Annotated in this window: 56 protein-coding genes (2 of these 56 cut by a window edge); 39 read left to right on the forward strand and 17 right to left on the reverse strand. The window is 32.3% G+C overall.

All coding sequences use genetic code 11. The features are described from left to right. The 5 genes from ROY99_08195 to ROY99_08215 form a co-directional block, all read left to right on the forward strand. Positions 1-1,319 carry the 3' portion of an ABC transporter substrate-binding protein gene (locus ROY99_08195; GenBank protein MDT3696360.1) on the forward strand. It extends 406 nt beyond the left edge of the window, so the window shows 1,319 of its 1,725 coding nt (coding positions 407-1,725); its start codon lies beyond the left edge, outside the window; it ends in the stop codon at positions 1,317-1,319. A 14-nt stretch (positions 1,320-1,333) separates the two neighbouring features. Further along, on the forward strand, positions 1,334-2,014 hold the full coding sequence (gene radC, locus ROY99_08200; GenBank protein MDT3696361.1) for a DNA repair protein RadC: 681 nt from the start codon (positions 1,334-1,336) through the stop codon (positions 2,012-2,014). Between the two features lie 143 nt (positions 2,015-2,157). Then, entirely contained in the window at positions 2,158-2,433 is a 276-nt protein-coding gene (locus tag ROY99_08205) for a hypothetical protein (protein ID MDT3696362.1), read from the forward strand. A gap of 40 nt (positions 2,434-2,473) precedes the next feature. Beyond that, positions 2,474-3,148 carry a LysM peptidoglycan-binding domain-containing protein gene (locus ROY99_08210; GenBank protein MDT3696363.1) on the forward strand — a complete coding sequence of 225 codons (675 nt, stop codon included), beginning with the start codon at positions 2,474-2,476 and terminating at the stop codon, positions 3,146-3,148. Between the two features lie 70 nt (positions 3,149-3,218). Beyond that, on the forward strand, positions 3,219-4,175 hold the full coding sequence (locus ROY99_08215) for a PhoH family protein (GenBank protein ID MDT3696364.1): 957 nt from the start codon (positions 3,219-3,221) through the stop codon (positions 4,173-4,175). Between the two features lie 3 nt (positions 4,176-4,178). Here the strand turns inward: ROY99_08215 and mazG are convergent, their stop codons facing one another. Then, positions 4,179-4,982, reverse strand: coding sequence for a nucleoside triphosphate pyrophosphohydrolase (gene mazG, locus ROY99_08220; protein MDT3696365.1), 804 nt, complete (start codon positions 4,980-4,982; stop codon positions 4,179-4,181). A 70-nt stretch (positions 4,983-5,052) separates the two neighbouring features. On the opposite strand from mazG, the gene ROY99_08225 reads away from it, so the two are divergent. From ROY99_08225 to argS, 5 genes are all read left to right on the forward strand, one after another. Next, on the forward strand, positions 5,053-5,508 hold the full coding sequence (locus ROY99_08225) for a RidA family protein (protein MDT3696366.1): 456 nt from the start codon (positions 5,053-5,055) through the stop codon (positions 5,506-5,508). A 153-nt stretch (positions 5,509-5,661) separates the two neighbouring features. After that, positions 5,662-6,174, forward strand: a complete 513-nt coding sequence (locus ROY99_08230) for a hypothetical protein (GenBank protein ID MDT3696367.1) — start codon at positions 5,662-5,664, stop codon at positions 6,172-6,174. A gap of 14 nt (positions 6,175-6,188) precedes the next feature. Next, positions 6,189-6,683, forward strand: a complete 495-nt coding sequence (locus tag ROY99_08235) for a LytR C-terminal domain-containing protein (GenBank protein MDT3696368.1) — start codon at positions 6,189-6,191, stop codon at positions 6,681-6,683. Positions 6,684-6,685: 2 nt separating this feature from the next. Further along, on the forward strand, positions 6,686-7,114 hold the full coding sequence (gene rsfS / locus ROY99_08240) for a ribosome silencing factor (GenBank protein MDT3696369.1): 429 nt from the start codon (positions 6,686-6,688) through the stop codon (positions 7,112-7,114). Positions 7,115-7,121: 7 nt separating this feature from the next. Beyond that, on the forward strand, positions 7,122-8,750 hold the full coding sequence (gene argS, locus ROY99_08245) for an arginine--tRNA ligase (protein ID MDT3696370.1): 1,629 nt from the start codon (positions 7,122-7,124) through the stop codon (positions 8,748-8,750). A gap of 1 nt (position 8,751) precedes the next feature. Here argS and ROY99_08250 read toward each other — a convergent pair whose 3' ends face one another. From ROY99_08250 to surE, 3 genes are read right to left on the reverse strand one after another with little or no spacing between them, the layout of a single operon-like run. Continuing rightward, positions 8,752-9,486, reverse strand: coding sequence for a ComF family protein (locus tag ROY99_08250; protein ID MDT3696371.1), 735 nt, complete (start codon positions 9,484-9,486; stop codon positions 8,752-8,754). After that, positions 9,453-11,591, reverse strand: coding sequence for a hypothetical protein (locus ROY99_08255; GenBank protein ID MDT3696372.1), 2,139 nt, complete (start codon positions 11,589-11,591; stop codon positions 9,453-9,455). Before ROY99_08255 ends, ROY99_08250 begins: the two co-directional genes overlap by 34 nt. An 11-nt stretch (positions 11,592-11,602) precedes the next feature. Further along, positions 11,603-12,376, reverse strand: a complete 774-nt coding sequence (gene surE / locus ROY99_08260; protein MDT3696373.1) for a 5'/3'-nucleotidase SurE — start codon at positions 12,374-12,376, stop codon at positions 11,603-11,605. A 121-nt stretch (positions 12,377-12,497) separates the two neighbouring features. Between surE and pgeF the strand changes: the two genes are divergently transcribed. The 12 genes from pgeF to ROY99_08320 all read left to right on the forward strand — a co-directional run bounded on the left by pgeF (position 12,498) and on the right by ROY99_08320 (position 23,119). Next, the gene (gene pgeF / locus ROY99_08265; protein ID MDT3696374.1) at positions 12,498-13,232 is read left to right on the forward strand and encodes a peptidoglycan editing factor PgeF; all 735 of its coding nucleotides are present in this window, start codon (positions 12,498-12,500) and stop codon (positions 13,230-13,232) included. A gap of 168 nt (positions 13,233-13,400) precedes the next feature. Next, positions 13,401-13,778 carry a dihydroneopterin aldolase gene (folB, locus tag ROY99_08270; protein MDT3696375.1) on the forward strand — a complete coding sequence of 126 codons (378 nt, stop codon included), beginning with the start codon at positions 13,401-13,403 and terminating at the stop codon, positions 13,776-13,778. Continuing rightward, entirely contained in the window at positions 13,778-14,314 is a 537-nt protein-coding gene (gene folK, locus ROY99_08275; GenBank protein MDT3696376.1) for a 2-amino-4-hydroxy-6-hydroxymethyldihydropteridine diphosphokinase, read from the forward strand. Before folB ends, folK begins: the two co-directional genes overlap by 1 nt. Beyond that, on the forward strand, positions 14,301-14,960 hold the full coding sequence (locus ROY99_08280) for a deoxynucleoside kinase (protein MDT3696377.1): 660 nt from the start codon (positions 14,301-14,303) through the stop codon (positions 14,958-14,960). The genes folK and ROY99_08280 overlap by 14 nt, the downstream gene beginning before the upstream one ends. Positions 14,961-14,963: 3 nt before the next feature. Continuing rightward, positions 14,964-15,158 (forward strand): hypothetical protein, encoded by a 195-nt coding sequence (locus tag ROY99_08285; GenBank protein MDT3696378.1) that lies wholly within the window; start codon positions 14,964-14,966, stop codon positions 15,156-15,158. 6 nt (positions 15,159-15,164) lie between these two features. Beyond that, on the forward strand, positions 15,165-16,259 hold the full coding sequence (locus ROY99_08290) for a glycosyltransferase family 9 protein (protein ID MDT3696379.1): 1,095 nt from the start codon (positions 15,165-15,167) through the stop codon (positions 16,257-16,259). Next, positions 16,252-17,196: a Ppx/GppA phosphatase family protein gene (locus ROY99_08295; protein MDT3696380.1), complete on the forward strand. Its 945-nt coding sequence runs from the start codon at positions 16,252-16,254 to the stop codon at positions 17,194-17,196. The genes ROY99_08290 and ROY99_08295 overlap by 8 nt, the downstream gene beginning before the upstream one ends. Positions 17,197-17,275: 79 nt before the next feature. Next, entirely contained in the window at positions 17,276-19,066 is a 1,791-nt protein-coding gene (lepA, locus tag ROY99_08300) for a translation elongation factor 4 (GenBank protein ID MDT3696381.1), read from the forward strand. A gap of 20 nt (positions 19,067-19,086) precedes the next feature. Then, on the forward strand, positions 19,087-19,929 hold the full coding sequence (gene lepB / locus ROY99_08305; GenBank protein MDT3696382.1) for a signal peptidase I: 843 nt from the start codon (positions 19,087-19,089) through the stop codon (positions 19,927-19,929). Positions 19,930-19,990: 61 nt separating this feature from the next. After that, the gene (locus ROY99_08310; GenBank protein ID MDT3696383.1) at positions 19,991-21,970 is read left to right on the forward strand and encodes a S8 family serine peptidase; all 1,980 of its coding nucleotides are present in this window, start codon (positions 19,991-19,993) and stop codon (positions 21,968-21,970) included. Between the two features lie 70 nt (positions 21,971-22,040). Next, positions 22,041-22,682 (forward strand): O-methyltransferase, encoded by a 642-nt coding sequence (locus ROY99_08315; protein MDT3696384.1) that lies wholly within the window; start codon positions 22,041-22,043, stop codon positions 22,680-22,682. Next, the gene (locus tag ROY99_08320) at positions 22,679-23,119 is read left to right on the forward strand and encodes a hypothetical protein (protein ID MDT3696385.1); all 441 of its coding nucleotides are present in this window, start codon (positions 22,679-22,681) and stop codon (positions 23,117-23,119) included. Before ROY99_08315 ends, ROY99_08320 begins: the two co-directional genes overlap by 4 nt. Here ROY99_08320 and ROY99_08325 read toward each other — a convergent pair. Continuing rightward, positions 23,109-23,555, reverse strand: a complete 447-nt coding sequence (locus tag ROY99_08325; protein ID MDT3696386.1) for a MarR family transcriptional regulator — start codon at positions 23,553-23,555, stop codon at positions 23,109-23,111. The genes ROY99_08320 and ROY99_08325 overlap by 11 nt on opposite strands. Before the next feature lie 83 nt (positions 23,556-23,638). Further along, positions 23,639-24,265 carry a YigZ family protein gene (locus tag ROY99_08330; GenBank protein ID MDT3696387.1) on the reverse strand — a complete coding sequence of 209 codons (627 nt, stop codon included), beginning with the start codon at positions 24,263-24,265 and terminating at the stop codon, positions 23,639-23,641. A 105-nt stretch (positions 24,266-24,370) separates the two neighbouring features. On the opposite strand from ROY99_08330, the gene uvrA reads away from it, so the two are divergent. Then, positions 24,371-27,196: an excinuclease ABC subunit UvrA gene (gene uvrA, locus ROY99_08335; GenBank protein ID MDT3696388.1), complete on the forward strand. Its 2,826-nt coding sequence runs from the start codon at positions 24,371-24,373 to the stop codon at positions 27,194-27,196. An 85-nt stretch (positions 27,197-27,281) separates the two neighbouring features. Here uvrA and ROY99_08340 read toward each other — a convergent pair whose 3' ends face one another. Together ROY99_08340 and ROY99_08345 are read right to left on the reverse strand one after the other, a co-directional pair. Then, the gene (locus ROY99_08340; GenBank protein MDT3696389.1) at positions 27,282-28,109 is read right to left on the reverse strand and encodes an aldo/keto reductase; all 828 of its coding nucleotides are present in this window, start codon (positions 28,107-28,109) and stop codon (positions 27,282-27,284) included. A 250-nt stretch (positions 28,110-28,359) separates the two neighbouring features. Continuing rightward, positions 28,360-29,106, reverse strand: a complete 747-nt coding sequence (locus ROY99_08345) for a sulfite exporter TauE/SafE family protein (protein MDT3696390.1) — start codon at positions 29,104-29,106, stop codon at positions 28,360-28,362. Between the two features lie 234 nt (positions 29,107-29,340). On the opposite strand from ROY99_08345, the gene ROY99_08350 reads away from it, so the two are divergent. The 11 genes from ROY99_08350 (at position 29,341) to rdgB (ending at position 40,371) form a co-directional block, all read left to right on the forward strand. Further along, positions 29,341-31,212 carry a CocE/NonD family hydrolase gene (locus tag ROY99_08350; GenBank protein MDT3696391.1) on the forward strand — a complete coding sequence of 624 codons (1,872 nt, stop codon included), beginning with the start codon at positions 29,341-29,343 and terminating at the stop codon, positions 31,210-31,212. A 133-nt stretch (positions 31,213-31,345) separates the two neighbouring features. Next, positions 31,346-32,344, forward strand: coding sequence for a DUF1028 domain-containing protein (locus ROY99_08355; GenBank protein MDT3696392.1), 999 nt, complete (start codon positions 31,346-31,348; stop codon positions 32,342-32,344). Next, entirely contained in the window at positions 32,334-32,864 is a 531-nt protein-coding gene (locus tag ROY99_08360) for a hypothetical protein (GenBank protein MDT3696393.1), read from the forward strand. Before ROY99_08355 ends, ROY99_08360 begins: the two co-directional genes overlap by 11 nt. Positions 32,865-32,872: 8 nt before the next feature. Next, on the forward strand, positions 32,873-33,070 hold the full coding sequence (locus ROY99_08365; protein ID MDT3696394.1) for a hypothetical protein: 198 nt from the start codon (positions 32,873-32,875) through the stop codon (positions 33,068-33,070). A gap of 69 nt (positions 33,071-33,139) precedes the next feature. Continuing rightward, a complete protein-coding gene (locus ROY99_08370) occupies positions 33,140-33,637 on the forward strand; it encodes a hypothetical protein (GenBank protein ID MDT3696395.1) in 498 nt (165 codons plus the stop codon). Continuing rightward, the gene (locus tag ROY99_08375; protein MDT3696396.1) at positions 33,634-35,823 is read left to right on the forward strand and encodes a TonB-dependent receptor; all 2,190 of its coding nucleotides are present in this window, start codon (positions 33,634-33,636) and stop codon (positions 35,821-35,823) included. Before ROY99_08370 ends, ROY99_08375 begins: the two co-directional genes overlap by 4 nt. Before the next feature lie 121 nt (positions 35,824-35,944). Further along, on the forward strand, positions 35,945-37,015 hold the full coding sequence (locus ROY99_08380; protein MDT3696397.1) for a T9SS type A sorting domain-containing protein: 1,071 nt from the start codon (positions 35,945-35,947) through the stop codon (positions 37,013-37,015). 152 nt (positions 37,016-37,167) lie between these two features. Beyond that, positions 37,168-37,839, forward strand: coding sequence for a rhomboid family intramembrane serine protease (locus tag ROY99_08385; GenBank protein ID MDT3696398.1), 672 nt, complete (start codon positions 37,168-37,170; stop codon positions 37,837-37,839). Between the two features lie 147 nt (positions 37,840-37,986). Further along, the gene (locus tag ROY99_08390) at positions 37,987-38,349 is read left to right on the forward strand and encodes a carboxymuconolactone decarboxylase family protein (protein ID MDT3696399.1); all 363 of its coding nucleotides are present in this window, start codon (positions 37,987-37,989) and stop codon (positions 38,347-38,349) included. After that, the gene (locus tag ROY99_08395) at positions 38,346-39,683 is read left to right on the forward strand and encodes an amidohydrolase family protein (GenBank protein MDT3696400.1); all 1,338 of its coding nucleotides are present in this window, start codon (positions 38,346-38,348) and stop codon (positions 39,681-39,683) included. Before ROY99_08390 ends, ROY99_08395 begins: the two co-directional genes overlap by 4 nt. A gap of 112 nt (positions 39,684-39,795) precedes the next feature. Beyond that, positions 39,796-40,371 carry an RdgB/HAM1 family non-canonical purine NTP pyrophosphatase gene (gene rdgB, locus ROY99_08400; GenBank protein MDT3696401.1) on the forward strand — a complete coding sequence of 192 codons (576 nt, stop codon included), beginning with the start codon at positions 39,796-39,798 and terminating at the stop codon, positions 40,369-40,371. Between the two features lie 25 nt (positions 40,372-40,396). Here rdgB and ubiE read toward each other — a convergent pair whose 3' ends face one another. Genes ubiE through rsmA form a run of 3 tightly spaced genes read right to left on the reverse strand, consistent with a single transcriptional unit; the run spans position 40,397 to position 42,839 of the window. Continuing rightward, entirely contained in the window at positions 40,397-41,080 is a 684-nt protein-coding gene (ubiE, locus tag ROY99_08405) for a bifunctional demethylmenaquinone methyltransferase/2-methoxy-6-polyprenyl-1,4-benzoquinol methylase UbiE (protein ID MDT3696402.1), read from the reverse strand. 5 nt (positions 41,081-41,085) lie between these two features. Next, positions 41,086-42,036, reverse strand: coding sequence for a phosphatase PAP2 family protein (locus ROY99_08410; protein MDT3696403.1), 951 nt, complete (start codon positions 42,034-42,036; stop codon positions 41,086-41,088). A gap of 14 nt (positions 42,037-42,050) precedes the next feature. Beyond that, positions 42,051-42,839 (reverse strand): 16S rRNA (adenine(1518)-N(6)/adenine(1519)-N(6))-dimethyltransferase RsmA, encoded by a 789-nt coding sequence (rsmA, locus tag ROY99_08415; protein ID MDT3696404.1) that lies wholly within the window; start codon positions 42,837-42,839, stop codon positions 42,051-42,053. A gap of 122 nt (positions 42,840-42,961) precedes the next feature. Here rsmA and ROY99_08420 point away from each other — a divergent pair, with 122 nt between their 5' ends. Continuing rightward, positions 42,962-43,939 carry an ROK family protein gene (locus ROY99_08420; GenBank protein ID MDT3696405.1) on the forward strand — a complete coding sequence of 326 codons (978 nt, stop codon included), beginning with the start codon at positions 42,962-42,964 and terminating at the stop codon, positions 43,937-43,939. On the opposite strand, the gene ROY99_08425 is transcribed toward ROY99_08420, so the two are convergent. From ROY99_08425 to ROY99_08440, 4 genes are all read right to left on the reverse strand, one after another. Further along, positions 43,936-45,891 carry an ABC-F family ATP-binding cassette domain-containing protein gene (locus ROY99_08425; protein ID MDT3696406.1) on the reverse strand — a complete coding sequence of 652 codons (1,956 nt, stop codon included), beginning with the start codon at positions 45,889-45,891 and terminating at the stop codon, positions 43,936-43,938. The two genes, ROY99_08420 and ROY99_08425, sit on opposite strands and share 4 nt — an antisense overlap. 11 nt (positions 45,892-45,902) lie before the next feature. Then, positions 45,903-48,128: a two-component regulator propeller domain-containing protein gene (locus ROY99_08430; GenBank protein MDT3696407.1), complete on the reverse strand. Its 2,226-nt coding sequence runs from the start codon at positions 48,126-48,128 to the stop codon at positions 45,903-45,905. Positions 48,129-48,372: 244 nt separating this feature from the next. Further along, complete coding sequence (locus ROY99_08435) at positions 48,373-49,203, reverse strand: PHP domain-containing protein (protein ID MDT3696408.1); 831 nt, start codon at positions 49,201-49,203, stop codon at positions 48,373-48,375. Positions 49,204-49,206: 3 nt separating this feature from the next. After that, positions 49,207-49,890 (reverse strand): Crp/Fnr family transcriptional regulator, encoded by a 684-nt coding sequence (locus tag ROY99_08440; GenBank protein ID MDT3696409.1) that lies wholly within the window; start codon positions 49,888-49,890, stop codon positions 49,207-49,209. 378 nt (positions 49,891-50,268) lie between these two features. On the opposite strand from ROY99_08440, the gene ROY99_08445 reads away from it, so the two are divergent. From ROY99_08445 to aroB, 4 genes are all read left to right on the forward strand, one after another. Then, entirely contained in the window at positions 50,269-52,344 is a 2,076-nt protein-coding gene (locus ROY99_08445) for a peptidylprolyl isomerase (GenBank protein MDT3696410.1), read from the forward strand. 103 nt (positions 52,345-52,447) lie between these two features. Further along, the gene (locus tag ROY99_08450) at positions 52,448-53,161 is read left to right on the forward strand and encodes a hypothetical protein (protein MDT3696411.1); all 714 of its coding nucleotides are present in this window, start codon (positions 52,448-52,450) and stop codon (positions 53,159-53,161) included. 49 nt (positions 53,162-53,210) lie between these two features. After that, positions 53,211-53,765: a shikimate kinase gene (locus ROY99_08455; GenBank protein ID MDT3696412.1), complete on the forward strand. Its 555-nt coding sequence runs from the start codon at positions 53,211-53,213 to the stop codon at positions 53,763-53,765. Then, on the forward strand, positions 53,749-54,846 hold the full coding sequence (aroB, locus tag ROY99_08460; GenBank protein MDT3696413.1) for a 3-dehydroquinate synthase: 1,098 nt from the start codon (positions 53,749-53,751) through the stop codon (positions 54,844-54,846). Before ROY99_08455 ends, aroB begins: the two co-directional genes overlap by 17 nt. Positions 54,847-55,264: 418 nt before the next feature. On the opposite strand, the gene ROY99_08465 is transcribed toward aroB, so the two are convergent. Together ROY99_08465 and ROY99_08470 are read right to left on the reverse strand one after the other, a co-directional pair. Continuing rightward, entirely contained in the window at positions 55,265-56,476 is a 1,212-nt protein-coding gene (locus tag ROY99_08465) for a HAMP domain-containing sensor histidine kinase (GenBank protein ID MDT3696414.1), read from the reverse strand. A gap of 76 nt (positions 56,477-56,552) precedes the next feature. Next, positions 56,553-57,671, reverse strand: the 3' portion of a protein-coding gene (locus ROY99_08470) for an adenylosuccinate synthase (GenBank protein ID MDT3696415.1). It continues 156 nt past the right edge of the window; the window shows 1,119 of its 1,275 coding nt (coding positions 157-1,275); its start codon lies beyond the right edge, outside the window — the gene reads right to left on this strand; the stop codon is at positions 56,553-56,555.

Genomic DNA, 57,671 nt, shown 5'->3' on the forward strand with positions numbered 1-57,671 from the left:
AAAACAAGAATCTGGCAGAAAAAATTGCATTATACTATCTAAAAAGTTCCGATATCGGTAAAACCCTTGAGCAATATGAAAATGAGAAAATAGAACCATTCCTTATTTTGTTAGAAGGGAAGCTGTTATTACAAGAAAATGATAAACTAAATGCTGGTAAAAAATTCAGTGAAATAACTTCTAATTTTATTTCTTCTGAAGAATATTTAGAAGCCTTAAATCTTAAAAAAAATATTAGATCAACACAGAATGATGAATCAGTTCCGGCTGTTGGTGTTTTAATCTCATTAACCGATTCTAATGATAGAGAAATTATCTCTGCGCTTGAGGTGTTGGAGGGAATGAAATTTGCATTTCATAAGTATAATTCAACTAACACTGATAAAATTGGACTAATTGTTAAAGATATTAAACGAAACAATGAATTAACAAATCAATTTGCTTCTGAGTTTATTGAAAATGGTAATATCAGATGTATTTTAGGACCAATTTTTAGTGATGATGTCAGAGCTGCTCTGAAGGAAATTGATAGATCAGATATTTGTTTGATCTCTCCGACTGCAACCGATGATGATTTGATTCAATTAAGCGAAAATTTTTTTCAGGCAAATCCATCATTAACTTCCAGAGGTAAAACAATTGCCCAATATCTTTATTTTGTAGAAAATAAAAGAAACCTTGCAGTGCTCAATTCAATTGATGGATACTCACCATTATTGGCTGCAAGTTTTATAAAGGAATTTGAAAAGCTTGGAGGTACTATTAATGCAAAAGAGACCTACAAGAGTAAGTCGTTTGATCTCAGTGAGCAGATTTCAAGAATTTCTGTTTTATCAAATGTAATAGAAGGTATTTACGCTCCTATATCTGATGCATCTGATGCTGGTGCAATATTATCTCAAATGGTTCAGAATGGATTAAATGTCAATCTTTATGGTAACCAGGATTGGTTTTTGGGAAAAGGATTTGAATCTTCCTCAACATTGAGCAACAGACTAACATTCGATTCCGATTATTTTATAGATTACAACGACCCTGAGTTGAAAGATTTTTCAACTGACTTCAAAAAGGTTACTGGCTTAGAGGTAAATAGAAATGTTTTATACGGCTATGATACTGCAAAGTATTTACTAACCGTAATCAGAAATATTAATCCCACAAGAAAAAACATCCGCTATAAAATGGAATCAGGTATAAGTGTAAATGGATTTCATAACAATATTTCATTCAGTTCACAAAGAAATAATAAATACACTAACATTATCCGTTACAAAGATGGAATCTTTGAACTGGTTGAGAAATATAGATCCAATGATTGAAGTAAGGAATTCTGATGCTTAAAGTTAGAGATTTACCTAAGGACGATAGACCAAGAGAAAAATTACTATTGCTTGGTTCACAAAGCTTGACAGATGCAGAGCTGATTGCAATTTTATTGCGAACTGGAACAAAAGGTAAATCTGTTATTCAGATTGCACAGGAATTAATTAGTAAAGAAACCAATCTTGCTCAGCTTGCATCAAAAACCATTGCTGATTTGACTAAAAATTCAGGAATTGGCAAAGATAAAGCAGCAACATTATTAGCAGCATTTGAAATTAGCAGAAGAATTCTGTCGCAGACTAAATGGTTTTCAAAGAAGAAGATTACTTCTCCCGCTGATGTTGCTGAAATTTTTATCCCAATACTGAGGGACGAGGTAAAAGAACATTTCATTGTTGTTTGTTTAAACTCGGCAAATAAGATAATACGTTATGTAAGAATTTCTCAGGGTAATTTAAATTCCAGTGTTGTTGCTCAAAGAGAAATATTTAAGACCGCTGTAGAAAATAATTCTGCAAGCATTATTCTTATTCATAATCATCCAAGTGAAAATCCAGAACCCAGTAATGAAGATATTGCGATAACAAAAAAAGTTGTTGAGGCTGGTAAGATGATGGATATACCTGTCTATGATCATATAATAATTGCGGGTAGTACATATACCAGTTTTGTGGAAAGACGTCTTATATGACGCTAAAAAAATAAATATTGTGATAAATCATATTTCTTTTAATTATTTTTTTTGCATAAATTGTATAAGTATTTTAAATAACGATAAGAAATTTCCATTTTTTTGTAAATTTAATCACTAACCAATATATTCGGAGGTATCGAATGAACATAACTAAATCGTTGAGATCAGCCGTGTTGATCAGCGGTATTGCACTTACTACTGCCTTCTTTAGTGGATGCGGTGGTCTAAGTGATGCTCAATTAAAAGAATTGAGTGACCTTAAAGATGAAGTTGCTTCTCTTGAGAAAGAAGCAAACTCATTAAGAGATGAAAGAGCAAAGCTCGAAGCTCAGATCGAAGACACAAACAGAAAACTTGCTGAATGCGAAAAGCAAAAAGAAGAAGCAAGGGCAAACCTGGAAAAATTACCCAAATAATTAATTAATGATTTTTAAATATTTTCAGAGGATATATATAATGAGTATCAAATCAAAATTATTAGGAATAGTTTCCCTGGTTCTTCTGTTTACTGCTGTTAATTTTGCACAGGAAATGACTGAGGAGCAATGGGAATCAGAAATGACTACTTTCAAGAATAAGAAAGCTGCACTTGAAAGTGAAATCAGCGCTCTTAAGAGCGATATTGATAATTTAAAGGCTATGAATTTGCAGGATCCTGAAGAATGCATCGATGAGTTATACCAGATTGTTGGTGCTACAAGAAACGATGTAAATAACTTCAGAAAAGCTGTTAATGAATTAGATGGCAAGATCAAAAGAAAAGAAGGTCCAAAGAATGACAGACAAACTGATCTTAATACATTAAAGAAAAATAAAATATCAGCTTTACCAGAGTTCTTTTCAAAAGTTCATAATCAAATGCAAAAAGACTTAGATAACTGGGTTGAAGCTCCGTCAGAAATCAACTATACAGTTGTTAAAGGTGATTGTCTCTGGAACATTGCAAAGAAAAAAGAACACTATGGTAATGGATTTGCTTGGCCTGTAATTTACAAAGCTAACAGAGATCAGATTAAGAATCCTGATTTGATTTATCCAAAACAAGTTTTCAAGATTCCTAATCTTACAGAAGAAGAAAAATCAAAATATGAAAAACTAAGAAAGAATTATAAACCAGCTCCGGTACAATAATTTGTTTTTTGGTTTTACAAATTTAAGCCCTTATCTTTTCGGATGAGGGCTTTTTGTATTTAAACGGATTATGACAACAGCTGAAAAAAAGATTACACTAAATGGCGTTGATATGCTTGGGCTTCTTGGTGTTAACGACGCATTTCTTAATTTACTTGAGGACAGATTCAATTCTACTATTTCTGTCCGCGGCGATGTAGTAAATATTAAAGGTGTATTGGAAGAGGTTGAAATCGTTGAAAAAGTTATTAAAGAAATGGCTTATGTACTTAATACCAGCGGCAGATTAAATAAAAGTGATATAGAAACAATTCTTAATCTTACAATTGAAGGTAAAGAGATTATTGGCGAAGAAGAATATGATTCGATTGTCCTTTACACAAAAAATGATGTAGTTAAAGCCAAAACTCCCGGACAAAAAAAATATTTACAGATTGCTGGTAAAAATGATATTTGTTTTGCTATTGGACCTGCCGGAACAGGTAAAACCTATCTGGCTGTTGCCATTGCAGTTTCAGCACTGAAAAAGGGCGTTGTAAAAAGAATTGTGCTTGCAAGACCTGCAGTTGAAGCTGGAGAAAGTCTCGGGTTTTTACCAGGTGACTTTCAAGAAAAAATTGATCCATACTTGCGACCTTTATATGATGCTTTAGATGACATGATTCCATCTGAAAAACTGAAGAATAATATTGAAAAAAGAGTTATTGAAATCGTTCCACTTGCTTATATGCGTGGCAGAACCCTTAATAACGCTTTTGTAATTCTTGATGAAGCACAAAATGCTACCGATGTTCAGATGAAGATGTTTCTTACCCGATTAGGAGCAAATTCAAAAGCAATTATTACCGGAGATATAACTCAGATTGACCTGCCCGTTAAATCCAAAAGCGGATTAATTCAAGCTAAAGATATTTTAAGTGGAATATCAGGCGTTGGATTTGTTTATTTTGACAAAGAGGATGTTGTAAGGCATAAACTTGTTAAAGACATCATTGATGCATACGATAAGTTTAATAATGGTAAATAATAACTAATTAAATTCCGGCAGTTTTTTGCTCTCATTCCAGTATTTATCCATTTCTTCAAGATTTGATTCACCAATTGTTTTGCCTGATTCCTTAACTTTGCTCTGTACATAGTTAAAACGTTTTATAAATTTCTCATTAGTTTTTCTTAATGCGTCTTCAGGATTGATGCCAAGGAAACGGGAATAGTTTACAATTGCAAAAAATACATCACCAACTTCGTCTTCTAATTTTCTGTTCAAGTCATTTATGTTTGAGTTTACTGCTGATTGTGTTTTTATTCTCTCTACCTCATGCATTTCCTGAATCTCTTCGATTACTTTTTTCCATACGTCTTCCTTCTTTTCCCAGTCAAAACCTACTTTTGATGCTTTTTCCTGTAATCTGTTTGCCCTTTGTAATGCTGGTAAATTGTTCGGAACTCCATCAAGCACTGATTCTCTTCCTTCGCTGAGCTTGATTTCTTCCCAATTTTTTTTCACTTCATTTGAATCAGCTACTTTGGTATTACCAAAAACATGAGGGTGTCTTCTTATAAGTTTAGATTTTATAGAGTCAATAACATCATCAATCTTAAAATAATTTTGTTCTTCGGCAATCTCTGTATGAAATACTACGTGAAGTAATAAGTCTCCAAGCTCTTTCTTTAATTCCTCATAATTTTTATTATCAATTGCTTCAACAACTTCGTAAGCTTCTTCAATTGTATTAAACTTAATCGAATCATTAGTTTGCTCACGATCCCAGGGGCATTCTTTTCTTAATCGTTTAACAATCCCGATAAAATCAGTAAATTTGCTGTCAGTCATTTGAAATCCTTTTTTACTAAATGTTTCGAATCAAATTTAAGAAAAAAATAATAATCGTTTAGGAGATTTTATGATAGAAGAAAAAATTAAAGAACTTGGATTTGAAGTTCCGGAAGTTGCAAAACCTTTAGCAGCCTACATCCCAGCCAAAAAGGTTGGAAGCCTTGTTATGACTTCAGGACAGGTACCTGTAGTAAAAGGTGAAGTAAAATATAAAGGTAAGATTGGAAAAGAATTATCTGAAGAGGATGGTATCCTTGCCGCTCAGATTTGTGCACTTAATTGTTTGGCTGCAATTAAATCGGTAATAGGGAATCTCGATAATATTATTGAAGTTGAAAAACTTACTGTGTTTGTTGCAAGTGCACCAGAGTTTACTGCACAACCAAAAGTAGCAAACGGTGCTTCAGAATTGATTGGTAAAATATTTGGCGAAGCTGGAAAGCATGTTAGAAGTGCTGTTGGAGTTGCATCTTTGCCACTTGATGCTGCTGTTGAAATTGAGATGATAGTACTGGTAAAGTAAAAATAATTTGTTTTAGATATTTTTAATTAAAACTGAAGTTTGTTTTTATTTCATTGTGAAGAAAATTCAGAGTCCTTACGTCTAAAGGATGCTGAGTTTCATTGACATTAAGTTAAGATTTCTATAAAATCGGGTAGAAAATTTGAGATTATTATGAAAAAAGGCGTATTATTTCTTGCATTGGTTGTTTCAACAATTGTTTATGGTCAGTTTAAAGATCCGGTATTTCCTACAGAAACACCAAAGGATGGAATAACTGATAAATCATCCAATTATATTTTAGGTTTTATTAATCCTGATAATTTTAGTATGAAGCATTCAATCGGGCTTTCATATTCTTCTATCGGCGGATATGGAACAAGTTTAGCTACATATACTAATAGTATGTTTTATAAATTTGCAGACAATATGAATCTCCAATTGGATGCAAGCATAATCACAAGTCCATATAGTTCATTTGGAAAGGATTTTCAGAATTCAATCCAGGGATTATATATTACCCGCGCAGCTTTCAATTATAAACCCTGGGATGATTTAAGTATTTCGGTACAGTATCGTGCAATTCCAAATTACTTTTATGACTCTTATTACAGATATAACAGATTTTCAAATAATTGGTTTTATAATGATTTCTTCGATTCCGGATTTGGTCAGTTCAGTTATTAGTAATGAGATCCGGATTGGATAATAAAGAAAAAAAGTTTTTAACTACAGGCACAGATATATACTCAGAAAAAAGCACCCGACTATTTTTTATTATTGCCTCATCAGTTTTATCTCTTATTGCATTATTCCTTTTAATAAACATCTTTGAGAAAACAGGAGTTTTAAATTCCGATCCACAAGAAGAGTCCAAGCCGCAAAATGTCCAGCAGCTGATTCAAGTTGAAATTTTAAATGGCTGTGGAATTGCCGGTGCAGGAAATGCACTAACTGATTTACTTAGGAAAAAAAATATTGATGTTGTTAAAACCGGTAACTATCAATCTTTTAATGTTGATAATACTTTTATTATTGATAGGACAAATAATATTGAAACAGCATTTAGAGTTGCTGATTCATTAAATCTAAATAAACGATTTATCATTACTGAAATAAACAAAGGTCTTTTTATTGATTTGACAATTGTTATTGGTAAAGACTATAGTAAATATTTTCAAATAAGCGGGAGCTGAAATTGAATTCCAAAAAAATTGCTGAGCAAATAACTAACCTAATATTTAATAAAAAAGGTTATGATGTTAAAATAATAGATCTTCAGAAGATTACATCTTTTGCTGATTATTTCGTGATTTGTTCTGCTGATTCTGATACTCAGGTTAAAGCAATTGCAGATGAAATTGATGAAGGGCTTAGAGAAGAAGGGATTAAATACTGGCATAAAGAAGGAATGGCTGCATTAAGCTGGGTGTTGTTGGATTACGTTGATGTTGTAGTACACATATTTAAAAAAGAATCGAGAGAATTTTATAATATTGAAAAATTGTGGGGAGACGCTCCGGTATTTGATATTCAGGATCCGATTGTAGCGAAGAAGGAAATCGTTAAATCAAAACCAAAAACTGTTAAAAAAGCTGCAACTTCTAAATCAAAAAAACTAAAATAATTTTCAATTGAAAAACTATCTAATTTCCATTTTCAAAGAAGCAGAATCCGAGATACCTGCTTTAAAAGAAATTCCAATTACTTTTGAAAAACCTAAACTTGCCGAACATGGTGATATTTCTACAAATGCGGCAATGCTGCTTTCAAAAAAACTTAAAAACAATCCACGAGCTATAGCTCAACAAATATTAGATTCATTAAAAATAAACCCAGAAGTAATTTTTAAAACTGAAATTGCCGGACCAGGCTTTATCAACTTCTTCTTTACAAAGGAATACGTTACATACATCGTAAAAAAAATTCTTGATAAAAAAGAAAATTTCGGGAAATCAGAAAAACATGCCGGTAAGAAGGCAAATGTTGAATTTGTTTCTGCAAATCCTACCGGACCATTAACAGTTGGACATGGACGCAATGCTGTTGTAGGTGATACTGTAGCAAATCTTTTAGAGTGGGTTGGATATGATGTTGATCGTGAGTATTATTTTAATAATGCCGGCAGACAAATGCGGGTTTTAGGCGATTCTGTTAAACTAAGATATTTAGAAACCATTGGTGAGCAAATCTCTTTTCCTGATGATTATTATCAAGGCGAATATATAAAAGAGATTGCAATGCATTTGTATATCAAATACGGAAATTCAATTAAGAATGAAGACCCCGAAGGAATCTTTAAGGACACTGCAGAAAATGAAATTTTCTTTGATATAAAAAAATCTTTGGAAAATCTTGGCATTGTTCATAAAATATTTTTTAACGAGAATACATTATACCAGGAAGGAAAGATTACTGAGCTTTTGGATTATTTCAATGCTCATAATCTAACTTATGAAAAGGATGGAGCAGTATGGTTAAAATTGAAATCACTTGGTCAGCCTGAAGACAAAGTAATTATTAAAAGTACCGGCGAGCCTACTTACCGCCTGCCTGATATTGCATATCACGCAGTAAAAATTAATCGTGGATATGATTTGTTAATTGATGTTTTCGGTTCAGACCATAATGCTACTTATCCCGATGTTATGGCAGGGCTTAAAGCTTTAGGGTTAGATTCTGAAAAAGTAAAAGTGATGATCCAGCAGTTTGTTACAATTATGGATGGAAATGAAGTTGTAAAAATGTCAACAAGAAAAGCTAATTACATAACTCTTGATGAATTGAACAGTGAAGTTGGTAAAGATGCTGTAAGATATTTTTTTAATATGCGTAATATCAATTCGCATATGGTTTTTGATTTATCAATAGCCAAAAAGAAATCGGATGAAAATCCGGTTTTCTATGTTCAATATGCACACGCAAGAATATTTTCAATATTAAATCGTGTAAAAGAAGTTCAGTTGGAAATCTCAATTAATAACCTTGATCTTCTTGTACACGAAGATGAACAGCATTTAATCAAAACCCTTTTTCAATTTGAAGAAGAAGTTGAAATAAGCGCCGATGGTTTAGAGACCCATAGAATTTGTTCTTATTTATATGAGCTTGCAGCAGCATATCATCGTTTTAACAAATCCTGCAGGATACTTGGGACTGAGACTAAATTGGCTGAGGCACGATTAGCTTTGTCTTATGCAGCGATGATTGTTATAAAAAACGGATTAAGTATTCTTGGTGTTTCAGCACCTGAAGAGATGTAATTTAACCTGCTAAAGCAATTGATGCAGCAAATAGTTTTTTAGCTCCTGCTTCAAGCAATACTCTTCCGCATTCAGAAATTGTTGCACCTGTTGTAATAACATCATCTATTATCAGAATAGATTTATCAGATACTTTTTTCTTATTTGTTACCTTAAATGCTCCATGAATATTTTCTTCACGTTCAATAATATTAAGTGCAGTTTGAGACTCAGTATATTTACTTCGTTTGACAGCTGTTTTACTCAGTTTAATTCCTGCCGATTTATTTATCCCTTTAGCAATATAATATGATTGATTATATCCCCGTTCAGTTTCCTTTAACTTGTGCAAAGGAATTGGAATTATAATGTCAAATAGCCAATTAGGTCTTCGGGTGGAAATTTTGTTTGCAATAATTTCTCCAAAAAATAATCCTGTGCGAAATTTATTTTCATATTTAAGTGAATGAATTGCGTGCTGTAGTTCTTTGTCTTTTTCAAACAAGAATGGAGAGAATAAATCAGATATTATTTTTTTATCTGCAAATTTTCTATCGAATTCAATCTGCAGTCTTAAATCATCAATTTCGTTAATTCTTGCAAAGCAAATGTTGCAAAGAGATTTTTCTAATGTCTTTAATTTACTTTTACAAGAACAGCAAAATCTGGGCAGTATCAAATCCCAAACCGAAAGCGCGTGGTTATTAAGCGAACCAAACATAACTAAAGCATACCCGATCTTTTTCTTATAAACCATTCCAATGAAAACAGAACTATTATCAAAATCAGCAATACCTCATTGGACCAAAGTCTGATTTCTGAAGTTAAAATTTTCTCTTTCGAAAGATCCTGATTTGTTCGTATCAAATCTTCAATCAATTTATCCGTGCTTGTGTTTAGATATGTTTTACCATTTGTCTCATTACTAAGCTGCTCTAGAAATTCAAAATTCATTCTGCTTTCCAGTAATTCCAGATCAACATCACCAACATTAAATGTTCCGTTATCAGACCCAATATTTCTTTTATCAAACAATACCTGACCTGAAAACTTATAATCGCCACTTTTAGTTAATAGTACACTACCTTCATATAATCCATTACCTATAGAGCTTAAAATGATTTCATCATGATATTCGGGACCAGAAATGTTTAATTTTATTTCTGCATCACTTAATGGATTAAATAGGTCATCATAAACCTGTCCAGTGAACTCAATCGGCTCTCCAACAGCATAGAATTTTTTTGAAGTTTTTATCTTAATCTTTTTATCTTCATCAGGTGCATTTAACCATCTGTTTGAGCTTAGAAGAAAATTATCAAATAACTTATTATTTTTTTGAGCGGTTTGTAATTTCCATCTCCAAATTTCACTTCCCAAAACCACTATAGAACGTTTTGAGCCGAGATTTTTTGTAACGACTAAAGGATTATTCCTTGGCTGTCCATTAACCAGAGTTTTTACAATTACCTTGCTTTCAGGTTTAACTTTAATATTTGAAAGTGCCTGAGGTATTGGCGGCAAATTATTCCAGTCATTTTTCGTAGAATGATTTAAGAGCGGATTAGATAATTCGTTAAACTCCGGATTTGGTTGAACCTGTAAAAAATTGTTTTCAATTTGAGTTACTGAAACTGGAAGTAAATCTTCAACCGCCTTTAATTTTGATGGTGATACATCAGAGGAAAGTAATAAAAACAATGGAATGTTTTTAGTTTTAAGTTTATTAAACACCTTTGTAAGAAATCCATTTTCAGAGTTTTGGTTTGGATAATCAATTAAATAAATAATATCTGCACTATCTAACAAAAGATTTTGGTTTTGTTCCAAAAATCTACTTGGTGAAACCTGAGTTAAAGTGTTTACTTTTAAATTTGGGTCTTCTGTAAGAGAATTTTTAATAAAAGTTAAATCAGCGCTTGGTGATCCGGCTATTAGCAGAATATTAATTTTATTATCAAGTATGTTTATAAAAAAACTTTTATTATTATTAAGAACAGACGCTTCTCCATCAAGAGCATTTACCTTTAACTGGATTTTTTTTTCACCGCTTTCAACTGATGTATATTCAAATGAAACTGAGTTAACCCCGCTTTTATCAAGAATAATATTTTTTTGTGAAACAAGATTTGATCCTTCAAAAAGACTGGTAGAAATACTTTTACCTGCAAATCCATTGTTGGTAATGGTTGCATTTATTGTTGTTGGAGTTTGAGCATAGATATAATCATTAAACAAAACATTTTTTAATTCAATATCTTTTTTTCTTGAACTATCACCCACAGCTAAATTAAAAAATGGAATTCCCAAACGTTGGGCACTGTAAAAAGGTGTAGAACCATCTGTAATTACCCCATCAGATACAATTGTAATTGTGGAAATATTATCATCGGAGTTTTTTACATTCTCGATGATCTGAGCAAAGTTAGTGGAGGGTTCAGTGAAGTTAAGATTGTCAAGACTATCAGTTTTAACTGCAGTTATTTCCGAGCCGAAACTAAAAAATTTTTTTTCCCCTCTTACATCTGCATTTATTATCTCATCAATAAAATGATTAACAACTTCTGTCCGGCTGCTTCCGTCTTTAATTTGCATTGATTTACTATTATCAATAAAAAAGAGACTTACAGGTGGCAGGATTTTTTTTTCAATAAGGACAAGAGTTGGTTCAAAAATAATGAATACAAGTAATGTTAAAGCAAGGATTCTTACAAAAACCAGAAGAAGCCTTCGTAATCTGCTGACAGGTGGAAGTGTATATTTATAAACGTACGTTGAATAAGCAATTACTATCAGCAGACTTATGATAAAAAATACTAGATTAAATGAGAGTGTAAGATTTATATTTTCATAACCGAACATTATAAATCAAGTTACCTTCCATTCAATAAATTTTCAATTTTCCAGCTCTGCATTTGATCAAAAGTATTATAATCGGTAAGATCAAAATGAATAGGTGTTATCGAAACATAATTATTTTTTATAGCAGCCTGATCAAGATCAGGATTAATATCTACAGCCATTAAACTGCCGGTAAGCCAATAATAATTTCTGCCATAAGGATCAATTCTTTTTTCATAAGTGTCATCCCACTTGGATTTACCTTGTTTAGTAAGAACTATTCCTTTGATTTCTTTTTCAGGGAGATTAGGTACATTAACATTTAGCATTGTACCCAAAGGAAGTTTTCTTTTATAAACTTCCTGAGCAAGATGTTTTGCGATTTTTGCCGCATAAGAAAAATCCAATACCCGATAACTTGCAACAGAAATTGCAATAGAAGGTACCTCCATTATTGCCCCTTCGCGTGCTGCTGAAACTGTTCCTGAGTATATAATATTTATTGCAGTATTCGATCCGTGATTTATTCCAGAAATAACCAAATCAGGCGGAACAGCCATAAGATTTCTTATTCCTATTTTAATGCAATCAGCTGGTGTTCCATCAACAGCATAGCCGAAAAAACTTCCATTTTTCTGATACTCAAAAACCCGTAAAGGTGTTTGCATCGTTATTGCATGACCTACTGCGCTTTGTTCTTTATGAGGAGCAACAACTGTTACTTCTGCAATTTCTTTTAATGCTTCAGCCAAAGAGTGAATTCCTGCCGAATCGATTCCATCGTCGTTTGAAACTAAAATCCTCAATTTTTTCCTTTTTTAATTTTTTTGATGCGGCAATATAGTATTAACACAAATCTCCAACAATTTAAGTTTATTTGACTTGATATATCATTTATAAAGATTGATTAAATTAACCCGAAAGAAAATGTTTATTCTTAAACCATACATATTTAACAAATTTCCGGAGCTGATTTTTGGATTCAGTACCATTATTTCCAAAAATGCCAAACCTCCTTTTTATTTTAATCTTTCTTTTTCAGTTGGTGATGATAAAATAATTGTTGAGCAAAACCGCAAAGAGTTTTTGGAACAAATAGGATTAACCGAAAATTCTGTAAGCTTTCAAAGACAAATTCATTCAGATATAATTAAAACAGTTAATCACAGCGGAGATTGCGGACAGAGTGATGCATTGATTACTAATAAAACAGGACTTGGATTGGCAGTTATCATTGCTGATTGTACACCAATATTTATTTATGATAACCAAAATAAAGTAATTGCAGCAGTTCATGCCGGTTGGAGAGGTACTGAACAAAATATTTTAGGTAAGACACTGTATCAGCTCTCAAAAGAATTTAATTCAATACCTAAAGATCTTAATGTTTATGTTGGACCGTCAATTTCACAAAACAATTATGAAGTAGGTGAAGAAGTTGCAGAAAAGTTTGAGAAAAAGTATTTGATCAGATCTGATAAAAAACACTTACTTGATGTAAGCGGTGCGAATTATGATACTTTGCTGGAGTTTGGAATTCCTAAAGTTCAAATACAAAGATCAGTCCTTTGTACATTTGAATATAGAGAATTATTTCATTCTTACAGACGTGATGGAAATCTTTCCGGCAGGTCTATTGGTGTAATTGCAATTAGGGATTAAGCAAAGAGATTGCAACAATTTTACCGGAGTAATTTTTTGTTAGCTATGATTTATTAAAATTAAATCTTTGCTAAAAATTGGATTAAATAATTTAACAGTAACCTTAAAACATTAAAGAATCTGATAAAGTAAATATGTAATTTTGATTCAATAATTTTCAGGAAACTTATGCAAAATATCATTCGCATTAAAAAAGCAGCATTTTATGGTTATCACGGTGTTATGAGTGAAGAACAGAGTGTTGGTGGTAAATTTGAAGCTGATGTTGATATTTATACTAATTTTGCTAATGCTGCAAAACATGATTCATTACACGAAACTATAGACTATCAAAAAGTTTACAAAGTGCTTTATCATCTTGCATTGGAGCAGAAGTATTATTTAATTGAATCTGTTGCTGATAAAATTGCTGATGAACTATTAAATAAATTTTCAGAGATTGATAAGATTGCTGTAAGAGTCAGAAAAAATAATCCTCCCCTTGGCGGTGTGGTTGATTGTGTAGAAGTTGAAGTTATCAAAGACAGGGATGATCTAAAAAATTGATGTCTGAAAAATTAAATATTGCATTTATTGGTTTAGGCAGTAATATTGGTAATCGTCTTGAAAATTTACAACGGTCTGTTTCGTGCATAAGGCTTTTGGATAATACAAAAGTTAAATCTGTATCCTCAGTTTATGAAACATTACCATTTGGAAAAATAAAACAATCTGATTTTTATAACGCAGTTATTAAAATAGAAACAGAATATAAACCAAAGGAATTGCTGAAGGAATTAAAAAAAATTGAAAAAAAAATCGGCAGAGTTAAAAGACAAAGATGGGGTCCAAGGGAAATTGATCTGGATATTTTAATATTTAATGATTTAATTTTATCGGATGAAATTATAACTTTACCGCATAAAGGTATTATTTATCGTGATTTTGTGCTTGTTCCATTAGTTGAAATTGAACCCGGACTTATCAACCCGGTTTATAATAAAAGATATAAAGACTTTATTGATGAACTTGAAAATAAATATATAACTAAAAAATTGTCTGATAAACTTATTATGGAAAATATAAATCTTGGCTGTATCTGAAGAAATCAAATATATTGCTGTAGAGGGTGTAATTGGTGCCGGAAAAACAGCACTTGCAAAAAAACTAAAAGCACGTTTAGAAGCAAAACTTATTCTTGAACAATTTGAAGCAAATCCATTCCTTGAAAACTTTTATAATGACAGAAAAAGATATGCTTTTCAAACTCAGATGTTTTTTTTAATTAACAGGTTCAAACAGCAGGAAGAGTTAAATCAGGAAGACCTGTTTAGTAATTTTATTATTTGCGATTACATTTTTGATAAGGATAAAATATTTGCTTATTTAAATCTTTCGGCTGAAGAACTAAAACTCTATGAATCAGTGTTTCCACTATTATTAAGAAATCTCAGAAAACCTGATCTGGTTGTTTATTTACAATCCAGTGTGGATAGACTGATGTTTAATATAAAAAAACGCAGCAGAAGTATTGAGAGAAATCTGTCCAGAAATTATATTGAAGAATTGAGCGAAGCATACAACCACTTTTTTTTCAGATATAATTCAACTCCGCTCTTGATCGTTAATTCATCAGAAATTGATTTTGTTAATAATGACAGTGATTTTGAAGAATTATTCAGAGAGATTTTCAGAGCAGAACGCGGACCAATTGAGTACTTTAATCCTGAGAGAAAATTATCTGGTTAGAATATGCTTAAACTGATTTTATATTTTTTACTGTTTTATATTATATTCAGATTGATTTATACAATGCTGAGAAACTTTTTTAGTACTAAAAGCAATACTAACATTAAATCAAATCCGGTAAAACGAAAATCAAAATTTGAAGATATTGAAGAAGCTAAGTATATAGAAATTAAACCAAGTGATGAGGAAAAGAAGTGATTTAATATGGCTCATAGTTCAGCTCTGTCAAAAATAATTTTATCATTCCTCAAAAAGTATTATTCAATAAAAGAAAATAACAATTGTGATTTAGGTGAAGTAAGAAAAGTTCTGATTGTAAGACAACATAATCAACTTGGTGATATGCTGGCATCAGTTTCGTTATTTCGTGCAATAAAAGAAAAGTATAAGGATTCAAAATTATTTTTAATAGTCAGTCCGGTAAACAAAGCTGCTGTAATCAAAAATAAATATGTAGATGGTTTTTTTGTTTTTGATAAGCCGAAAGTTTTTCTTCCGATAAGATTTATTAAATTCATCAGATATTTACGTCAGGGGTTTGATGTTGTTATTGTACCTTCAACAGTTTCTGTTTCATTTACAAGTAATTTAATTTCAAGAATATCCAAAAGCCGTATTAGAATTGGTGTTAAAAATCTTGATGGTAAGGAAAACGAAAGCTCATTCTTTTTTGATCAAAGAATAGAACTTGATTGGAGGAAAGAACCAGATTCAAATGTAGCTGATTTTATTCTCGATATTGTTCGACCTTTCGGAATAACTACAAATGATTATAGCAGTAATATAGCGTTTGATGATAATGATCTTGATACTGCAAGGAATTTTGTTAATAAAATTATGATGGATAAGCAGTCTCGTTTGATTGGTATTCATGTCGGTGCAGGTAAACCTCAGAATAAGTGGTCATTAAACAAATATATTAAACTTGTTGAGTTGCTTGAAAAAAATTATAAATGTTGTTTTTATATAACCGGTTCAAAGTTTGACAAAGAAGAACTTAATTATGTTAAAGAAAAATCTAAAGTTACAATTCATCAATACTTGAATCATTCAATTCCTGAAGTGGCTGCACTTATTTCAATTTCTGATTTATACGTAACAAATGATACTGGGTTAATGCACGTAGCAGGTACTACACAAACTCCGCAAATTTCTCTTTTTGGTCAAACAAACCCATTCAATTGGGCACCCTATGGTAAAGACAAAATATTTTTAAGAAAATCTGACTTAATAGATGATATTGAAACTGAAGATGTTTTTGAGATTTGTAAACTTCTTTTAAACAAATCTGATGGATAAAACTAAAAATAGAATTGCTGCAATAGATATCGGAACCAATTCCTTTCATCTTATAATCCTGGAAATTACCAATAACAATAAACTTAAATTACTGGATCGCGACAGAGTTTTTTTAAGAATCGGGAATATCAAACAAAACGGTTTGAATATTATTTCAAAAAGTGATACCGAAGCAGCAGTAAATGTTTTATTGAAATTTAAACAACTGGCAGATTTTCATAAAGCAAGGATTTTTGCTATTGCTACAAGTGCTGTAAGAGAAGCTTCAAACAACAAAGAATTTATCAGCGAAGTTTTTAATCGAACAAGAGTAAAAATTAAAATTATTGATGGGAAATCTGAAGCAAAATTAATATTCCTTGGGATGAAGAATGCACTTGATCTAAGCAGCTCAAATGTGCTTGGAATTGATATTGGAGGCGGAAGCACTGAATTTATTTATGCTGTTAACGGAAAAGTTAAATATGCTGATAGTGTAAAAATTGGAGCTGTAAGATTATCCAATGTTTTTTTCTCTGAATATAAAATTACAAAATCAGCTGTAAGCGCTTGCGAGGATTATGTTGAAGCTCATATTCAAAAACAAATTGATATGAAGATATTCAGAAAAATTGACATTGCTGTTGGTTCATCAGGAACAGTAGATACTATTTGTATGATAAAAAATATTCAATCAGGTAATGCCGTTAGAAAAAAATTAAATGGATTTGAATTTTCTTATGATGAATTTGAAGATATTTATAATCTTATAATGAATCTAAGAACGCCCGACGAAAGGATGAATGTACCTGGATTAGAATCAAAACGTGCTGATATAATTCCCGCAGGTTTGATTATACTAAAAAAAATATTTCAATTATTTGATTTAAACAAGATGATATTATCCGAATACGCCTTGCGTGAAGGTATAGTTTTCAAAGCATTAAATTTGAACTAAGATAGATTTTTACATATTTAGACATTCTTTTTTAAGACTTACTGACTAAGTATATTTGCACTTAATTTAATCTGAGAATATGAATAACATTAGAAATTTTTGCATTATTGCGCACATAGATCATGGTAAATCAACAATAGCTGATTGTTTACTTGAAAAAACCGGTGTTGTTTCTGCCCGTGAAGCAAAAGATCAGATATTAGATAATTTAGAACTTGAACGGGAACGTGGAATTACTATAAAATCACATGCAATTCAAATGCATTATCGGTTTAAGGGACAGGAATATGTTCTTAATTTAATTGATACGCCTGGTCATGTGGATTTTACGTATGAAGTTTCGCGCTCACTAGCAGCATGTGAAGGTGCTATACTTATCGTTGACGCCGCACAAGGAGTTGAAGCTCAAACGATTAGTAATCTTTATCTTGCAATTGATGCTGGATTAGAGATTATCCCTGTTATAAATAAAATCGATCTGCCAAGTGCTGAAATTGATAAAGTAGCTAATCAAATTATTGAACTGATTGGTTGTGATAAAGAAGATATAATCCATACAAGTGCTAAGTCTAAAATTGGAATAAATGAATTATTAGAAGCAGTTATTGAAAGAGTGCCACCGCCAAAAGGTGATCCAAATGCACCGCTTCAGGCTTTGATTTTTGATTCTGTTTTTGATTCTTACCGGGGAGCTATTGCTTACATTAGAATATTTGAAGGTACGCTTAAAACAAATGATAAACTCAAATTCTTTAAAGTACATATTGAATCTGATGCAGAAGAAATTGGCACCTTAGGTCTGAAGAAAATCAAAACAGATGAACTTTCAGCAGGTGATGTTGGATATATTATTGCAGGGATTAAAGATGTTCACGAAACAAAGGTTGGCGATACAATTACTCATGCAAAAAATGGTGCTGCAGAGCCGTTGCCGGGTTATAAAGATGTAAAGCCAATGGTTTACAGCGGGTTATATCCAACTGACTCTGACGACTTTGAAGATCTTCGTGATGCTTTGGATAAATTCAGATTAAATGATTCCGCTTTAATATATCAACCGGAAACATCTGCCGCATTAGGGTTTGGATTTAGATGCGGCTTTCTTGGTTTACTGCATATGGAAATTGTTCAGGAACGATTATTACGCGAATATAATCAATCAATAATTACAACATTACCAAACGTTGAGTATTATGTTTATACTAAAAAGGGAGAGAAAATAACTGTTGATAATCCCGCTGAAATGCCTCCTGTTGGCAGCATTGACAGAGTTGAAGAACCGTATATGAAAGCGCAAATAGTTACTCCAAGCGAATATGTCGGGAATATTATGAAGCTTGCAATGGATAAGCGAGGCACTTATATAAATACTAATTATATTGATCCCACACGTGCAGATATTCAATTCGAGTTCCCTCTTTCAGAAATAATTTTTGATTTTTATGATAAACTTAAATCCTCTACCCGGGGTTATGCTTCTTTTGATTATGAATATATAGGCTATCGTGAATCTGATCTTGTAAAACTTGATATTCTCTTAAATGGTGAACCAGTTGATGCTCTTTCGATGATTGTTCATCGAAGTAAATCTTTTGAGTGGGGCAGAAAGGTCAGTTCAAAACTTAAAGACCTGATACCAAGGCAGATGTTTGAAATAAGTATTCAGGCGGCAATCGGTACAAAAGTAATTTCAAAATCAATTGTTAAAGCTCTTAGGAAAAATGTTATTGCCAAATGTTACGGCGGAGATATATCCCGTAAAAGGAAATTACTTGAAAAACAAAAAGAAGGTAAAAAGCGTATGAAGCAAGTTGGCAATGTTGAAATTCCGCAAGAAGCATTTTTAGCTGTTTTACAAATAGAGGATTAGAATTTCAGGATTGTGATCAAATGAAACGCCTGTTAAAAATATTAGTACTTCTTTTGTTTATAGCACTGCTGCTAAAATTATTTGTTGTTGATGCTTTCAAAATTCCAACAGGTTCAATGAAAAATACTTTGATTGAAGGTGATTTTATCATTGTAAACAAATTAGCATATTCTTTTTCTACACCGCATCAAATACCTTTTTGGGGCAAACGGCTACAAAGAATGAAAATCTCAGCAACCGGAAAACCAGAGTTTAATGATGTTATCGCATTTGAAATACCAGCTAATTATTATGATCCTGCTTCTAAAGACTATTCAATTCTGATAAAAAGAATTATTGGTTTGCCTGGCGATACAATAGAGTTAAAAGAACAAGAATTATTTGTAAACAACATTAAATATCGAACACCTTCTTATATTAAAATTGATCTTGAAGAGCAGCCAATTGAAAATATTGATTCAAAGATATTTCCTTATGATAGTAAGTGGACTACTGTTAATTACGGTCCTATTGTAATTCCGAAAAAAGGAATGACAGTTGAATTAAATCCTAACAACATTTTGCAATGGCAGAATGTAATTAATACAGAATTTGGTAAGAAAGTCGTTAGCATTGAGGGAACTGTCATAACGGTTAACGGTGTTGCAGTAAGAGATTACACATTTAATAAAGACTATTATTTTGTTCTTGGTGATAACAGAAAAAATAGTATTGATAGCCGCTATTTTGGCTATGTTTCTGAAGATTGGTTAATTGGAAAGGCATTGTTTATTTATTGGTCACAGATACCAGTGCAAACTTCCGGAATTAGTGATTTTTTCTCATCCATAAGATTTAGCCGGTTAATGCAGTCTATAGACTAGCATTGGAAGGTTTTAAAACTTGATACGATCATTTCATTAAATTACTTTGAGATAAGAATTTATGAGCAAACCGGTTTTAATTATTATTATTCTTTCTTCTTTTATTTCAGCACAGAATAAGTATTTTATTTATTTCAAAGACAAAGGACCCGAGAATTCTTTCAGCCAGCTGAATAAAAACAGTGTTGGTTATCAGGAGGCTCTTAATCTTTTAACTGATAAAGCTGTTGAAAGAAGAATTAAGAATATGGGTGATGAGTATATTACTTTTGAAGACTTAAAAATTTACTCCGATTATATAGCAGAAATCGAAAATCTTGGAGTGAATATTCTTAGAGAACTTTCATGGTTTAATTCGGTATCTGCTTATCTTAATTCTGATCAGATTGAAAAAATAAAATATCTGCCGTATGTAAAATCAATAGAGCCGGTAAAAAAACTTTTCTATAAAAATGATTTTGAGTTTGAAATTGATAATTCTTTATCAAAAGTATATGATACTACTTTTAACTATGGGTTAGCGTACAAACAAGTTAATTTGTCGGATATTCCTTTTATCCATTCAAAAAATATTTCAGGAAAAAATGTTCTGATTGGAATACTTGACTCAGGATTTGATTGGAAATACCACGAAGCTTTAAAAACTAAAAATGTAATAGCTGAATATGATTTTGTTTTTAATGATTCAATAACTGCAAATCAACCAGGTGATATTCAATCACAAGATCGCCACGGTACTTATGTTTTTTCTTTACTAGCTGGTTCAACTGATAGTATTGTGATTGGTCCTGCATTTAATTCGTCTTTCATTTTGGCAAAAACAGAAGATGTTAGAAGTGAAACCCAGATTGAAGAAGATAATTATGCAGCAGCTTTAATATGGATGGAGTCACTCGGAGTTGATATTACAACCAGCTCTTTGGGTTATAATGAGTTTGATAATAGTAATTCTTCATATTCTTATTCTGATATGGACGGGAAAACCACAATTGTAACTAAAGCTGTTAATCTTGCTTATCTTCGCGGTGTTTCTACTTTTACATCAGCAGGAAATGAAGGAAATACTTCCTGGAAATATATTACTGCACCTGCAGATGGATATAAAATCATTTCTGTTGGAGCAGTTGATGAACTTGGAAATATAGCATCTTTCAGCAGTCGCGGTCCAACATACGATGGAAGAATAAAACCTGAAGTTGTTGCATGCGGTGTTAATGATTATGGAGCATTAGCTCATACTGTAAACTCTTATATGTTTGGCACCGGCACTTCTGCATCTACACCTATTGCAAGTGGAATAGCAGCTCTGCTTCTATCAGCTTTCCCGCATCTAAAAAATGAGCAGATAAGAAATATAATTCTTGAGTCATCATCAAATTCATTAAATCCAAATAATAATATTGGATATGGAATAATGACTGCAAAAGGTGCAATTGAATTTCCAAATCTGCAAAAAGAATCTAATGAGTTTATTTTGCACAAAATGATCTTTGAGGATAGGATTAGAGAAAATTCTGTTAATATTGTTTTCAAAATCGCAGATGATCTGTTAGAACCAATTCAAATGACTAAAAGTGATATGTACAGTTTTGTTTATACTTTTCCGCAAAATAACAATGGAGAAGTTATTCAATTTTATATCACTTATTCTGACAGTTCGAATAATTTTTATCGTAAGCCGGAAAATGGTTTTTATAGATATGTTTATGGTACAGAATTAATTTCTCTGAATCTGGAAACACAACAATATCAGTCAGATAATAAAATAAGTGAATTTTTCCCTAATCCGTTTTTACCTGCTGACCATAAGAATGTGCAAATCAGGTTTTATTCTAACGGGAATGAATTATTTAAAATATTAATTATTGATGGAGCTGGGCAGAAGGTTATTGAAAGAAATATAAGTACAGTTCCTGGCAATAATTTATTTGAATGGGATGGATATTCTGATAGAGGTTATGTGTGTGCAAGTGGTGTTTATTATGCCCTGATTCAATTTGGTGGTAAAGAATATGGTAAAAAATTAGTGCTGTTAAAGTAAGATTTAAATTACTAATCTAATAATTTTATCTTGTTACTAAGATTAAAAATAATTTTTTAAGGGATATGTAATGAAGAATATTCTTTTTCCTGCTCAAAAAAAATATCTGGAATCATACAGAAAACAGGAAGATAAACTAATTCTTGAGATGGAAGAATTTGCCGAAGAGAATTCGATTCCAATTATTGAATGGCATGCAATTGAGTTTATTGAAAAATTAATTCTTATCAGTAAGCCTAAACGAGTACTGGAAATTGGTACAGCAATTGGTTATTCAACAATAAGAATTGCCCGTTGCCTTGCCAGATCATCTTCAATGTTTACTATTGAAAAAAGCAGTGATAATGTTGAACTGGCTTCAAAGTATATTAACAGATCAGGTGAAAGTAAAAAGATAAAACTTATCTATGGTGATGCATTAAGTGTTTTACCGCAGATGGATAAAAAATTTGATTTTATTTTTCTTGATGCTGATAAACATGATTATAAAAGATTGTTTGATTATTCTATGCTGTTATTAAAAAAGGGAGGGATAATTATTGTTGATAATGTTTTATGGCATGGTTATACAGCTTCATCAAATGTACCTGCTAAATATAAAACCTCAACAAGACATATAAGAGATTTCAACAAAATATTTATTCTTCAGCAAAACCTTGATTCAATGATTCTGCCGGTTGGTGATGGCTTAGGTTTCGGAATTAAAAAATGAAAGAAATAATTATCACTAAAGAATTTTTGGATGAAGTAGAACTCTTTTCTGATAAAAAGCTCTTTAGAAAAAATGATATAACTTTACTGTTGGAAAACTATTTTATCAATCAGGATGTAAAAGAGTTTAAGGATTTTGTTTTTACCGGAAAATATATAAATGGATTATTCAATGTATTGCAGACAGCTGGAAGCATTGCGAATTTTCAAAATCTTGAACTGGTTAAAAGAGATTTAAATAATAATATAGAAAAAGTAACTTCTCTTATAAAAGAAATTACTTTATCTATGACTGATAAGAATAAAACGGCAATAGAAAAGGATTATCTGAGTAATACAAAAGATTCATTTCATAACATAAAACAGCTTGTCGAAGACCTTGATCTTATTAAAAAATATTTGAACTTTCTAAAAAGAACAAATCATACTACGATTTAGCAATCCACTTTTCCAAAGCAGATAAAAAGTAAGTCATTGCAGTAATAAGCGGTTGATGCTGTTCTTCGTCAATATCCTGCAGTATATCTTTATGAATATCTATATAAGCCTTGTTTAACTGCTGAACAAGAAGCTGTCCCTTCTTTGATAAAGAAACTCTCATATTTCTTCTGTCGTTAGGGTCAATTTCCCTGATGATATATTCTTTTTGAACTAAGCCATCGATGATTCTGGTTAATCTGCTTGGACTTAAATTCATCCTTTCAGCAATAGCTTTATTGTTTATACTTTCGTCTGATCCGAATAATCTTAAACATCTGAATTCAGCTTGTGTAAGATTATGAATTTCAGCAAGACGAGCTTCTTTTTCCTGGCAGTTAGCTAATAAGACAAAAGTTAAATTAGCTAAACTTTCTGCGTTTTGATTTATATCCATTTTAATTCCGGTTATTGTAAGATAAACTATTGTCTATGACAAATATCGATAAGAATAACAATTTAATCAAGTGTATATTAAATTTATTTAACTAAATATCTGAATAGTATTTTTCTTTGTATTGAGATTTGTCCGTTAGTAAGATTTGTTAGCTCTGAAATAAATTTATTAATATTCTTTGGTTTGATGTAACAGGTAAAGAATGCTTTATCAGTAAATTGTGTTTCATTAATAATTGCCGATAGCTGGTTTGCAACTCTATGAATATGACTAACAAAACTAAATTCCACTTCAATCTCAACTTCTTCATACAGTATTTTCTGTATGATTTCTGACTGCTCCAAAACGCTGATAGATGCGTTATAATAAGCTTTACCCAGCGGGCCTACCCCAAGCTTGGTTCCGCCGAAATATCTCACTACAATCAACAATACATCGGTTAAATCGAAATGTTCAATTGCATTTAAGATCCTGATTCCGGCTGTACCATTTGGCTCTCCATCATCGGAATATTTCTGTTCAGCGTTTTTAATTTTATAAGCATAACAGTGATGTGTGGCATCATAGTATTTTTTTCGAATTTCTGACAGATAATTTTGTGCAGTGGTATTATTATCAGCAGAATAAACTATTGCTATAAACTCCGAACCTTTTTCTTTGAGAGAGTACTGTTTGTATTCTTTTACAGTTTTTATTTGTTCTGGCAGCATAAATGTGCGATTGAATAATCCATACTAAAAATATTTGTTTATCAATATCACTATTCCTAAAATAACTGTTTGAAAATTTATTTCTTATTATTGCCAAGCAAAATTTTGGAAAAAGAAAGTATAATTGTTAAGGGTGCACGCGAGCACAATTTAAAAAATATAGATGTTGAGATTCCACGAGATTCGTTCACAGTAATTACTGGTTTATCCGGTTCCGGAAAATCTTCTTTAGCATTTGATACTATTTATGCTGAAGGTCAGCGTAGATATATTGAATCATTATCTGCTTATGCTCGTCAGTTTTTAGATATGCTGGAAAAACCTGAAGTAGATTTGATTGAAGGTTTAAGTCCTGCAATTTCAATCGAGCAGAAATCAACTTCAGGTAATCCAAGATCAACCGTAGGAACGGTAACAGAAATTTATGATTATCTAAGATTGCTTTATGCAAGAATCGGGGTTCCGCATTGCTATAATTGCGGTAAACCCGTAACAAAGCAAACTACAAATCAGATAATAGATACAATTATTCAGAATCAATCTGGCAAGAAAGTTAATGTACTTGCACCTGTTGTACGTGGAAGAAAAGGACACTACCGCGAACTTTTTGAAGAAATTGTTTCAGATGGATTCCTGAAAGTTAGAGTTGATGCAGAGTATCATGAAATTGAAAAGGGTTTTCATGTTGACCGGTATAAAATTCATAATATTGAAATAGCTGTTGATAAAATTAATGTCAGTGAAAAATCTCGCAGCAGATTAACTCAATCAGTTGATGTTGCTTTGAATTATGGAGAGGGGATTGTAATTATTGATGAGAACGGCGAAGATAAAATTTATAGCCGGCACTTAGCCTGTTTGGATTGTGGTATTTCTTACCGTGAGCTTGCACCAAATTCTTTCTCATTCAATTCGCCTTATGGTTCCTGCCCTGATTGTGAAGGACTTGGAGAAATAAAACAACTTGATATTAATCTGATAATTCCTGATTGGAATAAATCAATTAATGAAGAAGGAATTGCACCGATTGGAAAGCCTCGGTCAATTTGGTTCTTTAATCAGTTAGAAGCTGTTGGAAAAAAGTTTGGTTTTGATTTCGATACTCCGCTTAAAAATCTGACAGCAGAACAAAAGGATTTATTATTAAACGGAAGTCCAGAAAAAATCTCTTTTACTTACAATTATGGTAAAGGAAAACCTGTAACATATCTGCATAGATTTTCCGGAGTAATGAGTTATCTTAATAATTATTATTCAACCACAACCTCAAATCATATTCGTGATTGGGTTGAGGCTTATATGACTTCTGCAGCCTGCCAAACTTGTAATGGTGGAAGATTAAAAAAAGAATCTTTGTCAGTAAAATTTCAGGGCAAAAATATCAGTGAGGTTACTAAGCTTTCAATAAATCGTGCTGCAGAGTTTTTTAGTACTCTTAAGTTAAAAGGTAAAGAAGCAATTATTGCAAAACCGATTTTAAAAGAAATTATTGAGCGGTTGGGATTTTTATTGAATGTTGGATTGGATTATTTAACTCTTGACCGTTCCGCAAGAACCTTATCCGGAGGAGAATCACAAAGGATAAGGCTGGCAACACAAATTGGTTCTCAACTTGCAGGAGTACTATATGTGCTTGATGAACCATCAATAGGTTTACATCAAAGCGATAATATTAAATTAATAAACTCACTAAAAAATCTCAGGGATCTTGGTAATACTGTAATTGTGGTTGAGCACGACAGAGAGACAATTGATAGTTCTGATTATATGATTGATCTTGGTCCGGCTGCCGGTGTGCAGGGCGGAGAAGTTTGTATTGCTGGCAAAACATCGGAGCTGATTAAAAGAAAAAATGGATTTGATTCATTAACACTTTCTTATCTAACTGATAAAATGCAAATTGAGATTCCGGTAAAAAGGAGAAAAGGAATTGGAAAATCGCTGATCTTAAAAGGTGCAAATGGTAACAATCTTAAAAATGTTAATCTAAAAATCCCACTTGGAACACTTACACTGATAACAGGAGTAAGCGGCTCCGGCAAATCAACATTAGTTAATGAAACACTTGTAAAGATTCTGATGAAGAAAATTTACAATTCCAAACTTGTACCTTTGCCATACAAATCAGTTGAAGGGCTGGAACATATAGACAAAGTAATAGAAATTGATCAATCACCGATTGGCAGAACACCAAGATCTAATCCTGCAACTTATACTGGTTTATTTACTTATATCCGGGATCTTTTTGCACAGCTGCCTGAATCAAAAATGCGGGGTTATGCTACAGGAAGATTTAGTTTTAACGTAGTAGGCGGAAGATGTGAAGAATGCGGCGGTGATGGATTAAAAAAGATTGAAATGAATTTTCTTCCTGATGTTTATGTACTTTGCGATGTTTGCCAGGGAAAAAGATATAACAGAGAAACTTTGCAGGTTTTGTATAAAACAAAATCAATTTCTGATGTTCTCGAAATGCGTATTGATGAAGCTTTGGAATTTTTTAAAGATCTGCCGAGAATTTACAGAAAGATAAAAGCAATTCATGATGTAGGACTTGGTTATATTAAACTTGGGCAGCAGGCAACAACACTTTCAGGCGGTGAAGCACAGCGGGTTAAGCTTGCTACTGAGCTGAGTAAAGTAAGCACAGGAAAAACAATTTACATTCTTGATGAACCAACAACGGGTTTACATTTTGAAGATGTCAAGATTTTGTTAGGTGTATTGAATAAACTTGTTGAAAAAGAAAATACAGTTGTAGTAGTTGAGCATAATCTGGATGTAATTAAAACTGCAGACTGGATTATTGATCTTGGTCCTGGCGGCGGTGAATTTGGTGGCGAAATTATTGCTGAAGGAACACCAGAACAAATAATTAAAAACAAGAAAAGTTTAACCGGAAAATTTTTGGTTAAAGAATTGGGAAAGTAGCATTTATCATCGCTATCCCAACTGTAGGAAAAAGCAATCTGAAAGATTGCTTTGTTGATAACTCCTCGCAATGACAAACATAAAATCAATCAATCTTTGTCGGATCCCATGAACTTCTGAAACCCTCATCCATATTATCCAGAATTTCCATATCAGATTCATCCAAAGTAAAATCATACACACTGGCATTTTCAATTATTCTTTCCTTATGAACAGATTTAGGAATAACAACCAGTTCGTGTTGTATTGCCCAGCGTATTAAAACCTGTGCATTTGATTTTTTGTGTTTATCAGTGATAGGTAAAATATTCTTATCATTTAGCTTTTTTGCTCGCGTTAAAGGAGCATAAGCTTCCAAAATAATTTTGTTTTTATTGCATACCTCAAGTAAATCTTTTTGATAGTTATAAGGATTAAATTCTACCTGATTCATAACAGGAATTGTATTGGCATAAGTAAATAACTCTTCAAGATGGGGAATCATATAATTACTTACTCCGATTGATTTGCAGTAGCCAGATTCATAAATTTTTTCCAATGCTTTCCAACTGTCTTTTCTTTTTTCCTGAACAGGCCAATGAATCAAATAACAATCAATGTAACCTAGATTTAGTTCCTTCAGACTTTTATCAAAAGCTTTAAGTGTAGACTCATAACCTTGATCATCATTCCATAGTTTTGTTGTAACAAAAACTTCTTCTCGTTTTATCCCTGAGTTTCTAATAGCTTCACCAACATCTCTTTCGTTTTTATAAAACTTAGCAGTATCAATATGTCTGTAACCTGCTTCTAATGCCCAGAGTATCGCGTTAATACATACGCTGCCAGATTTAGTAAGATAAACTCCAAGACCAAGTTGTGGAATTTCAACTCCGTTATTCATTTTAATTTTGTAGTTAATATCTCTTTTCATAATTCCTCTGTTAAAAATTCTTATTAAATAAATTTGAACTCATATCCAGCCCTTCTCTTAAAAAGATTGAGCTAAAAATAAAAATAATGTTGTAGCCGCAGGCTTCAGCCTGCGATATTAAGTTGTAAACGCAACCTGAAGGTTGCGGCTACTCTAACAAATTGTATTTTCTCACAGCCTCTTAAAAGAGGGATTTAGGATGAGTTTACAATAACCAAAATTATTAATTCCTATATAAAACAAGTTAAAATTAATAAACATTTAAAAGTTTAAGTGCCATAATTAAAATTGCCGCGATCAAAACGAACTTAATAAGTTTTTCACCTTTCTTAACAGAAAGTTTTGCACCCCACCATCCGCCAAAAGCATTGCCAGCTGAAAGTGTTAATCCGTAAAACCAATTAATATTATCTGTTAAAATAAAAACTAATAGTGCAGGAAGTGTAAATACGAAGACTACAAAAACTTTGTGCATATTAACTCTTATCAGATCTAGTTTCATCAAGTACTGAAACGAAGCCATTAATAAAAAACCAACTCCAACTTGAAGAAATGCACCATAGAATCCAACAATAATCATTGCGATAACAATTTTCCAATCGATAGTAAAATCAATAGAAGATTTTTCTGTTTTCTTTTTCGGCAGAAGCATTGTAATGATAATGAAAATCATTATAACACCAAGAATCTTTTCGAATAATTCATCACTTATATTAACTGCAGTAACTGCACCGAATATTGCTCCTGGTAAAGTAAGGGCAGAAAGAATTATGCTATTTTTGAGCTCATAAAACTTCTCTTTTTTGAAAGCATAAACCGCTGAGGCGTTTTGGAAAAGAAGTGCAACTCGATTTGTTCCATTTGCAACTGATGGATCAAGACCCAGAAAAATCAAGACAGGTAAAGTTAGGGATGAGCCGCCGCCTGCATTAACATTTATAAATGCTGCTATACTGCCCACAGAAAATAAAATCAATATTCCAAGTAAATCGGGCAAACCTTTCCTGTAAAATCTTTTTTAACTAAAGTAAAAATAATTTATTTTAATCAGGAAAAGAATTTTAGTTAAATCATTTTAATACATGTATTAAGTTTATTTTGGATTTAAATTCTTTTGTAGCACTAAGTATGTAGAAGTGTGATATAACCTAAACAAATGTCATCTAAGATAAACTCATACTGACAAGTTGACTTTTAATATTTATGAATTAATTATTTATTTGGATTGGCTATGAACTCAAAAATTCTCACATCTTTTTCAATTATTTTGTTATTAGTATCATTCTCAAATTGCACACAATCCCAGCAGGATTATGTGAAAGATAATTACGATAAAAAAGAATATATGATTGAGATGCGTGATGGAGTAAAACTTTTTACTGCAGTTTATTCACCTAAAGATAAATCAAAACAATATCCAATAATAATGATGAGAACTCCGTATTCATCTAATCCTTACGGCGAAGATAAATTTACCGGATTTTTAGGACCATCAATTAAATTCTTACAAGAAGGATTTATTTTTGTTGTGCAGGATGTTCGCGGCAGATATATGTCCGAAGGTGATTTTGATAATATGCGTCCACATATTCCAAATAAAAATGATAATCAGATTGATGAGAGTAGTGATACTTATGATACAATTGAATGGCTTATCAGTAATATTGAAAACAATAATAAAAAAGTTGGTATGTGGGGTAATTCCTATCCCGGATTTTACACAATAATGGGCTGTATTGATGCACATCCAAACTTAATATGTGCTTCTCCCCAAGCTCCTATTTCTGATTGGTTTGTAGGTGATGATATGCACCATAACGGTGCTTTTTCTGTTCTAATGTCATTTAACTTTTTTAAATATTTTGGAAGTCCAAGACCTGAACCTTTAACAAAATATCCGCCGGCACCAGAATATGATTCGCCTGATGCATATAATTTTTTCATAAATCATACTCCGATAAAAAAATTGAATGAAGAAATTCTGAAAAATAAAATTCCTTTTTGGGATACAATGATGACTCACGGGACTTATGATTACTATTGGAAATCAAGAAGCAATCTGCAGCACTTAAAAAATATAAAACCGGCAATATTATTGGTTGGTGGATGGTATGATGCTGAGGATTTATATGGTGCACTTCATATTTATAAAACTATTGAAGAAAATGATAAATCAAATAATTCAAGATTGGTAATGGGTCCCTGGACTCACGGATCCTGGATCTGGGCAAAAGGAGATTCACTCGGTGATTTTTCTTTTGACGGGAATACGGCTGACTATTATCGCAACGAAATTCTTTTGCCGTTCTTTAAGCACTATCTTAAAGGAGAATCCGCTTTAAACCTGAATGATGCCTATGTTTTTAATACCGGAAAAAATGAATGGAACAATTTTGAAATCTGGCCGCCAAGCGAAAGTACTGAGATTACATATTATTTTCATGATAAAGAAAAATTGAGCGATAAGATCTCTGCTAACCCGCTTTCGTTTTCAGAATATTTAAGTGATCCGTTTAACCCTGTACCATATACAGCAAAATTTCAGGATTCAAAAGAGTTTTATAACCGTCTGCACTTAATTGAAGATCAAAGATATGCTTCAACAAGACCTGATGTTTTAACTTTTACAACTGAACCATTAAAAAAAGATGTAACAATTGCAGGACAAATTATTGCTGATTTATTCGTCTCAACGACTGGAACAGATGCAGATTTTGTAGTCAAAATAATTGATGTTTATCCTGACAGTGCAAAAGATCCAAAACCAAATCCTGCTTTTGTCAAAATGGGCGGTTACGAACGATTAGTCAGAACAGAGATTATGCGCGGTAAATTCAGAAATAGCTATGAACATCCTGAACCGTTTACACCAGATAAAGTAACTGAAGTAAAAATAAATCTTAATGATGCTTTTCATACTTTCAAAACAGGACACAAAATTATGATTCAGGTTTCATCATCTTATTTCCCATTCTTTGATGTAAATCCAAATACTTTTTGTGATATTTACAGTGCTGATAAGGATAAATTTATAAAAGCAAACATTAAAATTTATCACAGTAAAGATCATCCAAGTAATATTGTGTTTAGGATATTAAATTAAATTTTGTTGCAATTATTTTTAATATCAGTCATTCTGCGCATCTGCTTAGGATGATTTTATAAATAAATTAATCACAGTTTATCACTCTTAGAGAAGTCGAAGTGTGATATCAATAAATTTATGAGGTAGCATTTTGAAAAATATTATTATCAGTAGTTATTTATTTTTTTCTTTATTCAGTACTCTGTCATTTGCACAAGCATTTTATAATTCAGAACCATTAGCTCACACTTACTCAATTGTTGCACGCGATCCGCAAACTGGTGAAATGGGTGTTGCAGTTCAATCACACTGGTTTTCAGTTGGTTCTATTGTTGCTTGGGGAGAAGCAGGAGTTGGTGTTGTTGCAACTCAATCATTTGTAAATCCCTCATTCGGTCCGAGAGGATTAGATTTGTTAAAAAAAGGTATGACTGCTCAGGAAGCAGTTGAATTATTAATATCAACAGATGATGGCAGTGAATTAAGGCAGCTTGCAATCGTTGATGCCAAAGGTAATTCATTTGCTTTTACAGGATCAAAATGTATTTCTGAAGCAGGACATTATATTGGCAATGGATATTCTGTTCAGGCAAATATGATGCTGAATAATACAGTTTGGGATGCAATGTCAAAAGCTTTTGAAAATACAAACGGCCCATTAGCTGAAAGATTGGTTGCCGCATTAGAAGCTGCTCAGAACGAAGGCGGCGATATTAGAGGTAAACAATCAGCTTGTTTGCTTGTTGTAAAAGGCAATGCAACTGGAAATGTATGGGAAGATAGATTAATTGATTTACGAGTGGAAGATCATCCGGAACCTGTTAAAGAAATAAAAAGACTGCTGACTGTTTATCGTGCCTATGAGCATATGAATAATGGTGATCTTGCTGTTGAAAAAAATGATATTAAACTTGCAATGCAGGAATACAATGCAGCAATGCAGATGTTTCCAGATAATCTTGAAATGAAATTCTGGACTGCAGTTGCCTTTGTAAATAACGGCGAGATTGATAAATCTTTACCAATGTTTAAGGAGATATTTTCTGCTGATAAAAACTGGAAAATTCTTACTCCAAGACTGGTACCAAACGGTCTATTAAATGTAACTAACGAAAATCTTAAAAAAATATTGTCAGTTAATGAGCATTAAAATAAAATTCATAAAATTCTGTTTACTAATAATAGTTGTATTTTTTGGCTGTAGTACTGAGGAACAAAAAAATGAGCCTGGTCAGGTTCAAAAAGATAAATTTATTCTGCCGCCAAAGCCAGAACAATCTTTAACTCAAAATCAAAATGAGCCTGTTGTGGATTCTAAGGATGCTGAGGAGATTATTGCAGTTATTAAAGAAAATATAGCAGCTACTGAAGCAGAAGATAAAAAACGGGTTATCAAAACAATGCACAAAGATTCACCACAGATTAATTCAACCATTCAGGGAATGGATTTTATATTTGCAAATTATGATATGAAGTTCGATCTTGAACAAGCAAAAATACTCGAAGTAAATGGTGATGAAGCAAAGGTTTATTATAAGCAAACCACTCGTGCTATTAAAGGAGATGGATTTCCGCCAACAAGAATAACCGGCATTCATCATATGAAGAAAGAAAAAGGGGCTTGGAAATTATTTAAAACCGAATATATCTCAAATCAACAAATTAAATAGGTTAAAAAATGGAAAACCAAATTATTAAAAATTGTCTTAGTTGTAACAGAACTGAAAATGAGATTCCGCTTATTTCGCTAAACTATTCAGCTAAACAGACATATATCTGTTCATATTGTCTTCCGTTGTTAATTCATCATCCCGAACAACTGATCGGGAAATTAAAAGGTGCTGAAAAGATTCCCCCTGCTCAGCATAACGATTAACTAAATTAAAATTGTCTTATGTGTTTTATTAAAAATGTAAAATACTTTAAGATAAAATGTTGTATTCTGTTGCTGGTTTTGCTAACTGCTGCTTGCAGTAATTATGGAATTGAACCGAAACCAGTATTAAAATCACCTCCAGGTTTTAGTGGAACAATTAGATTTATCAGTGAGTGGCCTGATAGTGTAAAGAGATCATTTCTGGTAGTCTTTAAAAATCCATTAAAATCTGACAGTGATTTTACAATCCTAAATCTCAAATTTTTGAGTAAAGAAATTCCACTTGGTATTCAGACTCATAAGTTTAGTTCTCTTGATTCTGCCTATATACCTGCAACTCCGGGTTTGTTCTCAGCCGGCTCATATTTTTATGTGGCAGTAGTTCAGCAATCAACTGAAAATCTATCACTTGCACGTAAAGACTGGTTTGTTTCAGGAGTTTACTATACAGATAATGATACAACTACACCAGGTGTACTGATTATTCCGGATAGTACATTCGTTAAAAATATTAATATCAATGTTGACTTTAAGAATCCGCCTCCACAACCACCAGGTGGAAATTGAAAAAGGATTTTATAAAAATTCTTTCTGTTTTAACTGTCCTTATCTTGTCAATAAATTCAAATATATTAATTGCCCAGACGTACAGTATCAGCGGAACTATTACTGATTTAAAATTAAAACCAATTCAGGGAGTTAATGTAGTTATCTTAAATACAAATATTGGTGCAGCCTCTGATCATAATGGTAATTATAGAATATCAGATTTGAAGACTGGTATTTATACAATAGAATTTTCAGCAATTGGGTATCAAAAATTCATTAAAGAGAATGTAACTATTCAGAACCAATCAATTATTTTAAATATAGAATTGAAGGAATCGGTTATACTTTCAGAAGAAGTTCTGGTAACAGCAGGAAAGTATGAACAGAAAAAATCGGAGCTGCCTGTAAGTGCAGAAGTAATATCAGGCAAAGAATTTATTGAAAGAAATTTTAGCAATCTTGCAGATGCTGTGCGTTTTGTACCTGGTGTAACAATGACTGAAGATCAGATCAGTATAAGAGGTTCAAGCGGATACAGCAGAGGTACAGGGTCGAGAGCATTGCTTGCTATTGATGGATTGCCTTTTTATACAGGCGATACAGGTGAGATTGTTTGGGAAATGATTCCGGTTCTGGAAATTAAAAGAGTGGAAATTATTAAAGGTGCTGCCAGTTCATTATACGGCTCTTCAGCAATTGGTGGGGTCGTAAATTGTTTAACAAGAGATATATCCGAAAAACCATTAACTATTTTAAATGGATTTTATGGATTTTTCGATAAACCTTATTACTCTGAATGGAATTGGTCTGGAAAACGAAGACCATTTAACGGATTAACTCTTTCTCATTCAAATACAATCGGAAATCTTGGTTTCAATGTATCATTTACTCGCCTTGAAGAATCAAGCTACAGAAAGGATGATGATTTTAAAAAGTATATCGGTTTTATTAAGACAGTTTATAATTTTTCGCCTGCTGCATCAGTAACTTTTCTTGCGAACACTTTTAATAAACGTGCTGGTCAATTCCTTTATTGGAAAGACTCAAGAAATGCTTTAGTTGTGCCTGAAAAAAACATGAATGACAGAATTGAAACTAACCGTTATTTATTTGGTTTGATGTTCAAAAATCTAATCAATGATAAATATCTGCTCAATATTAAAACAAGCTACTACCGGAATTATTTTAAAGACAATGAAATTACTCCAAATGAATCAGCTTCAAACTTGTACAGAGGAGAAGTACAATTAAACACAAACATTACCAGTTCTATAGTACTGACGGGCGGTGTAGAAGGTAATTACTCGAAAGTTAATTCGAGCCTTTTTGGAAATCCTGAAGCAGTCGGTTTTGGAATCTATACTGTTGCAGATATTAGTTTTTCATTCCCTCTTATAACCAGTATTGGGATAAGATATGATTACAGCAGACTTGATTCACTGAAAGCATCCGGTTCTGTATCTCCAAAACTTGGTTTTAATTACAAGATATTTAATAATTTAGTTTTAAGATCATCACTCGGAATAGGATTCAGAGCACCGGCTCTTTCAGAAGCTTTCACTTCAATTTCAACCAGCGGAATAACTATTAAGCCAAATCCTAATATAAAATCTGAACATAATATGACAATCGAATCCGGACTGAATTATTCTCCATTTAATCAGCTTAGTTTAGACATTGCTGCTTTTTACAATGAGTATTACGATATGATTGAGCCGGGTATTGATCCCACGGACGGAAAAGTTGTATTTACTAATCTTGTAAGAGCGAGAATACAGGGCTTTGAAGCGAGTGCATCAGTCAGCATTCTTCCGGATCAGCTTACACTAATATTTAATTATACATATTTATGGGCAAGAGATCTTGAAACAGGATTAGCATTGCGTTACCGTCCACGGCATATTTTTTATTCTACTATTGATTTTAGAAAATGGAATTTTGAAGCTGAAATTAACTTCAGATATTCCAGCAAAGTTGAAGAGATAGATGAAGAACTTATTGATCTGGGAATTATAGTTGATGGCGAATTACGCGTACCTGTTTATACAACAGATTTAAAATTTGGATATAACTTTTTGTCAACAGGCTTCCCATTAAATATATATCTGAACGTTAAAAATATTTTCAATTACAATTATGTAGAACTTATCGGCAATCTCAGACCGATCAGAAATTTTTCTCTAGGTTTTAATTTTGCATTTTAAGCTCAACTATTATTAATAGTGTTGTAATTTTCATTTTAAATATGGAATTTATTGTAGATTAAAATTGTAATGAGATAGTTAGGGTTTATTTGGTTTAAAAATATTTTAGTGAGACAGTTAAATGAAAAGATATATTACTTTGTTTGCAGTTTTATTATTCATCGGAAATACAATCGCACAACAGGCAAGCGATTATTTTCCTGCACAAACTGGATTCGAATGGAAGTATAAAGTAATTCCACTTGATTCAGCCAGTAATCCAATTAATGAATCAGCTTATTATCGAATGGATAGATTTGAATCTGTTGCTAATTTTCAGGGAAGATCAGCAGACATTGTTCTGACAAAATCAGGTCCTCTGCAAACTATTAAACTTCTGCCTTATCAGGATTCATTATTTTACAGCACAGAAGGAACAAATGGATATAGCTATTACAGCGTAGAGAGCGTTAGGGGATTTTTAAATTCGCTGGATTCACTTGGAATAACCCAGAATTTTAGTTTCTTAAATTTCTTTACTTCTCTGCAGGCTTGGTATGATAATTACCGGTTTGCTTCGCCTGTAAATACACCATATACTTTAATGCAAAAAGATACTGTGATAACTATTGGTACACTGAATGTTCCATTCAGATTCAAATATTCTGGCAGCAGATTAAATGATCAGACTATCTCAACAGCTCTTGGAGATCTTAATTGTAAAAAGTTTTTATTACAATGGAAGATATTATCATATACAGTTGTTGAACTACTTACATTAAATGATACTGTGTGGATTGCTCCTGATAATTGGATTGTCCAGGATATCATTCCAGGTCAATATGTTGATAACCTTACAATGCTCGGTGTTGATCCATTTTCTATCCCTGGACTTGATATTAGACTTACTAATGATATTGTTAGTGTTGAAGATGAAGCAATAATATCGCATAATTTTACACTTGAACAGAATTATCCAAATCCGTTTAATCCGACCACAACAATCAGTTACAACATTCCTCAAAGTTCTTTTGTAACTCTAAAAATTTATGATGCATTAGGGAATGAAGCTGCAGTTCTTGTAAACGAACAAAAAACAGCAGGCAGACATGAAGTAAATTTCAGCAGCTCCCAACTTGCAAGCGGTATTTATTTCTATAGATTGATGTCAGGTTCATTTGATCAAACGAAAAAAATGATTCTTCTTCGTTAATATTTTATCTGAAATTTATTTAAAGAAAACTTTAATTCTAAAACAATTATGCCTCATCTATTATTATCATAGATGAGGCTTTTTATTGGTCTGTTTCTATGATTAGAATAACAAATTATTATATTTGCAATAGAATGAAAAAATGATAATCAATGGATACAGTTACTACAAAAGATGAAAAAAAAACATTATCAAAAATTTTAACACCGCTTCTTTTTCCAATAGTATTATGGGTTATTCACACTCTTTCAGTTTTAATAAATGTAAATCTTAGCAGTTTTGGAATTTATCCAAGGCATCTTAAAGGACTTTTAGGAATTATTGCTTCTCCTTTAATCCATGCTAATTATTCGCATCTGATTTACAATACTGCTCCGCTTATGTTTTTAGGAGTAGGCATTTTTTATTTTTATCCGAAAGTTGCTTACAAATCATTTTTCATTATTTATTTTGGAACCGGAATTCTTGTATGGCTTTTTGCGAGAGAAGCATATCATATTGGTGCAAGCGGAATTATTTATGGATTCATTTCATTTTTATTTTTCAGTGGTTTATTTAGAAAAGATAGTCGTTCAATTGCATTAGCTTTAGTTGTAATTTTTCTTTATGGCGGTTTGATCTGGGGAGTTTTACCAGGTAAACAAAGCATTTCCTGGGAGTCGCATTTGTTTGGGGCAATCGTTGGAATCTTTCCTGCTTTTATTTATAGAAAAGTTGATCCGCCAAAAAAATACGACTGGGAAGATGAAGAATCTGAAACTTCAGTTAGAGATTTAGAAGTTTCTTACGATCCGGAGAAAAACAAATTTTTAGATGAGTTATAACTTTGTGAGTCATTGCGAGTGAGTCTTCGAGCGAAGCAATCCGATATCAAATTCTAAATAAATGACAGATTGTATCACTTCCGATAAGTCGGGATTTGTAATGACTTTGAAATTTTAATAATTATTTAAAAATGTTTTGGAACTGAAATGAAAAAAACAACAACAGAAACTCGTGCTTACCGCACTGAAATGAATGACAGAATTTTAAATTCCGGTTTTCGAGATTTTAATAAATTCTTTGCACTTGATAACAAAGCTTACATCAATGGTGCATTAAATGCAAAAACAAAAGAACTAATGGGACTTGTTGCCTCAATGGTGCTGCGCTGCAACGATTGCATTTTTTATCATATAGATCGTTCAATTCAGGAAGGTGCAACCAAAGAAGAACTGATGGAGACTTTTAACATAGCTCTTATTGTCGGCGGTTCAATTGTTATTCCACATTTGCGTTTTGCATTTGAAGTTATGGATAACTTATTTAATGAAAAAGAAAGTTCAGAAAAATGATTATTGTTCCCAAAAACATTGTAACAGTAGATTCTAAAGAACGAATATTAAAAAATCATTTTGTAGAAATAGAGAACGGCAGAATTATTTCTATTAAAAAGAATGATGAAAAATATTTTTCTAAAAATAAAAATAGAGTTCTCAGATTTGATGACCTCACTTTAATTCCCGGATTTGTACAAACGCATATTCACCTTTGCCAGACATTATTCCGCTGTTTGGCTGATGATCTTGAACTTCTTGATTGGCTTCAGTTAAGAATATTTCCTTACGAAAATGCACATAATAAAAATTCTCTTTTAACTTCTGTCAGATTAGGATTAAATGAATTACTTTTGAGCGGCACAACAACATTGCTTGATATGGGAACTTTACGGCATCAGGAAGTTATCTTTGAAGAATTGCAAAATGCCGGTATGCGTGCAATTGCCGGCAAATGTTTGATTGATGAGAATGATTTATTCCCGGATTTTAAATCAGAAACAAGATCCGAATTGAAAGATATTTATCAGCTTGCTAAGACTTTTCATAATACTTCGAATGGAAAAATTAAATACGGGTTTGCTCCTAGATTTGTTTTATCCTGTTCTGAAGAACTTCTTAAAGAATCATTTGAAATGAAAAAAGATTTTGCAGGCAGTTTATACCACACTCATTCATCAGAAAATAAAGATGAAATTGCTGAAGTTAAGCGAAGACATAAAAAAGAAAATATCGAATATTTCAATTCAATTGGTGTTATTGATGATCATTCTGTTTTAGCACATTGCATTCATGTTAATGATAAAGAAATTGGTTTACTGAAAAAAAATAATACCCGTGTTTCTCATTGTCCTTCATCAAACTTAAAGCTTGGCTCAGGGATTGCAAATATTCCAAAATATTTGAAGCAGGGAATATCTGTTTCACTTGGTGCTGATGGCGCACCATGTAATAATAATTTAAGTATCTTTAATGAAATGAGATTAGCTGCATTTATTCAAAAACCGATTCATGGTTCATCAAGTATGGATGCAAAAACAGTTTTTAAGCTTGCCACTATTGAAGGTGCAAAAGCACTACATCTTCAAGATGAGATTGGAAGTATTGAAGCTGGAAAAAAAGCAGATCTGGTTTTGTTAAATCTTAATACTAATACTCACTCAATTTCAGAAAGTGATGACTCTGTTTATTCTGATATTGTTTATTCATCTTCAGCGGATTCAGTTCATTCTGTTATGATAGAAGGTGAATGGAAAGTTCTCAATAGAAAATCACTTCTTTATGATAAAAAAGAATTGAAGCAAACATCTAAAGAAGAATTGAAAAAATTATTAAATAGAGTAAAAAATTAATTTGCGAGCTTCTGTGTTTTGGAGTTCCTGCCTGCCACAGGCAGTTTAGTTGCAAAAACTGAATTGCCACAAAAACATAAAAGCACTTAATAACACTAAAAGAGAAATAAGATTGAAAAAAATATTATTAGCAACTACAAACAAAGGCAAACTAAACGATGTTAAAGAAATCCTTAAGGATTTGGATGTAGAAATTTTATCATTTCTGGATTTTGAAAATCATCCTGAAGTTGAAGAAAACGGTAATACATTTTTAGAAAATGCAATAATAAAAGCACGTGCTGCGTTTGATAAATACAGGATTCCAAGTATCGGAGATGATTCCGGTTTAGAAGCATTTCAATTAAATGGTGAACCCGGCATCTATTCTGCAAGATACGCAGGTGAAAATGCTGATGATGAAAAAAATAATTTATTGTTAATAAAAAAACTTTCGGAATTTCCGGAGCCACATCCTGGCAGATTTGTTTGTGCTGCAGTTTATTATGATGGCAAAGAGATTAAATCTGCTATTGGAGAAATACAAGGAAACATTATAAAAATTCCGCGTGGTAAAAATGGATTTGGATATGATCCGCTGTTTGTTCCAAATGGTTATGATGTAACTACTGCTGAAATGCCGCACCAGGAAAAAAATAAAATAAGTCATAGGTTCAATGCTTTTAAGCAATTGAAAAAACTATTATGAGAAAGATAATTTGATGCTCTTTTAGTTACTTCTGTGCTATTACAGCCTGAACTGTTCCGAAAGTAAAATTATATGTTTTGATTTTACCAAATCCTGAGTTCCTCAAAAGTTTTTCAAGATTGACTTTTTCATCAAACTCTTCAACAGAATCGGGCAGATAAGTGTATGCAGCCTTATCTCCTGAAATTATCCCGCCGAGTACAGGTAAAATATTTTTGAAGTAAAATTTATAAATAGATCTTATTATTTTATTGGTAGGCATTCTAAACTCAATTATCGTAGCTTTCCCATTAGGCTTCAAAATGCGGTAGAAAGAATTAAATCCTTGCTGAATATCATAGAAATTTCTAACTCCAAAGGCTACTGTTATATTTGTAACAGATTCATCCTTAAAAGGAATTTTTTCAGCAACCATTTGGACCAGTTTGCCATCAATCCAGTTTGCTTTTTTATTGAACAAGTTTAGCATATTATAAGAAAAATCAGCTCCAAAGATTTTTTGCACTCCCATTTTATTTGCTTGAATTGCAACATCACCGGTTCCGCAGGCAACATCAAGTAAAATGGAATCAGAATTAAATCCGCTAAGTTTTAATGCTTTTTTCCGCCAGTAAAAATCCAGTCCAAAACTCAGCAGATGATTTAGAAAATCATATCTGCCGGCAATGTTATCAAACATTTTTTTTACTTGAGTTTTTTTATCGCTCATCTCAATTAATGATTTTCATATTCAAATTTATCTTTTCCGATTTTTTTATGCCACCAGTTGAAAAAGATCTTTCCGCTCCACATAGAAACTATTGCAAAAACCAATCCGCCAATTAAATCAATAACATAGTGATACCACAAATAAACTGTAGCAATGATTAGCAAAGTCCCGACAGGAATAAAAAAGTATCTGCTTCTGCTTCTCAATTTAACTGATAAGTACATTACAATAAGAGTTATCATAGTATGCCCACTCGGGAATACATCACGCTGAACAACCTCGGCAGGGTTTGGTGTTCCAAATGGAATTCCTTCACCGGTGTTAGTCATTTCTCTCAAGAAATTTGTAAAATACAAACCTGGTAGTACTTCGTTGATAGAATTAAAATCGTGAAGTGTAAATCTTGGACCGATGCCTGGTAAAGCAAAGTATCCTAAATAAGAAAGAAAAAAACCATAGATGACCGAGAACAATGCAAAATCTAAAGCAATAAATCTATCTTTTTTGAGAAGTGACAGTCCAAGAATAATCGGAAGGAGATAAAATGATCCGTAAACGATTTGTAATATCTCAGTTAGTAAAGGAAAAGAAATATGATATATCAAATGTGTCGGGTCGGTTCCGAACAACCATCTATCTATTGCAATAAACAAGTCATCATAATCCTGCCCTCGGATTGGTTTTACCATAAAGAATAGTTGTTTGAAAGTAAGAAGAATTAAAGGAGCAATGTACCAGTAATGAGTAATTCGCCAAACTTTTTTTTGTGTTTTTGCTTCAAGAAAAGAAATTGTAAATGCTAATCCGATAACGAATAGATTTATAAAAATCCAGTTAAGGGAATTTTCAATTCTCTGATAAAAAATTATATGAAGAGTTATCAAAAAAACAGAAAAGCTGATAACAACAATATCAAAAGCTTTAAGGGTTTTTATTAAGGATTTTACTTTATCCATCTCTCAGTCTATTATCACCTGGATTTGTTTTGTTTTACAAACTCTGCGAGATTAATAAAGTCATCAACATTAAACTGCTCTGCACGATTTGATAAGTCTATACCGCACCCGCTAAAATCTATATCGGCAAATATACTATTGCTCAGGGAATTTTTTAATATTTTTCTTCTGTTTCCGAATGATGATTTTACTACAGATTTAAATATTGAATTAAACTCAGTGTCCGTTCTTTTCTCATCAAAATAAATATGCACTATTGCAGAATCAACATTTGGTTTCGGGTAAAACACATTTCTGGATACTTTAAATACTAATTCTGCTTTACCGAAATAATTCAGTAATACTGAAAGAATTCCGTAATCTTTAGTCCCGATTTTTGCAGTCATTCTTTTAGCAACTTCAAACTGAACCATTAAAACTGCATCTTTAATAATTCTGTTATTATCAAAAAGCTTAAAGAGTATCGGTGATGTAATGTTATAGGGGATATTTCCAACAACTCTGATTTTATTTTTATTCTTCTGAAAAATTTCTGACAAATCAATTTCAAGAAAATCCTGCTGAATGATCTTCATAACCTTAAAGCGGTTTATCAGATCCTCAATTACTCTTTTATCAATTTCTACTGCATAAAAAGTTGAATTAAAGTTAACTAAATATTGAGTAAGTGCTCCTTGCCCAGGACCTATTTCTATGATAACATCATTTTCTTTTGGTTCAATTTCAGAAATGATCTTCCTGATTATATTTTGATCCTGCAGATAGTTTTGACCGAAGCGTTTTAATGGTATTATTCTACTCATAATTTCAATTACTGTGTGGTAAAAAATAAGGATTTATTTTTTAATCCCGTAAAGCGGTTTGTATAAGAAATAAATATCAAATAGTTTTTGTAGAGACTTTTTAACAATTAACAGGAGTTTTAATGCCGGAAAAATTTGTAGTAAGTATAGATATGGGAGGCACAAAAATCCTTGCATCAGTGATTAATTCAAACAAGGGGATTGTTGCCAGACACAAAAAACCTACTAATATTAACAGTGGAACAAAAGAGTATGTTAAAGACACTGCAGAACTTATCCATAAAGTGGTTAAATCATCAGGATTAAAAAAACATAATATCGCTGCAGTATGTCTCGGTGTTCCCGGATCAGTAAATCCGAATACCGGGGTAATTGGATTAGCACCAAATCTTGGGATAAAAAATTTCAGGATGAAAGCAGAGCTGCAGAAATTAATTCCATATCCGGTTTTACTAGAAAATGATGTTAATCTTGGTGCCCTTGGCATTAAAAATTTTGGGATTGGAAAAAAATCAAATAATATGCTCGCGGTTTTTATCGGCACCGGTATAGGCGGAGGTATTGTTATCAATAACAAATTATACCGCGGTTCCACTTTTGTTGCTGGCGAAATAGGACATATTCTTGTTCAGAAAAACGGACCAATGTGCGGCTGCGGAAAGAAAGGCTGTTTTGAAGCAATGGCAAGCAGAACCGCAATTGTTAATCAGATAGAATATGATATTAAAAAATTAAAAAAGAAAAGCATCCTTTCAGAACTTATTAGGTCAAAGCAAAGAATTAAAAGCAGTGAATTACAAAATGCAGTTTTAAAAGGAGATAGAGTTACAATAAAACGAATGACTGACGCCTGCAAAGTAATTGGAGAAGTACTTGGGAGTGTCTGCAGTTTAATGAATTTCGATATGATAGTTTTGGGCGGCGGGGTAGTTGAGGCATTGGGTGATTTTATGCTTCCAATAATAAAGGTGGAATTTAAAAAACAAGTTTTTAGTGTTTCCGGTAAAGGAGTAAAAATTGTTACTTCTAAACTGGGTGATGATGCTGCTATTTATGGCGGGCTGGCTTTAGCAGAAGAATATTTTGGTAGAAAGTTTTAAGTGAATTGAGATTCAATCTTAATTAATTTCTCATTAAGTTCTTCCCACTTTTTCATCGCAAGTTCCAGATCAGACTTTGTCTGGTTTAAGTATTTGGTTGTCTCTTTAGCAATTTCTCCTTTTGAATAGATAACCGGATCAGCAAGTTTTATTTCTAATTCTTTTATTTTGGTTTCATAAGTATCAATCATACTTTCAACTTTAGAAATTTCTATCACTAAATCTTTGGTTGCCTTATGCTTTTGCTGACGCAGTTCAGCTTCAATCCTTTTTTGATCTTTTCGATTTGTAATTGTTAATTCTTTTTTATCCTTTCTTGTCTTAACTATATCATCTCTTTCAAAGGTGGAATGTTCTCTTTTTTCAATAAAGTAATCAATCCCGCCATAGTAAGTTTTAAGATTACCTTTTCTGATGTCAATTACCTTTGTAACAATTGGTCTTAAAAAATCTATATCGTGTGAAACGAGAACCAATGTTCCGGTAAAATCAATTAATGCCTTTTGCAATATGAGTTTTGAGTTATAGTCCAGATGGTTTGTTGGTTCATCAAGAATGATAAAATTAGATTTTGTAAGAAGGATTTTGCAAAGCGCAACTCGGCTTTTTTCACCGCCTGAGAGAACCCCGACTTTTTTAAAAACATCATCACCTGTAAATAAAAAAGAACCAAGCAATGATCTTAACTGACCAAGAGTCTTTTCTTCATCAATTCCATCAACGGTTTCAATAATTTCCAGCTCAGGATCAAGGTTATCTGCAACATCCTGTGCATAATATGATATGATAGTATTGTGTCCAACAATTCTATCGCCGGAATCAAAACCAATTACACCTGCAATAATTTTTGCAAGTGTTGATTTACCAGCTCCATTAGGTCCTACGAAAGCAATTTTTTCACCTCTCCCAATTTCAAAATCAATTCCTTCAAAAACTTTTATATCGCCGTATGATTTGAAAATACTGTTCAATTTTACAGGGGTTCTTCCACTCAAAGCAGGCTGAGTGAATTTAATATTAATTTTTGAATTAGATTCAGGCAGCTCAATCAATTCAATCTTTTCAAGTTGTTTTATTCTGCTTTGAACTTGTCGTGCTTTTGTAGCCTTATATCTGAAGCGTTCAATGAATTTTTCAGTTTCTTTTATTTTATTTTGCTGTTGTTCAAATTGTTGAACTGCTAATTCATCCCGTTCAGCTTTATAGCGCAGATAGGCATCGTAATCACCCTTGAAAGTATAAAACTTACCCAGAAAAATTTCCAAAGTTCTGTTAGTTACCTGATTGACAAAATTTTTATCGTGTGATACAATCAGTAAACCGCCTTTATATGCTTTTAAGTAACTGATCAGCCATTCAAGCGAATCAATATCAAGGTGATTAGTCGGTTCATCCAATAAAAGTATGTCATTTTGTGAAATAAGAATTTTTGCTAAAGCAATTCTCATTTGCCATCCGCCAGAAAACTCATCGGTTAAGCGGTTAAAATCCGACTCTTCAAAACCCAGTCCTATTAAAATCTTTTCAACTTTTGATTGTACAGAATAAGAATCCATTCCTTCAAGAATATGATGTACTTCGCCAAGTTGGTGAGCAAGGTCCATTTTCTCTTCATCAGAAAGTTCCGGCGCATTAAGTGCATTTGTTATTTCTTTCTCTTTATTGTTAAGCTCAACGATATCACTTAATGCTGAAGAAGCTTCTTCAAGTAAAGAATTACCGGAGTGTGTAACATGTTCCTGAGGAAGATATCCAATGGTGATTCTTTTTTGTTTTAATACTTCACCTGATTCTGGTTGAAGAGAGCCATTTATGATTTTAAGAAGTGATGATTTACCAGTACCGTTTGCCCCGACAAGTGAGATTTTATCTCCGGATGCGATTTTATAATTGACATCTTTAAAGAGATAATTACCATTGAATTGTAAAGAGATATTTACAAGATCAATCATTACAGAAACAACTACTCTCTGATAACTGCTATTTTTCCGGTTTCTACACTATTACCTTCCTGATCGTAGGCGATAACAATATAAACTCCGCTGTTTACAAGATTTCCATTTTCATCTCTTCCATCCCAAAAAGCAGTTCTGCCGCCTGGTGATGAAAACTGTCTGATAAGTACTCCTGAAACTGAAATAATTTTTATATCAGAATTTCTTATCAACCCATCAATGGTAACAAGTTTGGATTCATTGTTTAACCTTAGTGGATTTGGGAAAATTGTTAAGCCGTCAAAACTTTCAACAGGTAAAATAGATGGTGTATCGAAGAAAGTTAAACCTTCATCGGTACCTACAAATATTCTACCGGTCTTTTCATCAATAGCTAAACTGGTAATTACATCAGACGGAAGCGGACTGTTTCTAGAATCAAGAGTTTTCAAGAGCTGTGTTCCATCCGAATTTAAAAGCATAAGCCCTTGATTTGTTCCAAGCCATTTTTGATTTAGTGGATCAACTACCATTGCGTTTATTGTTTGCTGTCTGACAGAAAAAGATGTACTGATTTTAAATTGAGGGTTATTTGAGTTTAATACAATACTGGGATTTGTAATTATATTAACTCCCAGATTTGTTCCTACCCAAACATCACCACGCCTATCAACTACAAGACTTAATACATTGTTGCTTGTTAATCCTTTTACAGTGCTTACAAAACCAAAACTATCATCTGATTCATTATTGTAGGTCCCTTTTTCATTAAAGTAATATAAACCCAAGCCTCCGCCGTTTGTCATCAGATACCATTTGGTTCCAAAATTATCGATAACGAGATTTTTGAACTCACTAAATTCTCCATATTGTTCAGTAGGATTCTGAAAGCTATACCAAACACTGTCCTTAGTTAGAAGATAAAGTGATTTTTTATCAGCTGGTCTTAAGTTTAAAATCCATAAATTATTTTTTGAATCCTCAGCAAATGCCGGGATAACAACAAATTTATTATTTTGGTTTATGCCAACCATTGGGGTATTATCTGAGTGATATCTAAATATTCCATTAGAATTAATTTTAACAAAACCTTGTCCCCAGCTGCCTGCATAAATAGTATTATCACTCGAACAAAAAACAGAATAGTAAGCATTTGTGAAAAGCTCAGGGTGATTTGCTGTGTTATATGTTTCCCAGATTGATCCATCAAAATTATACAAGCCCTTACCCGAAACATCCTTTCCGCTTGCAGACCATAAGTTTCCTGTCTTGTCAACGATCATATCAGGAAATTGATTAGCTGCCGGTCCATTCGGAACAAGTATTCCTGAATCTGTTTGTATTCCTATCTTGGATGATATAATTAAACCATTTGTAGTTGAATAAGCTAACCCGGTTGGATTTCCGCTTACACTCTTAATCTCACTTAAATTGTTTCCATCATATAAAAAAACTTTAGTTGAAGTAAGCAGATATAAATCTGAACCTTCAACAATCATATCAAGAATATTAATACTTGTCAGCCCGAGATATGTTTGCCATACACTTCCGTTAAATATGGATAATCCTAAACTTGTTGCTGCTATAAGATTTCCATTATAAAAAGCTAATTTGTTTACAGCACCAGCAGGTAATCCATTGTTTTGATTGTAAACATTCCATGATTCAGGAGCAGAAAGATTAACAGCTCCGGGTTTCTGTATTGCAATACCTTCTTGAGTAGCCGCATAAATCAAGTCTGTAATCAGAATATGATTAACTTTTATATTTGATGTAAAGGACCCGAACTTAAAGTAAGTATCATAAAAGAAAAAATTGTTTGCATCAATAACAGAAATTCCGAAATCAGTTGAGATAAAAATGCTATCACCATGTGCAGTTATGCTATTAATTGCTTTATTAGTCTTATCAGAGTTGAAGATATCCAGTATAGCTTTGAAGCTGTTGCTTTGCGGATTATAAACGTCTATGGTTCCGTTTGCACTTCCAAACCATACTTTATTATTATGATCAATAGCAACCGAAAATAAATTTCTGCCAAGCAAACCTTGAGACTTATGATAAGTCTTGTAACCGCTCTCAGCAAAATCGTAATAAAATGCTCCGCCGCTTGTTGCTGCCCATACTCCGTTTTCAACAATTGTTATACAATTGACGTTTTCCATATTAGCATAATTTTGCCAATTAGTTTGTTGTTGTGCAAAAGCAATTGAAGATAGAATTAACAAAACAACAATTGATAAGATTCTTTTCATTTTAATTCCCAGAGTTTTTTACGCATTTGCTGTAACATCTATATCCGATTAAATATTGTTGATGTTAAAATATAACTATTTGGATTTATTTAAAGTGGAAAAATCATACACTGTAAGTGAAAAGATCAGCTTTGTTAAATGAAGATATAACTGAATCAGAACCTTTATGTCCATTCTTTATTTCGACAAGCAAAACTGTTTATCTAATCAAATTCTTCACTGAAATAAGTAAATGACAATAACATTATGCAGTATTTCTTAATATTTGTTTGCGCATTGCTTCAACTCTTGAATAAGGTACACAATATTTACCTAGATTATTATAATCGTTTCTATCTCCGCCATGAAAATCTGAACCACCACTTTCGAGTAAAAAATACTCATTCACAATTCCTCTGTAATGTTTAATTTGATGCGGCAAGTGTGAGGGATGAATAACTTCAATTCCATCTAAACCGGCATCAATTAATTCAACCATAATATTATCTGGTAAAGGACCGGGATGAGCAATAAAAGATAAACCACCGGCATCGCTGATTATCTTAAATGCACTTCTGGGTGATACATGGACTTTTCTTTCATAAGCAGGGCATCCATTGCCGATGTATTTACTAAAAGCCTCAAAGTAATTGCCTACTAATCCATTTAATACCATTGCTTTTGCAATATGCGGTCTGCCAACTACTGAGTTCTTTGCGATGCTCATAACATCATCAATTGTTAGATGCAAGCCAAGAGTATTAAGTTTTTCAATTATCCTGATAGCACGTTTAATTCTTTCGGCTCTGAAAAATTTAAGATATTCGCCAAGTTCTTTATTTGCCGGATCAAAAAAATATGCAAGTATATGAACTTCACGGTCTCTGATATCTGAGCTGATTTCTAAACCTGGTATTACCTCAACCCCGGATATTTTTCCAATTTCAATAGCTTCAAAAATACCATCAACTGTATCATGGTCGGTAATACTGATTACATCAATTCCTGCATCTTTAACTTTCAAAATTAATTCTTCAGGTGTATGCTGTCCATCAGAATATTTTGAATGCATATGTAGATCAGCTTTTACACTCATAAATCAGTGAAACAGTTCTTTAAATTTTTCATAATCGATAATTCTTAATCTGGAACCATCCAATTCAACCAAGCCTTTCTTGGCAAAAGAATGTAAAGTTCTGGAAATCGTTTCTCTTGATGTACCAGCCATATTAGCCAATTCCTGTTGATAAGGCAGATGGTCAATTTCAACAATACCTTGTCTAATTTTACCAACTTCATCAGCAATCTGAAGAAGAACAGTTGCAACTTTACCTTCGGCATCTTTTAATGAAAGTGCTTTAATCTTCAAAGTTGCAGCCCGCAGCCTTTTGGTTAATTCAGTTAAAAGTGCAACTGATACATCCGGATACTTAAAAAGCAAATCTAAAAATTCAGCTCTTTGAATAATAAATATCTTTGAATCTTCTACAGCTGTTACAGTTGCTGATCTTGCCATACCATCAAGCAGAGACATTTCACCAAAAAAATCTGATTCATTCAGCATAGCCAGGATTACTTCCTTATCATCATTACTTGATCTGGAAATTTTCACTTTTCCTTCTGCAATCACAAAGAAAGCTGATCCTGTATCCTCTTCATTAAGAATAATGGAGTTCTTTTTAAATGATTGGATAACACCTGATTTAGCAATCTTTTCAAGTGTTTCTTCTTCTAATTCTGAAAAGATTGGGACATTTGATAGGAATTCTATATTACTTAACAAGTTTTTACCTCTTTCTTAAAATATACATTGCAAAAAATACCTTTGATGATTCATAAAGTCAAATAATTACCTGACTTAATAAGGTAAAGTAGAATACAAGCAGAAGTATTAAATTCAAACTTCTGAAAAATTACACTAAGAATTATAGACTGGAGAATGTCATTTGGTCCATATCAGACGATTATTTTTAATTTATTTGTTCTGATTCCGAAACTTGTTTCTAATAAACATCATAACAGTTTTTGGTGAGTCTCCAGCAGATAAAAAGATAGTCTTCTAATTTAATTGTTTTTTTAGCCCGATGTATCTATTTTACCCCGCTTAATTTTTCAAGTTAAATAATACGGAGATTTTTTAATTATGGGTATGATGGCCAAAATGAGGAGTTTGGCTCCAGCCTTTATTCTTACTGTAGGCGGTTTATTCGTTCTTTTTATGGTTATTTCTGATTCAAACGTTCTTGAAGCACTTGGCGGTGGAAGAAGTAATAATATTGGTAGTGTAAATGGTGAAGAGATAACTTATCAGGAATTTCAGACAGCAGTTGATCAGCAAATAGAAAATCAAAAAAAACAAACAGGGCAAGATCCTGATGAAACACAAGTTGACCAGATAAGAGATCAAGTGTGGGATGCAATTGTTACTCAAAAAGTATTTTCACAACTGATTAAAAAATATGGTATTACTGTTACTGATCAGGAAATAAAAGACGCTATCCTTGGTGAAAATCCACCAGAATTTTTGAAACAGAACTTTATTGATTCTCTGGGAAATTTTAATCATCAATTATATCAGCAGGCAATTTTTGATCCTCAGAATAAAGCTGCGCTAATTCAGGCTGAAGAATACATCAGACAATCAAAACTTACTCAGAAACTGCAAAGTCTGGTTCTTGCTTCTGTTAATGTAGGAGAAGATGAAGTTGAAAAAAGATTTATTGATCAGAATACAAATATTGAAGCAGAATATATCCTTTTTGATGTAAATAAAATTAAGGACTCTGATGTTAGTATTTCTGATGAGGATTTAAAAACCTATTATGACAAGAATTTAAATAATTACAAAATTCCTCCTCAGAGAAAATTAAAGTTTGTCTTATTTCAAAATGTTGCTTCTGCCGAAGATTCTCAAATGGTTTACAAGAATCTATTAAATGTTAAAAACTCAATTATTGCTGGTGATACTGCTAATTTCTCTCAGCTAGTTAGTATTTATTCTGAAACACCGTATTCTAAGGATACTTTAGCGGTTAATATGCTTACTCCGGAAGCTGTTTCAGCTTTTAAAAAATCTGTTGTTGGCGAGGTTGTTGGTCCTTTCACTTCTCCGCAGGGTTATGTTTTGTATAAATATTATGGTTCTGTTCCAACAAACGATGTTTCTGTTAAAGTTTCACATATTCTGATTAACCAATATGGTAGTGATGAAAATAATCTGGCAGAGGCTAATAAAATATATCAGAGATTAATTGCAGGTGAAAGTTTTGAAAAACTTGCTAAAGAATTTTCAAAAGATCCGGGAAGTGGAAGTAATGGTGGAGATCTTGGCTATTTTAGTAAAGGTATGATGGTTAAGGAATTTGAAGATGCAAGTTTTTCTGGTGCTGTGGGAGTTGTACAAAAACCGGTTAAAACTACTTATGGCTATCATATTATTAAGGTTACTGATAGAGCTGATAGAAAATATATTGTTGAAAGAATTATAAATTCTGTAAAACAATCTGCAAGCAGCAGAGACCGGAATTTTAATGCAGCTAATGATTTTTCATATCTTGCTCAAAAAAATGATTTTGATACCGAAGCGAAGATTATGAATTATACAGTTCGCGAAACTCCTTTGTTTACAGAACAAGCTCCATCAATTCCATCTTTAGGTAACAATAAGAGATTAGTAATATTTGCTTTCGAAAATAGCGTTAACACAGTAAGTGATGTTTTCAAAGTTACAAACGGTTATGTTGTTACAAAAATATCAGAAGTTGAAAATGAAAAATTTAGACCTTTTGATGAATTGAAGGAACAAATTAAACCTGCCGTTATCAGAGAAAAAAAATTCGAAATTCTTAAAACTACTGTCAACGATGTTTATAATAAGATTAACGGTGATTTGACAAAAGCTGCTGCAATCGACTCTAACTATAAAGTTCAACAAACAGGGAATTTTACCCCTCAGGGTACAATCCCATCTATAGGAAGAGATTATGCTTTCATTAATACAGCATTAAAATTAAAATTAAACATAGTATCTGAGCCGATAAAAGCAACGCGCGGTTATTATATCTTAAAAGTAACTAAACGAAGTGACTTTAATAAAGATGCATTTGATTCTCAAAGTACTGCAATCAGAAACTCACTGATGCAGGAAAGAAGAGGCAGATTTTTGAATCAATGGGTTAATGAAATTAAAGAAAATGCCAAGATTGTTGATAACAGACATTTATTCTTCCGGCAGTAATTTCTTTATTATGCTTTTACCCCCATTTACTATTCTCATAGTATTTGGGGGTTTTCTTTTTTAAACTAACTTTATCAAATTGAATTAGTAATTTACAGTTGAGATGTATAAAAAATATTTAATAATTATTCTATTATTAGCTGTAATTGAAATCAGCCCTCAAACAGGTTCTAAGAGGTTTTATTTTAGTATTGGAATGGATTATACAACTTCTGCACAAATTTTCCTGAATCCTAATTCATCTGATATCATGATTAGAAATAGATCTTTTACATTGTTAGATTTATTTTCACCATACATTGATTTGCGATATAAGTTGAACGAATCTTTAATATTAGGGATCGGAACGGAATATGTTAATAGAAGTGAAGAAGCATATAATCTTAATGTAATAGCCGGTTCGCAAATTGTTAAACTGAAAGTTGAGGATGGAGTAAAATTTATTCCTATTGAGCTGTCTGTTTATTATCATCTGCCTTTTTCAACAGAGCATTTTAAGTTTACGATGGGCGGGGGAGTCGGATATTATATCGGTGAACAGACCAGAAAATTTGGCAACACTGAAATTGAAATGATTGATAGAAAAATTTCACTTGGCTTGCTGGTTTCAATGGGTATGGAGTATTTGATTTTACCTGAACTTGGGCTGCGTATAGACCTTAAGTTTCGTGATCCGGAAATAAAATTAACTAATAAGTACAAAAGTAAAGTAATTAGTTACAACGGCAATGAGATCACTTTGCTGCAGGATACTTTTAACTCAAAAATTAATCTGAATGGTATAGCATTTTTTATTGGTGCTGTTTATTATTTTTAACTTTGAGCATTTAACAGCATTAAACTGATTATATAGCCTCATATAGCAAATGAAAAATAAACTGATTTTTTTGACGGGATTCATGGCTTCGGGAAAAAGCACAGTAGGACCTATTCTTGCAAATACTATCGGATGGGGTTTTTATGATCTGGATAAATTAATTGAAGGTGAAACATCTCTTAGTATCAAAGAAATATTTAATGTTTACGGAGAATCTTATTTCCGAAAAATTGAAACTGATGTGCTTAAAAAAGTATGCTCATTAAATGAATTTGTCATTTCACTTGGGGGCGGAACTATTGCAAGCAAGGAGAATTTACAAATTATTAAGAAATCAGGGTTTCTGATTTATCTTGAATCCTCTCCTGAAGCAGCATACAAAAGATTAAGGTTTAAAAGAGATCGCCCAGCACTGCTTTTTGATGGAGAAGATGAACCTACTGAAGCTGAATTTATTAATAGAATAAAATCATTGTTAAAAAGTCGGCTGCAATACTATAATTCCGCTGATATTAAAATAAACACAGATAATTTACCAGTTGGTAAAACAGTAGATAGACTTGCTGAGATAATAAAAAAAGAGTTTTATGACAAAACAAATTAAAATCAATTTAGCTGATCAAAGTTATTCAATCGTAATAGGCTCAAACATTCTTGATAAAGCAGTAATCAGAATTAATAATTTAAAACCTGACAAATGTCTTTTTATTATTGATCAAAAAGTATATAACCTGCATAACATAAAAATTCGAAAAACATTTGTAAAAGTTAATAGCAAATTGTTTACTTATTTGTTTTTAGCAAATGAGAAAAACAAATCCTATGAAGAAGTAATAAAAATTCAAAATTACTTAGTTGAGAATAATTTTAGTCGTGGTTCTTTAATTCTGGCAATTGGCGGCGGTATTACAGGTGATATTGCAGGTTTTGCAGCAAGCACTTTTATGCGTGGTATTAAAATAATCCATCTTCCAACTACACTGCTTTCAATGGTAGATAGTTCTGTTGGCGGTAAAACAGGAATCAATTTTTTAAATAGAAAAAATTTGATCGGCAGCTTTTATCAGCCAGATTCAGTTTTTATTGATACGGAGTTTCTGAAGACTCTGCCTAAAAGAGAAATTTTATCCGGAACTGGTGAACTTGTCAAGTATTCTTTTTTGACAAATGAAAAAAATTATAAAGTGTTTAATCAATACATTCAGAAAATATGTAATAAAAGTGAAATTGATTATGTGGATATTGTTTATAAATCTCTTACAATTAAAAAAAATATTGTCATCAATGATGAAAGAGAATTAACAGGTATTAGAAAAATTCTTAATCTCGGTCATACTTTTGCACATGCTTTTGAGGCAGCCTCAAAATACAAAGTAACACATGGTGAATCTGTTATTGCCGGAGTAATCTGTGCTCTTTACTTGTCAGAAGAGCTTGGTTATCTCACCAAAAAGAAAATGAACAGGTTATTAAATGGCTTTAAGCTTTTAACCATCAATCCTATTATCAAAAAAATGGATGATGAGGAGTTGTTTTATTTAATGCAGAGCGATAAGAAATTAATAAATGAAAAAATCAGATTTGTTTTGCTTCAGGATATTGGCAATATTATCGTAGATGCAATTGCTGATAAACCGTCAGTTTTGGAGGCAATCAGAAAAATGAAAACTATCAGCTTAAAATAAGATTCGCTTTAAAAGAGGAAAACTGTCAGGTTTTGAGGGCGAAACCTGACAGTTTGTGTGTCATATTTGGAGGGATGCTATGCTTAAACTATTTCGACTTTTCTCTTTCAAGACTAGTGCCATTAAAATTCGACAGGAATGCCATAATTGACCTTCTTTTTGTCGGTAAAAATTTCATTTAAGTAGTATTTACAGCCTGTTATTTTGAATAAATGCCTGAATATTATCATCAGGATTGAAAAACGACTATAGAAATCTATAAACTTAGAAAATATTCCAAATTAACTACTGTAACTACTTTTTTAGAATAATGATGAGCTGCTTTTGTTTTAGAGGGTAATCAAAGAGAATTGAAGAAGTATCTTATTGTTTTTGGGAATGATAATTTTATAAACTAAAAGCAAAGGTTATTACTAAGTTAATATTGCCTTTTAAGAATTATTTTAAAGATTGTTCCTTCTAATGGCGTTGAGCTTTTTACTGATATTTTACCTCCGTGATAACCTTCGATGATTCTTTTAGATAAACTTAATCCTAAACCCCAGCCTCTTTTTTTCGTGCTATATCCTGGTCTGAAAACATCTTTTCTTCTATGCAGGTCAATACCTTTACCATTATCAGATACTTCTATCTCAACATCCTTTTTGTTTTCTGTAATATGTATCCGGATCAGACCATTTTTATTCTCGATAGCATCTAAAGCATTTTTAATCAGGTTCTCAAGTACCCACTCAAAAAGTTCCTGATTTATCAGAGCACTGCAATTTTTATTTCCATCAACAACTAATTCGACAGTTTTGCCAGTCTGTGGTAATCTTCTGTTAAAATACTCAGTAACTTTTTTTGCCTCTTCATATACTACATGATTTCTAATTTCAGGCTTTGAACCAATTTTAGAAAAACGATAAGTAATTTTATTAAGTTTTTCTACATCGCTTGAAATTTCTTCTGTTATATCCAGAACTGCATCGGGCTTTTCGTAGTTCAGTTTCATCATTTCTATCCAGCCCATCAAACTTGATATCGGTGTACCGAACTGATGTGCAGTTTCTTTAGCCATTCCGACCCAAATGTTACTTTGTTCACTGCGTTTTATCTGACTGAACCCGATATAGCCAATAAGTATGAATAACGCTGCAATTATGATTTGGATGTATGGATAAAACTTTAACTGTCTAACAAGATTAGATTCCCCAAAATGAATGCGCTGTAGAATTATAGTATCGGCATAAGTAATATTTATTGGTTTATGGATAGCATCCATTTCAATAATCATCTCAGCGAGTGCTTTTTTTCTTTCCTCGTTACTTAGAGTTGAATCAATATTTACATTTTTAATCTCTGTATTACTTTCAGGATTAAAGTTATTGTCTTTATCAGTAAGAATTATCGGAAAGTCAATGGGCTTAATAATGTTGTCAAATAAAAATGTAAGGTCAGCATCAGGGGAATCACTGTTAGCTATATATTCAAAACCCTTTGCATACAATTCGACAATACTTCTTTCCCGCTGATGCAATTTTTGTACAAGAGTTTGGGTATAATAAAGCGTACCGGCAGCTATTGCCAATGCAATTACAAGTAAAAATAATTTTAGATTAATTGATGTCGGACCACCTGACATTTTCATAAAACAAATACCTTATTTTTACAAAACAAGATTAGCAATTAAAAAAATAAAAACACGTTAAAAAACTGTACCAGCTCTAATGATCAACAAAAAAAGTCTGTTTTCTCTTCGGTCCAACCGAGATTATATTTATTTTGATACCAGAGTGTCTGGAAATAAAATCCAAATAATCTAAAGTTTTAGCAGGCAGATCGTCGTAACTCTCACAATTGGATATATCTGTGTTCCAGCCATCAAGAGTTTCGTATACCGGAGTTACGCTATTTAGCTGATTAACATTTGTAGGAAAACTTTTTAATCGTTTACCATTTATTTCATAACCAACACATACTTTTATTTGATTAAAATTACTTAATACATCAAGTTTAGTTAATGCAACAGAAGTGATTCCGTTAATCATTCTTGAATAGGAAAGAAGATAAGCATCAAACCAGCCGCAGCGTCTTGGTCTCCCGGTTGTTGCACCAAACTCAGCACCAAATTCTCTTAATTTATTTCCTTCTTCATCAAGCAGCTCAGTAGGGAAGGGTCCATTACCTACTCTTGTGGTGTAAGCTTTTACTATGCCAATAACGCTATCGATCCTGGTTGGTGCAATTCCGCTGCCTGTACATGCGCCGCCAGATGTTGGATTTGAAGAAGTGACAAAGGGATAGGTTCCGTGATCAATATCCAGGAAAGTTCCTTGTGCTCCTTCAAGTAAAACGGATTTGCCTTCATCAAGAGCACGATTCAAGTATGCCGGTGCATCTTTAATATATTTGTCAATTATCTGATCAAACTCAAGATATTCTTTAACAATAGCTTCTACATCCAGTCCCGCGTGACCATGAACTTTCTGCAGAAATTCATTTTTTTCTTTCAGATTAATTCTGATCTTTTTTTCTAGTTCAACTCTGTCAAGCAGATCAACAATTCTAATTCCTTTTCTGCCATATTTATCAATGTAGCAAGGTCCAATTCCACGTCCGGTAGTACCAATTTTAATTTCACTGTTTTCACTGATTGAATCTAATAATTTATGATATGGCATAATAAGATGTGCGTTATGACTGATAAATAATCTGTTATCAACATCAATATTATTTGCTTTTAACAGATCAATTTCTTCAAGTAAAGCAGTTGGATCTATGACCACTCCATTGCCAATTACGCAGACTACTTTTTCTCTTAGTATTCCGGAGGGAATTAAATG

This window comes from Ignavibacterium sp., from assembly GCA_032027145.1.
Taxonomy (GTDB): domain Bacteria; phylum Bacteroidota; class Ignavibacteria; order Ignavibacteriales; family Ignavibacteriaceae; genus IGN3.

What these genes read in the sequence shown, in the direction of transcription:
- ROY99_08325 (MDT3696386.1), bottom strand. Translation starts at nt 23,555, where the DNA reads ATGGATATAAATCAAAACGCAGAAAGTTTAGCTAATTTAACTTTTGTC.
- ROY99_08285 (MDT3696378.1), top strand. Translation starts at nt 14,964, where the DNA reads ATGCTTAAACTGATTTTATATTTTTTACTGTTTTATATTATATTCAGA.
- ROY99_08350 (MDT3696391.1), top strand. Translation starts at nt 29,341, where the DNA reads ATGAACTCAAAAATTCTCACATCTTTTTCAATTATTTTGTTATTAGTA.
- ROY99_08465 (MDT3696414.1), bottom strand. Translation starts at nt 56,476, where the DNA reads ATGAAAATGTCAGGTGGTCCGACATCAATTAATCTAAAATTATTTTTA.
- radC (MDT3696361.1), top strand. Translation starts at nt 1,334, where the DNA reads ATGCTTAAAGTTAGAGATTTACCTAAGGACGATAGACCAAGAGAAAAA.
- ROY99_08215 (MDT3696364.1), top strand. Translation starts at nt 3,219, where the DNA reads ATGACAACAGCTGAAAAAAAGATTACACTAAATGGCGTTGATATGCTT.
- folB (MDT3696375.1), top strand. Translation starts at nt 13,401, where the DNA reads ATGCAAAATATCATTCGCATTAAAAAAGCAGCATTTTATGGTTATCAC.
- ROY99_08365 (MDT3696394.1), top strand. Translation starts at nt 32,873, where the DNA reads ATGGAAAACCAAATTATTAAAAATTGTCTTAGTTGTAACAGAACTGAA.
- ROY99_08395 (MDT3696400.1), top strand. Translation starts at nt 38,346, where the DNA reads ATGATTATTGTTCCCAAAAACATTGTAACAGTAGATTCTAAAGAACGA.
- ROY99_08210 (MDT3696363.1), top strand. Translation starts at nt 2,474, where the DNA reads ATGAGTATCAAATCAAAATTATTAGGAATAGTTTCCCTGGTTCTTCTG.
- ROY99_08255 (MDT3696372.1), bottom strand. Translation starts at nt 11,591, where the DNA reads ATGTTCGGTTATGAAAATATAAATCTTACACTCTCATTTAATCTAGTA.
- ROY99_08310 (MDT3696383.1), top strand. Translation starts at nt 19,991, where the DNA reads ATGAGCAAACCGGTTTTAATTATTATTATTCTTTCTTCTTTTATTTCA.
- aroB (MDT3696413.1), top strand. Translation starts at nt 53,749, where the DNA reads ATGACAAAACAAATTAAAATCAATTTAGCTGATCAAAGTTATTCAATC.
- ROY99_08380 (MDT3696397.1), top strand. Translation starts at nt 35,945, where the DNA reads ATGAAAAGATATATTACTTTGTTTGCAGTTTTATTATTCATCGGAAAT.
- ROY99_08385 (MDT3696398.1), top strand. Translation starts at nt 37,168, where the DNA reads ATGGATACAGTTACTACAAAAGATGAAAAAAAAACATTATCAAAAATT.
- ROY99_08315 (MDT3696384.1), top strand. Translation starts at nt 22,041, where the DNA reads ATGAAGAATATTCTTTTTCCTGCTCAAAAAAAATATCTGGAATCATAC.
- ROY99_08410 (MDT3696403.1), bottom strand. Translation starts at nt 42,036, where the DNA reads ATGGATAAAGTAAAATCCTTAATAAAAACCCTTAAAGCTTTTGATATT.
- pgeF (MDT3696374.1), top strand. Translation starts at nt 12,498, where the DNA reads ATGTTTATTCTTAAACCATACATATTTAACAAATTTCCGGAGCTGATT.
- rsmA (MDT3696404.1), bottom strand. Translation starts at nt 42,839, where the DNA reads ATGAGTAGAATAATACCATTAAAACGCTTCGGTCAAAACTATCTGCAG.
- ROY99_08320 (MDT3696385.1), top strand. Translation starts at nt 22,679, where the DNA reads ATGAAAGAAATAATTATCACTAAAGAATTTTTGGATGAAGTAGAACTC.
- ROY99_08290 (MDT3696379.1), top strand. Translation starts at nt 15,165, where the DNA reads ATGGCTCATAGTTCAGCTCTGTCAAAAATAATTTTATCATTCCTCAAA.
- ROY99_08435 (MDT3696408.1), bottom strand. Translation starts at nt 49,203, where the DNA reads ATGAGTGTAAAAGCTGATCTACATATGCATTCAAAATATTCTGATGGA.
- ROY99_08390 (MDT3696399.1), top strand. Translation starts at nt 37,987, where the DNA reads ATGAAAAAAACAACAACAGAAACTCGTGCTTACCGCACTGAAATGAAT.
- ROY99_08360 (MDT3696393.1), top strand. Translation starts at nt 32,334, where the DNA reads ATGAGCATTAAAATAAAATTCATAAAATTCTGTTTACTAATAATAGTT.
- ROY99_08205 (MDT3696362.1), top strand. Translation starts at nt 2,158, where the DNA reads ATGAACATAACTAAATCGTTGAGATCAGCCGTGTTGATCAGCGGTATT.
- ROY99_08225 (MDT3696366.1), top strand. Translation starts at nt 5,053, where the DNA reads ATGATAGAAGAAAAAATTAAAGAACTTGGATTTGAAGTTCCGGAAGTT.
- ubiE (MDT3696402.1), bottom strand. Translation starts at nt 41,080, where the DNA reads ATGAGCGATAAAAAAACTCAAGTAAAAAAAATGTTTGATAACATTGCC.
- ROY99_08455 (MDT3696412.1), top strand. Translation starts at nt 53,211, where the DNA reads ATGAAAAATAAACTGATTTTTTTGACGGGATTCATGGCTTCGGGAAAA.
- lepB (MDT3696382.1), top strand. Translation starts at nt 19,087, where the DNA reads ATGAAACGCCTGTTAAAAATATTAGTACTTCTTTTGTTTATAGCACTG.
- ROY99_08425 (MDT3696406.1), bottom strand. Translation starts at nt 45,891, where the DNA reads ATGATTGATCTTGTAAATATCTCTTTACAATTCAATGGTAATTATCTC.
- ROY99_08445 (MDT3696410.1), top strand. Translation starts at nt 50,269, where the DNA reads ATGAGGAGTTTGGCTCCAGCCTTTATTCTTACTGTAGGCGGTTTATTC.
- folK (MDT3696376.1), top strand. Translation starts at nt 13,778, where the DNA reads ATGTCTGAAAAATTAAATATTGCATTTATTGGTTTAGGCAGTAATATT.
- ROY99_08420 (MDT3696405.1), top strand. Translation starts at nt 42,962, where the DNA reads ATGCCGGAAAAATTTGTAGTAAGTATAGATATGGGAGGCACAAAAATC.
- ROY99_08230 (MDT3696367.1), top strand. Translation starts at nt 5,662, where the DNA reads ATGAAAAAAGGCGTATTATTTCTTGCATTGGTTGTTTCAACAATTGTT.
- ROY99_08450 (MDT3696411.1), top strand. Translation starts at nt 52,448, where the DNA reads ATGTATAAAAAATATTTAATAATTATTCTATTATTAGCTGTAATTGAA.
- mazG (MDT3696365.1), bottom strand. Translation starts at nt 4,982, where the DNA reads ATGACTGACAGCAAATTTACTGATTTTATCGGGATTGTTAAACGATTA.
- ROY99_08295 (MDT3696380.1), top strand. Translation starts at nt 16,252, where the DNA reads ATGGATAAAACTAAAAATAGAATTGCTGCAATAGATATCGGAACCAAT.
- ROY99_08330 (MDT3696387.1), bottom strand. Translation starts at nt 24,265, where the DNA reads ATGCTGCCAGAACAAATAAAAACTGTAAAAGAATACAAACAGTACTCT.
- lepA (MDT3696381.1), top strand. Translation starts at nt 17,276, where the DNA reads ATGAATAACATTAGAAATTTTTGCATTATTGCGCACATAGATCATGGT.
- ROY99_08430 (MDT3696407.1), bottom strand. Translation starts at nt 48,128, where the DNA reads ATGAAAAGAATCTTATCAATTGTTGTTTTGTTAATTCTATCTTCAATT.
- ROY99_08340 (MDT3696389.1), bottom strand. Translation starts at nt 28,109, where the DNA reads ATGAAAAGAGATATTAACTACAAAATTAAAATGAATAACGGAGTTGAA.
- ROY99_08250 (MDT3696371.1), bottom strand. Translation starts at nt 9,486, where the DNA reads ATGGTTTATAAGAAAAAGATCGGGTATGCTTTAGTTATGTTTGGTTCG.